Origin of the sequence: Sporosarcina contaminans (assembly GCF_042679045.1) — a bacterium.
Lineage (GTDB): Bacteria > Bacillota > Bacilli > Bacillales_A > Planococcaceae > Sporosarcina > Sporosarcina contaminans.
This window is the reverse complement of record NZ_JBHTLT010000029.1, coordinates 1-57,671: the sequence shown is the minus strand read 5'-3', so window position 1 is coordinate 57,671 and position 57,671 is coordinate 1. Positions and strand designations below refer to the sequence as shown.

The 57,671-nt window shown below is 41.4% G+C and carries 50 protein-coding genes (1 of these 50 running past the window's edge); 31 read left to right on the top strand and 19 right to left on the bottom strand.

All coding sequences use genetic code 11. The features are described from left to right. The 4 genes from murJ to ACFQ38_RS06395 all read left to right on the top strand — a co-directional run. Nucleotides 1-45, top strand: partial view of a murein biosynthesis integral membrane protein MurJ gene (gene murJ / locus ACFQ38_RS06410; RefSeq protein WP_336822345.1) — the end only. It extends 1,245 nt beyond the left edge of the window; 45 of the gene's 1,290 nt are visible here — the last part of the coding sequence; the start codon falls outside the window, past its left edge; its stop codon occupies nt 43-45. Between the two features lie 297 nt (nt 46-342). Beyond that, nucleotides 343-1,446, top strand: a complete 1,104-nt coding sequence (locus ACFQ38_RS06405) for an amidohydrolase (RefSeq protein ID WP_381480105.1) — start codon at nt 343-345, stop codon at nt 1,444-1,446. Nucleotides 1,447-1,805: 359 nt separating this feature from the next. Then, nucleotides 1,806-2,810, top strand: a complete 1,005-nt coding sequence (locus tag ACFQ38_RS06400; protein ID WP_336822343.1) for a TAXI family TRAP transporter solute-binding subunit — start codon at nt 1,806-1,808, stop codon at nt 2,808-2,810. Between the two features lie 28 nt (nt 2,811-2,838). Further along, complete coding sequence (locus tag ACFQ38_RS06395; RefSeq protein ID WP_336822342.1) at nt 2,839-4,809, top strand: TRAP transporter permease; 1,971 nt, start codon at nt 2,839-2,841, stop codon at nt 4,807-4,809. A gap of 143 nt (nt 4,810-4,952) precedes the next feature. Here ACFQ38_RS06395 and ACFQ38_RS06390 read toward each other — a convergent pair whose 3' ends face one another. Then, nucleotides 4,953-6,527: a SulP family inorganic anion transporter gene (locus tag ACFQ38_RS06390; RefSeq protein WP_381480104.1), complete on the bottom strand. Its 1,575-nt coding sequence runs from the start codon at nt 6,525-6,527 to the stop codon at nt 4,953-4,955. Between the two features lie 171 nt (nt 6,528-6,698). Here ACFQ38_RS06390 and ACFQ38_RS06385 point away from each other — a divergent pair, with 171 nt between their 5' ends. Next, nucleotides 6,699-7,436 carry an SDR family NAD(P)-dependent oxidoreductase gene (locus tag ACFQ38_RS06385; RefSeq protein ID WP_336822340.1) on the top strand — a complete coding sequence of 246 codons (738 nt, stop codon included), beginning with the start codon at nt 6,699-6,701 and terminating at the stop codon, nt 7,434-7,436. Nucleotides 7,437-8,807: 1,371 nt separating this feature from the next. Here the strand turns inward: ACFQ38_RS06385 and ACFQ38_RS06380 are convergent. The 5 genes from ACFQ38_RS06380 to ACFQ38_RS06360 form a co-directional block, all read right to left on the bottom strand. Continuing rightward, a complete protein-coding gene (locus tag ACFQ38_RS06380) occupies nt 8,808-10,496 on the bottom strand; it encodes an ABC transporter ATP-binding protein (protein WP_381480103.1) in 1,689 nt (562 codons plus the stop codon). Then, nucleotides 10,493-11,260 carry an energy-coupling factor transporter transmembrane component T family protein gene (locus ACFQ38_RS06375; RefSeq protein ID WP_381480102.1) on the bottom strand — a complete coding sequence of 256 codons (768 nt, stop codon included), beginning with the start codon at nt 11,258-11,260 and terminating at the stop codon, nt 10,493-10,495. The genes ACFQ38_RS06380 and ACFQ38_RS06375 overlap by 4 nt, the downstream gene beginning before the upstream one ends. 39 nt (nt 11,261-11,299) lie before the next feature. After that, complete coding sequence (locus ACFQ38_RS06370; RefSeq protein ID WP_336822337.1) at nt 11,300-11,902, bottom strand: ECF transporter S component; 603 nt, start codon at nt 11,900-11,902, stop codon at nt 11,300-11,302. 229 nt (nt 11,903-12,131) lie between these two features. Further along, nucleotides 12,132-12,893, bottom strand: coding sequence for an NlpC/P60 family protein (locus tag ACFQ38_RS06365; protein WP_381480100.1), 762 nt, complete (start codon nt 12,891-12,893; stop codon nt 12,132-12,134). A gap of 208 nt (nt 12,894-13,101) precedes the next feature. Beyond that, nucleotides 13,102-13,449 carry an SCP2 sterol-binding domain-containing protein gene (locus tag ACFQ38_RS06360; RefSeq protein WP_381480099.1) on the bottom strand — a complete coding sequence of 116 codons (348 nt, stop codon included), beginning with the start codon at nt 13,447-13,449 and terminating at the stop codon, nt 13,102-13,104. 268 nt (nt 13,450-13,717) lie between these two features. On the opposite strand from ACFQ38_RS06360, the gene ACFQ38_RS06355 reads away from it, so the two are divergent. Then, nucleotides 13,718-15,625 carry a sensor domain-containing phosphodiesterase gene (locus tag ACFQ38_RS06355; RefSeq protein ID WP_381480098.1) on the top strand — a complete coding sequence of 636 codons (1,908 nt, stop codon included), beginning with the start codon at nt 13,718-13,720 and terminating at the stop codon, nt 15,623-15,625. 449 nt (nt 15,626-16,074) lie between these two features. Here the strand turns inward: ACFQ38_RS06355 and ACFQ38_RS06350 are convergent, their stop codons facing one another. The 3 genes from ACFQ38_RS06350 to ACFQ38_RS06340 are packed head-to-tail and all read right to left on the bottom strand — an operon-like array spanning nt 16,075 to nt 18,398. Next, nucleotides 16,075-17,682, bottom strand: coding sequence for a b(o/a)3-type cytochrome-c oxidase subunit 1 (locus tag ACFQ38_RS06350; RefSeq protein ID WP_381480115.1), 1,608 nt, complete (start codon nt 17,680-17,682; stop codon nt 16,075-16,077). Nucleotides 17,683-17,723: 41 nt separating this feature from the next. Then, nucleotides 17,724-18,230, bottom strand: coding sequence for a cytochrome c oxidase subunit II (locus ACFQ38_RS06345; protein ID WP_336822333.1), 507 nt, complete (start codon nt 18,228-18,230; stop codon nt 17,724-17,726). Nucleotides 18,231-18,257: 27 nt separating this feature from the next. Then, the gene (locus tag ACFQ38_RS06340; protein ID WP_336822332.1) at nt 18,258-18,398 is read right to left on the bottom strand and encodes a cytochrome c oxidase subunit 2A; all 141 of its coding nucleotides are present in this window, start codon (nt 18,396-18,398) and stop codon (nt 18,258-18,260) included. Between the two features lie 374 nt (nt 18,399-18,772). Here ACFQ38_RS06340 and ACFQ38_RS06335 point away from each other — a divergent pair, with 374 nt between their 5' ends. Both ACFQ38_RS06335 and ACFQ38_RS06330 read left to right on the top strand, forming a co-directional pair. Then, nucleotides 18,773-19,483: a glucosamine-6-phosphate deaminase gene (locus ACFQ38_RS06335; protein WP_336822331.1), complete on the top strand. Its 711-nt coding sequence runs from the start codon at nt 18,773-18,775 to the stop codon at nt 19,481-19,483. Nucleotides 19,484-19,735: 252 nt separating this feature from the next. Further along, nucleotides 19,736-20,212 carry a C40 family peptidase gene (locus ACFQ38_RS06330; RefSeq protein WP_336822330.1) on the top strand — a complete coding sequence of 159 codons (477 nt, stop codon included), beginning with the start codon at nt 19,736-19,738 and terminating at the stop codon, nt 20,210-20,212. A gap of 236 nt (nt 20,213-20,448) precedes the next feature. Here the strand turns inward: ACFQ38_RS06330 and ACFQ38_RS06325 are convergent, their stop codons facing one another. Continuing rightward, nucleotides 20,449-21,342, bottom strand: coding sequence for an accessory Sec system S-layer assembly protein (locus tag ACFQ38_RS06325; protein ID WP_336821987.1), 894 nt, complete (start codon nt 21,340-21,342; stop codon nt 20,449-20,451). Further along, on the bottom strand, nt 21,339-23,705 hold the full coding sequence (secA2, locus tag ACFQ38_RS06320) for an accessory Sec system translocase SecA2 (protein WP_381480097.1): 2,367 nt from the start codon (nt 23,703-23,705) through the stop codon (nt 21,339-21,341). Before secA2 ends, ACFQ38_RS06325 begins: the two co-directional genes overlap by 4 nt. Before the next feature lie 428 nt (nt 23,706-24,133). Here secA2 and ACFQ38_RS06315 point away from each other — a divergent pair, with 428 nt between their 5' ends. Continuing rightward, nucleotides 24,134-25,177 (top strand): glycosyltransferase family 4 protein, encoded by a 1,044-nt coding sequence (locus ACFQ38_RS06315; RefSeq protein WP_336821989.1) that lies wholly within the window; start codon nt 24,134-24,136, stop codon nt 25,175-25,177. A gap of 167 nt (nt 25,178-25,344) precedes the next feature. On the opposite strand, the gene ACFQ38_RS06310 is transcribed toward ACFQ38_RS06315, so the two are convergent. Further along, nucleotides 25,345-26,409, bottom strand: a complete 1,065-nt coding sequence (locus ACFQ38_RS06310) for an LCP family protein (protein ID WP_336821990.1) — start codon at nt 26,407-26,409, stop codon at nt 25,345-25,347. 174 nt (nt 26,410-26,583) lie between these two features. Then, on the bottom strand, nt 26,584-27,216 hold the full coding sequence (locus tag ACFQ38_RS06305; protein ID WP_336821991.1) for a YigZ family protein: 633 nt from the start codon (nt 27,214-27,216) through the stop codon (nt 26,584-26,586). A 142-nt stretch (nt 27,217-27,358) separates the two neighbouring features. Between ACFQ38_RS06305 and ACFQ38_RS06300 the strand changes: the two genes are divergently transcribed. The 4 genes from ACFQ38_RS06300 to ACFQ38_RS06285 all read left to right on the top strand — a co-directional run bounded on the left by ACFQ38_RS06300 (nt 27,359) and on the right by ACFQ38_RS06285 (nt 30,618). Then, on the top strand, nt 27,359-28,516 hold the full coding sequence (locus ACFQ38_RS06300; RefSeq protein WP_336821992.1) for a sensor histidine kinase: 1,158 nt from the start codon (nt 27,359-27,361) through the stop codon (nt 28,514-28,516). A 19-nt stretch (nt 28,517-28,535) separates the two neighbouring features. Next, nucleotides 28,536-29,210: a response regulator transcription factor gene (locus ACFQ38_RS06295; protein WP_336821993.1), complete on the top strand. Its 675-nt coding sequence runs from the start codon at nt 28,536-28,538 to the stop codon at nt 29,208-29,210. Nucleotides 29,211-29,519: 309 nt separating this feature from the next. After that, on the top strand, nt 29,520-30,107 hold the full coding sequence (locus ACFQ38_RS06290) for a nuclear transport factor 2 family protein (RefSeq protein WP_336821994.1): 588 nt from the start codon (nt 29,520-29,522) through the stop codon (nt 30,105-30,107). A 151-nt stretch (nt 30,108-30,258) separates the two neighbouring features. Continuing rightward, a complete protein-coding gene (locus tag ACFQ38_RS06285; protein WP_336821995.1) occupies nt 30,259-30,618 on the top strand; it encodes a hypothetical protein in 360 nt (119 codons plus the stop codon). On the opposite strand, the gene ACFQ38_RS06280 is transcribed toward ACFQ38_RS06285, so the two are convergent. From ACFQ38_RS06280 to ACFQ38_RS06270, 3 genes are all read right to left on the bottom strand, one after another. Then, nucleotides 30,587-31,135, bottom strand: a complete 549-nt coding sequence (locus ACFQ38_RS06280; RefSeq protein ID WP_381480096.1) for a competence protein ComK — start codon at nt 31,133-31,135, stop codon at nt 30,587-30,589. The genes ACFQ38_RS06285 and ACFQ38_RS06280 overlap by 32 nt on opposite strands. Nucleotides 31,136-31,376: 241 nt before the next feature. Further along, on the bottom strand, nt 31,377-32,546 hold the full coding sequence (locus tag ACFQ38_RS06275) for a M20 metallopeptidase family protein (RefSeq protein ID WP_381480094.1): 1,170 nt from the start codon (nt 32,544-32,546) through the stop codon (nt 31,377-31,379). A 96-nt stretch (nt 32,547-32,642) separates the two neighbouring features. Next, nucleotides 32,643-33,155: an antibiotic biosynthesis monooxygenase family protein gene (locus ACFQ38_RS06270; RefSeq protein ID WP_336821998.1), complete on the bottom strand. Its 513-nt coding sequence runs from the start codon at nt 33,153-33,155 to the stop codon at nt 32,643-32,645. Nucleotides 33,156-33,368: 213 nt separating this feature from the next. On the opposite strand from ACFQ38_RS06270, the gene hemE reads away from it, so the two are divergent. The 4 genes from hemE to ACFQ38_RS06250 all read left to right on the top strand — a co-directional run bounded on the left by hemE (nt 33,369) and on the right by ACFQ38_RS06250 (nt 38,232). Further along, on the top strand, nt 33,369-34,409 hold the full coding sequence (gene hemE / locus ACFQ38_RS06265; RefSeq protein WP_381480093.1) for a uroporphyrinogen decarboxylase: 1,041 nt from the start codon (nt 33,369-33,371) through the stop codon (nt 34,407-34,409). Nucleotides 34,410-34,442: 33 nt separating this feature from the next. Next, on the top strand, nt 34,443-35,375 hold the full coding sequence (hemH, locus tag ACFQ38_RS06260) for a ferrochelatase (protein WP_381480092.1): 933 nt from the start codon (nt 34,443-34,445) through the stop codon (nt 35,373-35,375). A gap of 25 nt (nt 35,376-35,400) precedes the next feature. Further along, the gene (gene hemY, locus ACFQ38_RS06255) at nt 35,401-36,819 is read left to right on the top strand and encodes a protoporphyrinogen oxidase (protein WP_381480114.1); all 1,419 of its coding nucleotides are present in this window, start codon (nt 35,401-35,403) and stop codon (nt 36,817-36,819) included. 546 nt (nt 36,820-37,365) lie between these two features. Further along, nucleotides 37,366-38,232, top strand: coding sequence for a glycerophosphodiester phosphodiesterase (locus ACFQ38_RS06250; RefSeq protein ID WP_336822002.1), 867 nt, complete (start codon nt 37,366-37,368; stop codon nt 38,230-38,232). Nucleotides 38,233-38,315: 83 nt separating this feature from the next. On the opposite strand, the gene yhfH (ACFQ38_RS06245) is transcribed toward ACFQ38_RS06250, so the two are convergent. Further along, entirely contained in the window at nt 38,316-38,441 is a 126-nt protein-coding gene (gene yhfH, locus ACFQ38_RS06245; protein ID WP_336822003.1) for a protein YhfH, read from the bottom strand. A gap of 163 nt (nt 38,442-38,604) precedes the next feature. Further along, entirely contained in the window at nt 38,605-38,730 is a 126-nt protein-coding gene (gene yhfH / locus ACFQ38_RS06240; RefSeq protein WP_336822004.1) for a protein YhfH, read from the bottom strand. Between the two features lie 416 nt (nt 38,731-39,146). Between yhfH (ACFQ38_RS06240) and ACFQ38_RS06235 the strand changes: the two genes are divergently transcribed. From ACFQ38_RS06235 to ACFQ38_RS06205, 7 genes are all read left to right on the top strand, one after another. Then, nucleotides 39,147-40,139, top strand: a complete 993-nt coding sequence (locus ACFQ38_RS06235; RefSeq protein WP_336822005.1) for a lipoate--protein ligase — start codon at nt 39,147-39,149, stop codon at nt 40,137-40,139. Nucleotides 40,140-40,556: 417 nt separating this feature from the next. Next, nucleotides 40,557-41,261 (top strand): response regulator transcription factor, encoded by a 705-nt coding sequence (locus ACFQ38_RS06230; protein ID WP_336822007.1) that lies wholly within the window; start codon nt 40,557-40,559, stop codon nt 41,259-41,261. After that, the gene (locus ACFQ38_RS06225) at nt 41,258-42,346 is read left to right on the top strand and encodes a sensor histidine kinase (protein ID WP_381480091.1); all 1,089 of its coding nucleotides are present in this window, start codon (nt 41,258-41,260) and stop codon (nt 42,344-42,346) included. The genes ACFQ38_RS06230 and ACFQ38_RS06225 overlap by 4 nt, the downstream gene beginning before the upstream one ends. After that, nucleotides 42,264-43,034 carry an ABC transporter ATP-binding protein gene (locus ACFQ38_RS06220; RefSeq protein ID WP_381480090.1) on the top strand — a complete coding sequence of 257 codons (771 nt, stop codon included), beginning with the start codon at nt 42,264-42,266 and terminating at the stop codon, nt 43,032-43,034. Before ACFQ38_RS06225 ends, ACFQ38_RS06220 begins: the two co-directional genes overlap by 83 nt. 24 nt (nt 43,035-43,058) lie before the next feature. Continuing rightward, entirely contained in the window at nt 43,059-44,981 is a 1,923-nt protein-coding gene (locus tag ACFQ38_RS06215) for an FtsX-like permease family protein (protein WP_381480089.1), read from the top strand. Between the two features lie 503 nt (nt 44,982-45,484). Beyond that, nucleotides 45,485-47,038: a fatty acid--CoA ligase family protein gene (locus tag ACFQ38_RS06210; RefSeq protein ID WP_381480088.1), complete on the top strand. Its 1,554-nt coding sequence runs from the start codon at nt 45,485-45,487 to the stop codon at nt 47,036-47,038. 174 nt (nt 47,039-47,212) lie between these two features. Further along, the gene (locus ACFQ38_RS06205) at nt 47,213-48,910 is read left to right on the top strand and encodes a methyl-accepting chemotaxis protein (protein ID WP_381480087.1); all 1,698 of its coding nucleotides are present in this window, start codon (nt 47,213-47,215) and stop codon (nt 48,908-48,910) included. Between the two features lie 352 nt (nt 48,911-49,262). Here the strand turns inward: ACFQ38_RS06205 and ACFQ38_RS06200 are convergent, their stop codons facing one another. Continuing rightward, the gene (locus tag ACFQ38_RS06200; RefSeq protein WP_336822013.1) at nt 49,263-50,144 is read right to left on the bottom strand and encodes a LysR family transcriptional regulator; all 882 of its coding nucleotides are present in this window, start codon (nt 50,142-50,144) and stop codon (nt 49,263-49,265) included. A gap of 100 nt (nt 50,145-50,244) precedes the next feature. Here ACFQ38_RS06200 and ACFQ38_RS06195 point away from each other — a divergent pair, with 100 nt between their 5' ends. From ACFQ38_RS06195 to ACFQ38_RS06165, 7 genes are all read left to right on the top strand, one after another. Continuing rightward, a complete protein-coding gene (locus tag ACFQ38_RS06195; RefSeq protein WP_381480085.1) occupies nt 50,245-51,330 on the top strand; it encodes a citrate synthase/methylcitrate synthase in 1,086 nt (361 codons plus the stop codon). A gap of 77 nt (nt 51,331-51,407) precedes the next feature. Beyond that, on the top strand, nt 51,408-53,384 hold the full coding sequence (locus ACFQ38_RS06190; RefSeq protein WP_381480084.1) for a S9 family peptidase: 1,977 nt from the start codon (nt 51,408-51,410) through the stop codon (nt 53,382-53,384). Nucleotides 53,385-53,413: 29 nt separating this feature from the next. Next, nucleotides 53,414-53,941, top strand: a complete 528-nt coding sequence (locus tag ACFQ38_RS06185) for a GNAT family N-acetyltransferase (RefSeq protein WP_381480113.1) — start codon at nt 53,414-53,416, stop codon at nt 53,939-53,941. Between the two features lie 134 nt (nt 53,942-54,075). After that, a complete protein-coding gene (locus ACFQ38_RS06180) occupies nt 54,076-54,840 on the top strand; it encodes an ABC transporter ATP-binding protein (protein ID WP_381480083.1) in 765 nt (254 codons plus the stop codon). Next, nucleotides 54,791-55,819, top strand: coding sequence for an ABC transporter permease (locus ACFQ38_RS06175; protein WP_381480082.1), 1,029 nt, complete (start codon nt 54,791-54,793; stop codon nt 55,817-55,819). Before ACFQ38_RS06180 ends, ACFQ38_RS06175 begins: the two co-directional genes overlap by 50 nt. A gap of 13 nt (nt 55,820-55,832) precedes the next feature. Next, complete coding sequence (locus tag ACFQ38_RS06170) at nt 55,833-56,477, top strand: TetR/AcrR family transcriptional regulator (protein ID WP_336822018.1); 645 nt, start codon at nt 55,833-55,835, stop codon at nt 56,475-56,477. 816 nt (nt 56,478-57,293) lie between these two features. After that, nucleotides 57,294-57,599 (top strand): late competence development ComFB family protein, encoded by a 306-nt coding sequence (locus tag ACFQ38_RS06165; RefSeq protein ID WP_381480081.1) that lies wholly within the window; start codon nt 57,294-57,296, stop codon nt 57,597-57,599. Nucleotides 57,600-57,671: the final 72 nt, after the last annotated feature.

Here is a 57,671-nt window from a genome sequence, read left to right as displayed (position 1 = left end):
TTGCTCATGCTTGTCATTTACGCACGAGTGAAGTGGAAGTTATAGTTGTTATTGATTTAAGTTCACAGAATGTTTCTAAGTTGTCTTAAAAAGCATGCTTATGAAGTGGGCTAAATGCGAGGAATAAAGTGCTTTGATATCATTATTGGGCATTGATAGTAAGGATATCGAACTTTTTACAGTTTCAATTCGCGCTGACTACATGACTCGTGTAGGCATGCGGGCTCCAATATAGTATCGAATGTTTGTCAACAAGCTGAAGCCGGGTTGCCCGGCTTTTTTTATTGGCTTATTTCAGCTATCCTTTATTTACAGACGAATGAAATGAATGGAGTGAGACAATTGTCAGTGAAAAAGCAAATCGAGGAATGGTTCGAACATTTTCATACATATCCAGAAGTAAGCTATAAAGAATATGAAACGACTAAGAAGATATCGCAATTATTGCAAGGGATGGAGGTTGCCCATCACACATTCGATGATGTAACTGGTGTCATTGCCGAGATAGGTGAAGGAGATCGCATATTAGCGGTTCGAGCGGATATGGATGCACTTTGGCAAGAGGTAGATGGTGTGTTCCGGGCAAATCATTCTTGTGGGCATGATGCGAACATGTCAATGGTATTAGGCGCTTTATCTTATTTATTGGACAAACCTTTGGGCAGCCGCATACGCTTCATTTTCCAACCGGCTGAAGAGAAAGGAAACGGAGCGCTTGCTATGATTGAGCGTGGAGCGGTAGACGGAGTATCACATCTGTTTGGCATTCATTTACGGCCTCAAGAAGAAATTCCGTTTGGCAAAGTATCTCCAGCTATTCACCACGGAGCGGCTATTTTCTTAGAAGGCAGAGTAATTGGAGTCGATGCCCACGGTGCAAGACCGCATCAAGGTAAGAATGCACTTGATCCAATTTTCGCGATCTCACAATTCGTTAAATCGTTGCATTTTTCTCCGTACGAAGCATATTCTGCTAAATTGACGAAAGTGATGGCTGGTAGTGACAATGTAAATATTATACCGGGAACAGCGACATTTGCGATGGATATTCGTGCACAATCAAACGTCGTTTTGGAATCATTAAGAGAGCAGATTGAAAAAGGCATACAAACAATCAGGGAGCTTCACGGTGTAGAAATAACATTTGAGTGGACAGATTATACACCTGCAGCAGAAGTTTCAGAAGAGGCTGCTAATATAGCAGAGAAAGCCATCATTGCCACAGTAGGTAAAGAAGCACTATCTTCAGCGATTATTACATCGGGCAGCGATGATTTTCATTTTTATACGATAAAACGTCCGCATTTGAAGGCTACAATGCTTGGAATTGGAGCAGACCTAAGCCCTGGCTTGCATCATCCGCATATGGCATTTAATCGTGAAGCATTATACATCGGAGCGAAAGTGCTTGCTGAAACTTTGCAAAAAGCATCGTTTTTAGACTAAAAGCAGAGAAATTTAAATCCTGTTCGAAATGGACGGGGTTTTTTTATTGCCATTTTACATATCGTTTTCACTCGATCTTCCTACGATTCAATGATCCAATAAAAAAAAAAGAGCATGGAAACATGATAACGTAAGGCGATCTACAATTTATTTTAAACAGCTCAAAAGCGATTCAATCCAAAGGTTAGTGCTGAAAAGAAGTATCAGAATAGAGAAAATATTGTTGATTAAAAATCATAAACTATTATAATAATTATAAGATTCCGTTTTTCGCGGCGTGCGAACCTCTTCAGAGAAACTCTTGCTCACAGTTTTGTAAGCGCTTACGAGAAAGGGACAGATGAAAAAGGGGGATAAAAATGCAGAAGAAAAACGTAAGAATTCTCATGTTTGTTTTGGTCGGCCTGCTGCTTATGTTGTCGGCATGTGGTGGGGGAGGCAAAAAAAATATTGCAATTGGACCGCCTGCAAGTGAGACGAATAATTTATCAAAGGTAATTTTGGCTGCTTATGGCATTGAGGATTCTGATTACAAAGCATTTCAAGAAGGATTTGGAGATGCTGCGGATGGTGTTCAGGATGGCAATATCGATATTTCAATCGGTATCCTTGGGTTGCCTGCAGCGAGTATCGAAAGCTTGCAAGCATCCGCTGGCGATGTCAAAATGATTAGCTTATCGGATGAAGCAATTAAGAAAATTGAAGATGAATCAGGTTACAAGCATTTTACGATACCAAAGGATTCTTATGACTTTTTGACAGAAGATATTCAGACGGTGACCGCTTATGCAATTATGATGGCCAATACGGATACGATCGATGAGGATTTGGGATATGAACTTGCAAAATACATGATTGAAAAAGCGAGTGAAAATACACATTCACAAGCGAAGCAAATGATATTGGAAAATGCACTAAATGGTGCGGAAGGGCTGCCTATCCATCCAGGTGCGAAGAAGTATTATGAAGAACAAGGGTTAACGGTTGCGAATGAAGTTGCGGAAGTCAGTGCAACAAAGGAAAACAGAAAATCTGAACTAACATTGGGAACTGGAAGCCAAGGCGGAACTTACTATCCATTGGGCGGGGAAATTGCGAATTTATGGAATAAGTATATTGATGATATTAATGTATCAAATATGGAAACCGGGGCGTCAGTGGAAAACCTTTCATCCATTTCAAAGGGAGAAATGGATATTGGCATGACAGTGCATGTGCCGGCATTGAATGCAGTCGCGGGAAAGGCGGATTTTGAAGGGAACCCAGTTCAAAATGCTGCGTTTATCGGACACGTTTATCCGGAAGTCGTCCAAATCGTAACTCGTGAAAAGACAAAAATTAATAGCTTTGATGACTTGAAATAATAGATCGTGAAGCAGAAGGAGGCGGATGATGAAAGAGCAAAAGGCGATCGATGCACAACAAATCTTAGAAAAGTATGATAAAGAAAACCATTTTCGTATACAAATTGGCAGATGGGCGTATGTCGTTACATTTCTTGCTGTAGCCCTTACTGTCTTTCATCTCTACACTGGGGCTACAAGTGTTTTGCCTTCCCAACAGCAAGGGGCGATCCATCTTGGCACAGCGTTAGGCATTATCTTCCTTCTTTATCCTGCTAAAAAAGCTTGGAGGAAGACGCAGAAAAAAGTGCCTTGGTATGATGTCCTTCTTGCTTTTACAGCGATGTATGTGTCGTACCATAAAATCTTTTTTTTCGATTCGATTCTTCAAAGCAGAGTTTCTGGCTACAGCACTTTAGATATAATCATTTCACTAGTAGGGATATTGCTTGTATTGGAGGCGACGAGAAGGACAGTCGGTGTTCCGATCGTTATCGTGGCAAGTATCGCAATTTTATACGCGATATTCGGGAATTTGGTCCCGACAAAAATTTTATCGCATGAAGGATTTTCTTTCGATCGTACAGCAACGACTTTATGGTATCGGGAAAGCGGGGTCTTTGGAAAGCCGGTACAAATTTCCGCAAAATTTATCTTTCTGTTTTTGTTTTTTGGTGTATTATTAGTCAACACACCGATCGGAAAGTTTTTTAATAACTTGGCATTTTCATTGACTGGGCGCTATACAGGCGGAACTGCGAAAGCAGCGGTTGTAGCGAGCGCTTTGCAAGGGACTGTTTCAGGAAGTTCGGTCGGGAATACAGTTGCTACTGGAAGTTTTACAATTCCAATGATGAAAAGAGCCGGCTTCAAGCCGGAATTTGCGGCAGCAACCGAAGCCTCCGCTTCGACAGGGGGGCAAATTATGCCTCCGATGATGGGAGCCGCTGCGTTTATTATGATGGAATATTTAGGTGTCAGCTATGCTGCAATTATGTTAGCGGCAGTCGTACCGGCGATTTTATATTTCACTGGGATTTTCATTGGAACACATTTTGAGGCAAAACGACTGCGGATCTTAGGTTTGCCAAAATCAGAGTTGCCGATCTTTAAAAAGATTTTTGTTAGAGACGGGTATATGATTATCCCGTTGTTAGTAATCATCGCAACAATTATGTCGGGATTTACTCCGCAAAGAGCTGCTTTATTCGGTATTTTGTCAGCTTTTCTTATTTGGTGCTTTAATGCGCTGGTTCGTAAAGAATCCGAGTTCAATATACGAAAAATCATCTATGTATTGGAACAAGGCGGAAGAGTTGCATTACCTGTAATTTCAGCTGTTGCGACTGCCGGCATTATTGCGGGTGTCGTCAGTATGACCGGTTTAGGCGGTAAATTTGCTTCAGGCATTATTGCTTTGTCGAGTGGGCATTTGATCTTAGCGTTATTTTTCACAATGGTAGCTTGTATCATCTTAGGGATGGGATTGCCGACAACCGCAAACTATGTTGTAACAGCAACTATTGCTGCGCCTGCTCTTATAAATGAATTTGGCATTGCGCCTATGGCTGCACATATGTTTGTTTTCTATTTTGGAATCGTGGCAGATATTACGCCACCAGTTTGTTTGGCAGCCTATGCTGGAGCAGGAATTGCCAAAGCAAATCCATTCAAAACCGGAATGACCGCAGTGAAATTGGCGATTGCCGCTTTTATTATTCCGTATGTTTTCATTTACAATCCTATACTTGTTTTTGTCGATGCAACGCCAGTAAAGCTTCTTCTCAGCATCCTTACAGCGTTTATCGGTATGATCGGTGTAAGCAGCGCTGTCATCGGCTATTTTATAAGAAATTCAAGATTGTGGGAGAGGATTGTCTTATTTGGTGCGGGAATATTGCTTATCGTTCCAGAATTGCTTTCGAGCACGATCGGCATATTGCTCATCGTCATCATATGGGCTATCCAAAGAAGCAGACCAGAAGAAAATCAATCGATGAAAGAAGTCGTAGCAGGATAGATTATAGGTTTGACAAAGAAACTGGCGAAGAACAGTATGTATTTCTTCGCCGGTTTTTAATTTCGGAAAAACGGTTCAGGCTGAGTTATTTTAAAGGACAATTCCTATGGAGTAAAATAGTTATACAATTAAAGCATTCTTTATTACATAAAAAAGTTTTCTTTTCCGATGCGATCGTATAACCCACTTTTTTTAAACATAGAAATTTTCTCTTTTGGTAACTTCTTTATAATGAGAAGCCTCTTTTGCTTTGTAATTTCATCCAACAATGAAGAAAGTGCTGCTTCTCCCGTTGCATCTATTACCGATACATGCTGAAAATCCAATATTACTTTTTTGGTAGCTGTTGATAAAATTTCAGGAATATGATCTTCGAAAACCTTTGCTGTTCCGAAAAACAGAGGTCCTTCTACGATAAACTTAGAAACGGAATCACCGAATTTATGGGCTTCCACCGTAGATGTTTTTTGAGAGGTAATCGTAAGTTTTCCACTCATTTTCTTCAAGAAGGACAATGCGGCTAATAATATGCCAACTTGAACTGCAACAGTTACGTTTACAAAAATCGTTAATAAGAAAGTTGTAAGCAATACAATAGAGTCCCCTGAACGAAGAGACAAAATATGGACAAATGTTTTTCGCGCACTCATATTCCATGCAACAAACATTAGAATAGGGGCCATTGCAGCTAGTGGGATATAGGAAGCAAATGGCGATAATAGCAATAGGAAAAGCAATACGAAAATGCTTTGAATCATTCCTGATACTGGACTTGCAGCTCCGGAGCGAATATTTGTAGCCGTCCTGGCAATTGCACCAGTAGCAGGAATGCCTCCGAATAGAGGGGTAACAATATTTGCTATTCCTTGACCGAATAATTCTCGCTTTGAATTATGCTTCGGGCCATCTTTCATGCCGTCGGCGACAACTGCGGAAAGTAAAGATTCAATTGCACCCAAAGCAGCGATAATAAGTGCGGGCTGCCATAATGTCAGTAATTTTGACATCGTAATTTGCGGCAATTGAAAGTCAGGCAGCGAACGAGGTATGCCGCCAAATGTCGAGCCGATGGTTTCCACTTTCCCGGGGTACAATAACACTGAAAGAATAGTAGGGACTAAGAGTGTCACTAACAACAATGGAATGCGTGGCGCAATTTTTGGCAATAAAAAAATGAGTATAAGCCCGATTCCAGCAGTCAAAATGCTATATAAGTTAACTGTGTGGAAGTTTTTGGCTACATCTATCATGTTTTCATGGAAGAATTGTTTATTCTGCAGTCCCGAAAGACCAAAAAAGTTACCAAGCTGACCTGTGAAAATAATGACGGCAATCCCTGCTGTAAATCCAATCGTAACCGATTTAGGAACGAAATGAATAAGATTGCTGATCCCTATGAAACTCATAATGATTAGGAAAATCCCTGCTAAAAACCCTGCTATCAATAAATCTTCATAGCCGTACTGCAAAACAATTGCCAATAGGATCGGGATGAAAGCACCTGTAGGCCCAGCAATTTGAAATCGTGAACCTCCGAATAATGCCACTAAAAACCCCGCAATTATTGTCGTGTACAAGCCATACTCGGGTTTGACGCCCGATGCAATTGCAAAAGCCATCCCAAGAGGAATGGCCACAATACCGACCGTAATCCCGGCAAGCAAATCCTGACGAAACATAGCGGCATTATAATGAAGGAAACGAGGATCTTTTATCAACGTAGATCACTTCCTTATATTTTTCTGAAAACGACATACTATACGATAGTATAAGCAACAATTGGGGTTACAGCAAGGTACCCCATTATGTACAAAGGCAACTTCGTTGAATTGTTGCGACAAAAGAAGTATTATTTAGACGTTAAAATAAATAAGATTGGAGCGAGTTCCATGAATCGATTTAAAGATAAAGTAGTGTTCATTACAGGTGGAGCTTCTGGCATGGGAGAGAAAATGGTACATCTTTTCACAGCTGAAGGAGCTCAAGTCGTAGCAGCGGACATAAATGAAGATGCGTTGAATGAAAAATGGGGCTCATATGAAAATGTCATCCCTGTTAAATTGAATGTAACTTCAGATGAAGAATGGGCAGCTGCAATGAAAACAGCGGTCGAGAAGCTTGGTAAAGTAGATGTGTTAGTGAACAATGCAGGAATCTCTACTGAAAAATCAATGGATGCAATTACGATAGAGGATTGGCGCAAACTGTCCGACATCAATGGGTTCGGTACTTTCTTAGGAATGAAGCACGCTGTTTCGTATATGAAAGAGGCGAAAAAAGGTGCCATCGTTAACATTTCTTCTTACACAGCGATGATTGGCATGGGGGTCAATCCATATTCCGCATCTAAAGGGTCTGTTCGTGCAATTTCAAGAGCCGCTGCAGCCGATTTTGGCCAATATGGAGTTCGTGTAAATACTGTATTCCCAGGGGTTGTTGAAACGCCGATGACTAAATCCCTTGAAGATTCGAAGGAAGTTGTACAAGCGCTTATCCGCATGACGCCATTGCAACGCCTCGGCCAGCCTGAAGATATCGCAAATGCAGTCCTGTTCCTTGCATCGGACGAAGCTTCCTACATTACAGGCGCAGAACTTGTCATCGATGGCGGCTATTCCGCAAGATAAATCAGTTGGCATGCCGGTCAGTTTTTACTGAGCGGCTTTTTTTACATTAAAGATGAAACTCGTTTGATAAACGCATAAATTGTTTTTAACACGCATAAATACATCGCAAGCCCGCTTAAACTCCTATGAAAACGCATAGTGACGGATTGAAACGCATAAATCGGTATAGGTACTCATAATGATTATGTAGAAACGCATAAATCGGTATAGGCACTCATAATGATTATGTAGAAACGCATAAATCGGTATTGGTACTCATAATGATTTGTAGAAACGCATAAATCGGTATTGGTACTCATAACGATTATGTAGAAACGCATAAATCGGTATAGGTACTCATAATGATTATGTAGAAACGCATAAATCGGTATAGGTACTCATAACGATTATGTAGAAACGCATAAATCGGTATAGGCACTCATAATGATTATGTAGAAACGCATAAATCGGTATAGGTACTCATAATGATTTGTAGAAACGCATAAATCGGTGTAGGTACTCAAAACGATTATGTAGAAACGTATAAATCGGTATAGGCACTCATAATGATTTGTAGAAACGCATAAATCGGTGTAGGTACTCATAATGATTATATAGAAGCGCATAAAATCAGGTAAGAGCGCATAATTGTGAGATAATACACAAAAAGCTCTTCCTTCTCTATAAAAGTCGTGACCAACGCGCAAAACACCTCGCAGAAATACATATAAATTCCAATGAATTCGTATCTAAGAGATGGAACACGACTCTTGAAAGCAGAAAATCATTAAAGAACATGCAAAAAGACTATAACGAAATTCGTTACTATTTCAATTTGGAGTACTTAGGATTTAATAATTAGTTGAGAGTATAAGGAAATAAGACTGTTTGTCGATTGATTGAGCTTTAGTCTCGATTTATGTTTAGTTTCTCGGCTAATATGCGTGTTTGGTGGGACTAATGCGTTTGCAAAGCGACTAATGCGTTCCTTACGGCATTTCTGAGTTTTCATATCGCTTTATGCGTTTCTTTCGTTGTTTCTGAGTTTGCGTAGCGCTTTATGCGTTTCTATTGGCGTTTCTGAGCTTTTGTATCGCTTTATGTGTTCCTTTCGTCATTTATGCGTTTGCGAAGCGCATTATGCGTTCCTTTCGTCGTTTATGCGTTTGCGAAGCGCTTTATGCGTTTCTTACGTCGTTTATGCATTCGCGAAGCGCATTATGCGTTTCTTTTGGCGTTTCTGAGTTTCGTATTGCTTTATGCGTTCCTTTCGTCATTTCTGAGTTTGCGCAGCACTAATGCGTTCTTGTCAGCTTATATGCATTTGCGTAACGAGTATGCATTCCTGTCAGCATGTACGCGTTTTGCACAGCGACTATGCGTTCCTGCAGCTCAAAAGTTTCGATGTTGCAATACGTGGATCTCTTCCTCACTAAGCACAATGCCTTCGTATCCTAAATCTTGCATGAGGCGGGTTATATACGGCTGTTCAACTTTTGCCTTTTGCAAGACTTCTTTTTGTGCGAATGCTTTACGTGTCGGTCCTTCATACAATATTTCGCCATCGCTCATAATAATTGTCTGTTCAAATGCATTTGCGACGAAATCCATATCATGCAATATGCAGATGACGAGTTTGCCCTGTTGATATAAAGAATGGATGATTTCTTTTATTTTCATTTTGCCTGCATAGTCTTGCCCCATTGTAGGTTCGTCGAAAAGGACGATTTTTGTATCCATAGCAAGGACGGATGCCAAGGCGATCATTTTTCGATCGGCAAGACTGAGGTCATATGGATTCAATTCTGCTTTATTAAATAGGCCGACGAGTTCAAGCATTTCTTTCGCTTTTTCAAATGCCTTTTCCTTCGGCATTCCGATATTTAATGGGCCAAACATGACCTCGTCAATTACTTTATTTTTAAATATTTGGTCGTTTGGATTTTGGAAGATGAGTCCGATGCTGCTTGCCAACTTCGCTGCTGATGTTGTGGACGTGTCAACTCCGTCAATATGAATGGTACCAGCGTCTGGTCTTAATAATGCTTTCAATAATTTGACGAAAGTCGTTTTTCCTGCACCGTTTTGACCGATGATTGCAATGGGCTTTCCGCTCAATGACATATTCAATTCGGTGAAGATCTGATTTTTCTTGTCATAGCCAAATTTCAGCCCATTTATTAAAATTTTAGGGGTGTGTTCGGCAGATGATGGATTGGCTGTCTTTTGTTCGATGATTTGCACATTTTGTAGACCAACCGTTTTTATGTCTGTTGCGGAGATTGGGTATAGCCTATTTACCGTATTGCGTAAGTCCATTTTTCTCGCAACTTTTGAATATACAGGAGGTTCAACGCCATACGCTGTAATATCGTCCCTTGAGAAAACTTGAGCTGGGGAACCGTCTTGAATTAATTTTCCTTCATGAAGTAATAAAATCCGATCGGAATAGGCAGCCAACTTTTCCATTTTCTGTTCAGCCATTAGGATTGTCATCCCTTGTGCAGTTAAACTTTCCACAACTTTAAATACTTCTTCCGCTCCATGCGGATCTAATTGGGAGGTAGGTTCATCCAATAATAGAATGTCAGGCCTCATTGCAATGACACTGGCAATGGCGACACGTTGCAATTGTCCACCGGAAAGCGCAAAGGGATTTTGTTCTTTTAACGATTCGATATCCAAGAGCTTCATACTTTCTTGTATTCTTTCATGCATTTCTTTGCGAGAAACGCCGCTATTTTCGAGTCCAAACGCGATTTCATCATAGACAGTGAACTTGGCTCCTGTCATTTGTGAAAATGGATTTTCGAATACGAGTCCGACCTTTGCTGTAATGTCGCTAATGTCATGCGACAAAACATCCATTCCATCGACATAAACATTACCGCCGTAGCATCCTTTAAAAAAATGGGGGACGAGGCCGCTAATGGCATAACATAGTGTAGTTTTGCCAGCTGTGTTTTGCCCGGCAATGCCAATAAATTCACCTTTGTTAACTGTGAAGGATATGCCATCCAATGCAGCTTTTTCAACGCCCGGATATTTGTATGTAAGATTTTCAACACGCAATAAGCTCATGAACCGACCCTCCAAACGATGACAGCGAACAATGCTGATAATAATCCCGCTCTAATGATCCATCTATATTTATACGGCTCTCTTTCATATAAAGATGTCCGTTGCCCTTTTGAATTGAATCTGCGAATTTCAAGCGCAATCGAACGTTCTCTTGTTTCATTCAAAGAGTTGAGTACAACGGGCCCGATTAGTGGTATGAAGGATTTGAATCGAATCCATAGACTTCCTTCTGTTTCCAAGCCGCGCGCACGTTGCGCATCGGTAATCTTTCCAGTCAATGCAATCATTTGCGGAATGATTTGCAAAACGGATAGTAGAACATAGCCAAAACGGTGTGATAGTCCTTTCTGAACGAGCGATTCAACTAAATCATCCGGTTTTGTCGTCAAAATAACTACGCCAAACGCAGAAATCATGTTAACGACCCGCAATGTAATAAGCAAGGCGATTGAGAAGCCCTCTTTGTAAATGGTCAACGGACCGATAGAGAATAGAATCGTTGCCCGATCGGGATGAAAAAAACCTTGGACAAGAATAATCGATAAAATAAGCAGGAAACTGACGCCGATTACCGGCAAAATGTATTTGAACACTTTGCCGGCAAGCAACAATGCAACAGTAAATAAAAGTATGCAAAATACGAAGAGGCGGTCAGCTGTTAAATATGTGATTAATATGGAAATGAAAGCAAATAAAAGCTTCGTCAAAGGATCGATTCTATGGATGAATGACTCCTTTTCTACGTACAGTGTCATTTGATTCATCACGTAGCCTCCCTGCTTCGCAAAGTTTTCGATAGCAATTTACAGCCGTTCGATTTCTTGATGATTGTCATACATGTTTTTCACGTTTTTCGGAAGTCCTTTAAAGACTAAGAAGCTAATGAGAACGGTCAACATTTTGTCAGGGACATCTACGACGATGCTGTCAGCAAAAGAAGCGAACCATAGAGGCATGTCTTTGGATAACATTGTCGCGAAAAGAGCATCTCCCCAAATATTTCCCGTCGTACCTTCCCAAAACATCATATTAAGCGGTGTCGAAATTGTGGCGGCAATCAATCCTACGATAAAGCCTAAGACGAGTGCTTTGCCGATATTCGAAATCCAACCTTTATACGCCATGATTCCGGCAACAAGGCCGATAACCGCGGATGTAATTGCATAGACGAAAGAGATAGGGCTTGTTGTAAAGCCGTATATGACATTATTTACAACTCCGACAATTGCTCCGATAATTGGACCTGCAAGCATGCTGGACAGGACAGTTCCAATTGAGTCAATCCAAAGCGGCAACTTCAGCAACTCTGCAAACAGCTTACCGATAAAGTTAATGCCGATGGCGGCCGGTATCAAAACTAAGGCAGCTGTTGAGAACCGCAATGACCACATACTGTTCTTTTTCATTTTATTGCTCCTTTTTCTCATATTTATCGAAAGGGGTTCCCCCTTAACGACCATCAAGATAAGTGTAAAGACACATGACTATACTAATCTATTTTTGTGAAATAAGGAAGCTTTTCTTTAAAATTATATGTAGTACTATATATACGGCGAATTGCTCTATAACATTCTGCATACAAAAGAGGGGCTATCCAGAAAGTTTTCACTAACTTTCTGGATAGCCCCATCATAATTATTTATAAGTTTGCAATTGGTTGAAGCGTTTGTACCCGACAAATTTATCTTTCCAATATACTGCATCTAATGCAGCTATTTCCACCTTTTTTGTTCCAGCGTGGATGAATTGTCCTTCGCCTAAATAAATGCCTGCATGGGAAATCCCACTGCGGTATGTATTTTCGAAGAAGACAAGATCTCCAGGAACTGGCTCGTCCACTGTAAACGAGTTTGTATACATGCCGATTGTATCAAGTCTTGGTAGATCGAGTCCGGCGTTTATAAATACATAATAAATAAAGCCACTGCAATCAAATCCTTCGGGTGTCACTCCAGCCCACAAGTAAGGGGTATCGATGAGAGGAAGGGATATTTCCGCTGCAGATTGTAGAACTTTTTCTGCAGATGTAGACAAACTGACCGGATTGTCCGGTTTTGTAACAGGTTTGAATGAGTTAGTTGAAGAAGTCTGTTTTTGCACTGAAACGCTATGGTGGATGTTCTGCTTGTCCGAATTATTTATTGTTTGTTTAGATGACTGTGGCGGTTTAGTTGAAGCATTCTTATCGACAATTAACTTCTGGTCGATTTTGATGTCATCCGTTTTCAGGCCATTGAGTTCTTTTAGCTCATCTACAGTCAACTTATGTAGGGAAGCGATTTTCCAAAGCGTGTCGTTCTGTTTCACCACGTACTCACTAGCTGCTTTTGCGGTTCCAGTTGCAATGAATGTGGCGAGTGCCGCTGTAGCCATGACTGAAAAAACCTTCTTTTTCACGCCAAATCCCCTCTCTTTGACAATTCTCTATGAATCTATTTTACTGTCTATTAAACTTCAATACAAGACAAATTACGTGCTTTTGCTTTGATGTTCAGAAAAGTTCGACATGAATAGATAAACGATTTTCATATTAATAGAAGTAGTGGAAGGTCTTTATTAAAAAATGTAAGTCAGGCGGAACTAATTCCATCCTGACTTACCGTCATTAAAATTGATATTGTTTCAACAAACTTTCCAATTTTAAAGCTAGGCCAATATTTCCTTTTACCTTTAATTTGCCCATCATAAAAGCACCAGTTGAATTCAATTTTCCTGCAAGCAATTTTTTAAAGTCTTTGACGCTCATCGTCAATGCACAATCAGCATCCGCTATTTCACCGGATAAGGTTTCGGCTTTGCCATCTTTGAATATTAATCCGAATGAACCTCCGTCATCACCTGATAAATTCAAGGAATAAGTTGTGTTCATTCCTTGAATTGGTTCCGGGTTCCCATTTAAAGTGGTATCGATCAATGTCCAAATTTCCGCTATGCTCATATTATCTAAATTCATTATTAGACCTCCTACTCTATGAGTGATTACTCATTCATTTTATCATAGATAATGATGATTCTATAGTATAAATCATTTTAAAACTTACAATTTTTAGTAACGTATATAGGCGGAAAATCATATTTAATTATTTCGCAAATTTTGAAAGAAAATGGCCATGTGCTAAAAGAATTATGATAAAATGAGTACAATACTTCAAATTACATAGAAAATTGTCGATGATAAATTAAGGAAGGAAAACTTTCTTTCGGGAAGGCGGTGTCGTCCGGTGAGGCAGAGCAAAGAAAACAAATTGCTAATGAATGAAATGAAGCAAATGCAGGAATTCGTATTTTCTCATGCAAAGCAGTTGAATATTACAAGAGAGTCTATTCTATCTGTAATTGAGGAATTATGCATCCGCATTAGCAAAGTTATGAAATGTGATCGTGTTGGGATTTGGCTTTTCAATGAAGATCGTACTAACTTAACGGCACAAAATATTTATTGCAAGAATACATCTGACTACACTGCTGGCCAAGTACTAACAGTAAATGAAGCACCATCCTATTTCGCTGCCATTCAATCAACTAGAATTTTGGAAATCGGCGCTATAAATGAAGACTTTTCTACGAAAGAATTATTAGAACACCCTTTATATGAAAACGGCAAATATAACTCTTTATTAGATGCATCCATTATTTTAAGCAAGGGAATTGGAGGAGTGATTTGCTGTGAAACGATTGAAAAGCGGGAATGGAGCGCATTTGACGGTGTCCTATTAGCATCTATAGCGGATATGCTTTCATTCATTTTTGATAGGGTCGAACGTCTTGAAGTAGAGGCGCATATGCATACATTGGCTTATCGTGATCCGTTAACAGGGCTCGATAATCAATACGCTTTTACAGAAAAAGTAAATGAACAGCTGAAGCGTATGAATGAGGGGAAGCGCGGGATTTTCATGTACCTCATTTTGGACCAATATTCAGAAGTACAAGGTGTATTGGGACATGAAGGCGCCGATCAAATGTTGAAAATTACCGCAGAACGTTTGAAAAAAATATTTCCGTTGCCAGCGCATACTGCAAGATTGGCATTTGATCATTTCATTATCTTTTTTGAAACGGATGGAGAATTTTGGGAAAATAAAAAGATGATGGATTTCATTGCAAATGAGCTTCGTCATCCGATGTATATTTGCGGCCAGGAAGTATATATGACTTTCAGTTACGGCATTTCAATTTATCCCGATCATGCTTTGAATGTAAAATATGGAATTCAATCCGCTAAAATGGCTTTGCAATCGGCGCAAAAAACCTCCAATAGAAAGAGTCGAGGCATTTACGAACCGGATATGCATACGTATTTAAAAGAAACGATGCTTTCTGAAATGAATTTGCGGAGAGGACTTGATTTTAATGAGTTCAAATTGTTTTACCAGCCGCAAGTAAACTGCAGAACAGGGGAAGTGACAGGTTTTGAAGCACTTATCCGTTGGCAGCATCCAGAGCGCGGCCTCATTTTACCAGGAGATTTTATTGACCTTGCAGAATCGACAGGGCTCATTACTCCAATGGGAGAATGGGTTATTCAAGAAGCGGTTGCCCAGTTGAAAAAGTGGGATACACCTCCTTATGATAAACTTACCATTTCAGTTAACGTTTCACCGCGTCATTTTCTTCACCATAATTTTCCGTTTTATTTACATCAGTGCATGAGTGATTCAGGCATTAGTCCAGAGAGACTTGTGCTGGAAATAACAGAAAATGTTGCATTGGAAGATCAGAAAGCAGTGACAAGCCGTATTAATTTATTGACTGAAATGGGCTACGCTGTTTCGATCGATGATTTTGGAAAAGGGTATTCTGCCTTCATATATTTGCAGCATTTCCCGATTCAGCAAATAAAAATTGACCGCCAATTTATAAATGGGCTTGGAAAAGACACAAAGAGCATTGGCATCGTGCAAACAATTATCCATTTGGCAGAGCTATTAGGTTTGCAAACGATCGGAGAAGGGGTCGAAACGAAAGAGCAGTGGGATATTTTAAAGCAGTTAGGATGTACAGAACTGCAAGGGTTTTATTTTAGTAAGCCCGTCCCTATCGAGGAAATCAATCGTCAGTTCTTAAATCATCATCAAATAGGCAAGTTGTTTTTGCCAGTACAAATGGAAACAACTACAATTAAATAAATCATTATATGGGAAAGCTGTAGACAAAGTTCGTTATGTCTACAGCTTTTTATAAGAAGATATTCAAATGCCTATACTTTTAACGTTTCAGGTAAGTGATGAAGTAACATGGCGAAAATCAAAAGTATTCACTAAAAGTATAAAATGAAGCAGTCAGAGAAGTGTGAAATGTTTTCTGTGACTGCTCTTCATTGTTATCGTTCATTTTTGATATTAGTGCTTGCCATTCCCGCTACTTTCAACAGGTTGGGTAAGTGTGACGCTCTCGAACTCCGTATGCCCTTTGCGAAAATATATGAGACGACCGATTCCCCTTTGTTTTATTAGGAGGCGGTGACTCCGGCAAGGGGAAAGAGCGCGAATGATGAGAGACCACTTAAAAAAAAGGAAAAGGCTGTCCAGAAAATCCGTATCTACTGACTTTCTGGACAGCGCTTTTTATGATCTTTTTATCTACCGATTGGCCAATCGAATGGCAATGAGCCAGGCGGTGAGTGCTTAATAATATCAAACACTGGAATCGTATAGGCAAACAAAATGAGCGCTATTGTAATGCCGATCCATAAATACCAGTTTTCCAAGATTTTTGGAGTCGGGTCTGCATTGACTTCTTCTTCGGCGATTGGGAATTCTTGTACACCGCGAGGCGCGAAGAATGCAAGTTGGATGAAGATGTAAATCATAAGCAAGATACCGATGAATAAAATTGTTCCACCAACTGCTTGTGCAACTTGATAGCTGATCCAAGTTTGAACTTGTTCGCCGCCTGCGTAATTCGAAAAATTCGAACGGCGTGGCCCGCCCAATAATCCCTGGATATGCATTGCTGTAGACATAATTGTCATACCGACCGTCCAAATGATCGTCTGAATGATTCCTAACTTATTAATTTTCGGGGTTAGACGTCTGCCGGTTAAATGAGGCACGAGCCAATAAGCGATCCCAAAATACGTTAGTAGTACGGTTGTTGCGACTGTCAAATGAAAGTGGCCCGTAACCCATATGGTATTATGGATAAGCGTATTCATTTGGTGAGAGGCGTTAACAATACCGCCTGCTCCTCCTGGGATAAATGCGATCATGCCGATGAAAGGCGCAAGGAAACGGACATCTTTCCAAGGTAAATGCTTAAACCATCCGAAAAGCCCTTTATGACCTTTTCTGCGACCTGTCGTTTCAAATGTTGCAAAGATCGAGAATGCGGTCATTAATGTTGGAATGACAACCATGAATGTTAATACAACTTGAATGAATTTCCACGTCGGATCAATCCCTGGCTCCGTCAATTGGTGATGAAAGCCAACCGGAATCGAAAACATCAGCAGCAGGATGAAAGATAATCTTGCCAGTGAGTCACTGAACAGTTTGCCGCCGATAATTTTCGGAATGATTGCATACCATGCCATATAAGCAGGCAATAGCCAGAAATAAACTAATGGGTGACCGAAATACCAAAACAATGTACGGCTTAACAAGACGTTGATCGTAGCCGCATAGCCCAGTGACCACGGGATGAATTGAATCAACACAGATGTTGCGACTCCTAAAGAGGCAATGAACCACATCGCCATATTGATGACGACCATGAATGCAAGCAAAGGAGATTTTTCGCCCTTATGCGCCTTTTTCCATAAATAGAGCTGACGGAAATTCGTAAATACTGCAATCCAGCTTCCGATAATAACGAGAGCAAGCCCGATGTAAAAAGCAGGATGTGCTCGTAAAGGTGCATAAAATGTATACAAAACGTTCGCCTGACCGACTAAAATTGTGACCGCAGCTATAATTGTACCGATGAGCATCGTCCAGAAAGAAAGCCAGCCTGCTTTGCGCTGCTTATCTGTAATGCCTACCGTTTTTCCCATTAAAGCAAATTGAAACCCAATAATGAAGAAAGTTGTCAATACGAGCCCTAAAATAACGCCATGGACTGTTAGAATGGTATAATAGTTAATTCCGAAAGGCAATTGGAACTTGCCAGAACGGGAGAGAACTTGCAATAGACCCATTAACCCCCCAACTAAAAGGGAAGCGAATGTTACATACATGAATGACATATAAAGACGTGATTCTTTTTTAGTAAAGCTAAATGCATTCTTCAATCTTCATACACCTCCACAGTAGCGAACATCTGATGATGGCCGATTCCGCAATATTCATTGCAGACAACAGTAAATTCGCCTGCATTTTTCATGACTGTTTCCAGACGGCTGACATGCCCAGGCTCAACCATCATATTTACGTTTGTGCCTGCAACTTGGAAGCCATGAATGACGTCCTTAGTTGTGATTTGGAATAAAACAGTAGAACCTTTTGGTACGCGGATCTTCTTAACGGACTTGCCGTCTTCGTCGACGCCGAAGTCATAGTTAAAAGCGGACGCGACGATATTGACCGTATATTTTCCATCCGCGACTTCACGAAGGCCTAAGTTTTCAGGCTTAAAGGATTCATGTGCTTCAACGTTCTGTGGATCGATTGTTTCAATATGGCTTTGAGGATGCGTTCCTTTCCAAAATGCAGCAAATCCAATAATGAGTAAGAAAAGTGCAAGAGATCCCATTCCGAATATGAGCCAAATTTTTTCATACTTATGCAAATGCATCGGTTTTCCTCCTAACGAATGTCATGTTCATCTTGATAAAAACAGGGCGTACGATCCGAACCATAACAACAAGATAAAAACGCCTAACAGCATGACTGAGATAAAAGTACCTTTTAGATTAATATCCGGATCATGTGAGGGTTTCTGTGTCGAGTTCTTTTTTGCCATCTTTTCACACCTCCATAAGTAATTAAGAAATCGTTTTGATACTTTTATCTTAATCACACAGTGAAATAAGAGAATTAGGGAAATCCCTATAGATTAGCAGTTCACTAGTAATTTCACAGTTTGTTCAAGAGGTTTTCAAAATATCGACATAGTTATTTGGTAGGAGTGATGAGTACGTTTAAAACCGGAAAGGGAAGGGAAAGGAGAAAGGGCTGTGTCATAGCAGCTGAACAGTACTAGTCTCAGTCCTTCAATTTTGGAACTATATTTCAAAAAAATACCATTAAGATGAAGCCAACAAATTTATTGACATACTGTTTATGGAAAATTAAATTGGTATTAACAAATCTTTTAAAGAAAGTCGGTTGAAAAGAATGGAAAATTATAAATTGATTACTGTAAATACACCCGAAGAGGGCGCAAAATATGTTTATAATATGATTAAAGAGGAGCTTGAACAAAATAGACTTCATGTAATTGGCTTAGCTACAGGAAGTACAATGATTCCTGTCTATAAAGAGTTAACCGAATCAGATCTTGATTTTTCTGGCGTTACGACGTTCAATTTAGACGAATATGTCGGTTTGTCTGCTTCAAATCCGAATAGCTATGCATATTTTATGAAAGAGCATCTATTCAGCAAAAAACCGTTCAAGGAAACAAATATCCCTAACGGTACGGCGGAAGATTTAGAGGCAGAATGTGCACGATATGAAGATGCTTTGCAAGCAAGCAAATTAGATATCCAGCTTTTAGGCGTAGGAGAAAACGGCCATATCGCATTCAATGAACCGGGCACTCCTGCCGATTCTGTTACGCATGTCGCTTCATTAACAGATTCAACATTAGGCGTTAACAGCCAATACTTTGAAAATGACGAAAAAATTCCTGAAACGGCATTGACGATGGGTATCGCATCGATTATGAGCGCCAAAAAATTAATTTTGCTCGCATTCGGGGAAAAGAAACGCCCTGCCATTGAAAAATTGCTTGAAGGAAAAGTTGATTCTGAATGGACAATCACATATATACTGAATCACCCTGATGTGACAGTCATTACAGATCTTACGGACCTTAAAGCTTAATCGTACATTCTTCAAAATTTATAAATCAGCAGACACCAATTTCACAAATTGCAGTATTTTGGCTGATTGGAAAGTCATAGTCGACTTCCAATCGGCTTTTTTTGTGTGAAAAGGGGATAAAGAGAGCATTTACGCTGAAATGAGACAAAATGTAACCCGAATGTTACACAACTGTAATATAAGTTTGTCATATTGCATGGTAAGGTAGTTGCAGATGGTTTTTCAGATAAATAATACTTTTTGGGGGAAAACATGAGAATCATAGGACGCATGCAAAAGTCTTTTGCATTTTTTGCAATGACACTAATATTACTCTTTATTCCTTTTGTAGGACAAGCTGAAGCATCATCAAAATCAGCTGCAATCTCGGAAACTGCCACAAGCTTAACAGGCATTAAATATGTCTATGGCGGAACGACAAAAGCAGGTTTCGACTGCTCTGGATACGTGAACTACGTCTTTAACGAACATGGTATCCAATTAGCGCGCACATCTTCAGGAATGTACGCGTCAGGCACAGCTGTAAATAAAGAAGACCTTGCAGTTGGAGATCTTGTATTCTTCAACACAACAGGAAAAGGCGTGTCACACGTCGGCATCTATATTGGAAATGGCGAATTCGCCCATGCATCCACGTCAAAAGGTGTCCGTGTCGATAAACTAAACGATCCATACTACTGGGGCCAACGCTATATCGGCGCCAAGCGAATTAGTGGCGTACATTCATAAGCGTTTAAATAAATCAACCAACCGAAACAGATTCCCATTGTGGAATCTGTTTTTAATTTGGTAAAGAGAGGCTTTTAGCATGTTGCTTCTATGTTATGACGGGATAGGCTTGTGTTATTGTGTATTCTTTACATGGTGAACTTCCACATCAATTGCGCATGTAACTGCCCATATTCCATAACTCATTCCGTGCTTTACAGAAAAAAGCCCTTCAGCAAGGTGAAGGGCTTTACGAATTATTGCGGAACGCGGATTGTCCAGCGGGAGAAATCTGGGTTCTCTTTTTGTACCATCTCTTTCGGGTAAATGAAAGTCCATGGTTTTGAAGTATTCGCTTTAACGGAAAGTGGTGGAAGTGCAAAAGAGCCTTTTGCGACGACATCGCCTGTTGCGTCCACTAATTCCAATGGAAGCTTTTCAATATTAATTTGCTTTGAATGGCCGTTGCGGATGAAGATGGAAGCTGCAATTCCACCGTCTTCTTGTTTCTTCACTTGGAAGCCGGCAAAGTTCACTTCGCGCGGTTTCAATTTTGGCATTTTGTCAACTACTTTAGATAGAGCATCTTTTTGTTCATCGGACAATCCTTTTTCCCAAGCAGGATCCAACTCTAATTTGTGCGGAACCATTGATTGGACGTTAAATGCTAACTTCCAATTTTCTGTCGGCGGCTCTTCGGCAAAAATGTTCTCCTTCGTGAAGACGAATACCCATGGGCGTGAACTTTTTCCTGGAATATCGCCTAACTCTTTTAAATCGAATTCCTGTGAAGCAAGCGTTTTACCGTCTTCATCTAAAAGCATTAATTCTACTGAACCAACAGAAATCGATTGTTCAAGAGAAGAACGGAAGAATGATTTAACGAGCCAGCTACCGTTTGCAGGTTCAATGTCAATATCGATCCCTGACAATGAAATTTGGTTCGGTTTCAATGGTTCAAGCTCATTTGCTAAAAAGCGAAATACGTATTCCTGCTCTTGCGTAAGGTTCCATTGAGGATGAAGGGAAAGCTCTGTTTCAACTTCATCGGTCCCCGCAGACTGTGCAGCGCCCTCTATAATTTCCTGGGAATCAATTGTACTGTCTGCCCCTGTTTTTTCGGTTTTCTTAAACATAGAAAATAGTTTCATGATTCTTGGGCCTCCATTTGCTGCGAAATAAGCTTCATGAAGTTAATCACTTCAGATGCGATATTTCGGCGTAATTTCTGATAATGCGTTGCGAACAATTGCAATCCTTCCCGCTGGTAAATCCGCATAGGGTCTTCCTGTCCATAGGAGCGTAAACCAATTCCTTCTTTCAGGCGGCCCATGACGTCTAAATGCTTCACCCACATCCTATCAATATGACTTAACATCACTTGCGGAATTAATTGATTGACCTGTTCATTATCAGCGAAAGTATCAAGATATGCAAATAGCTCTGCAACTGGTTGCTCATATATTTTCAGTATATCTTGTGGTTTCTCCAAAGTGCGTGGCAAGTCAAACGGCTCCAATAGCAATCCGTTCAATGTCCGTTCAATTCGATCGAAGTCATACTGATCTGGTGTTTCATTCTCTGGACAACTATCGTATATGACAAACTCGACAGCTTCGGAAACCATCGTTTTCAACTGATCGAAAAGACCTTCGCCTTCAAGGACTTTATCACGCAATGAATAAAGGACGCCGCGTTGGTCGTTGATTACATCATCCAACTTCAAGTTGTACTCACGCATTGAGAAGTGTGCCCCTTCCACAATTCGTTGAGTGCGTTCCGTCAATTCATGGACTTCCGGATTTTCAACAAGTCCTTCTTCGTTCGTTTTCACTTTTTTCATGAATTTTTCCAGATCATCTTTGGCGAAACGTTTAAACATATCGTCTTCAAGGGAAATGAAGAACTGGCTCTCACCTTTGTCTCCTTGACGGCCGGAACGACCACGCAGCTGGTTGTCGACTCGGCGGCTTTCGTGCTTCTCTGTACCTAAGACGAATAAGCCCCCATTTTCTTCTACTCCTTCGCCTAACATAATATCTGTACCGCGACCAGCCATGTTCGTTGCGACTGTAATATGTCCAGGTTGTCCAGCTTGGGAAATTAGATCAACTTCCTGCTCGACACTTTTTGCATTCAATAGATGATAATTTAAATTATATTTATCTAAATACTGAGCGACTTTTTCGGATTGTAAAATGGATGTTGTTCCGACAAGTACAGGTTGTCCCTTTTTATGACGTTTTGCCACTTCTTTCGCAACCGCTTCATACTTTTGCTCAATCGTTGCAAAAACCTTATCCGGAGAATCTATTCTCGCACGTGGACGATTTGTCGGAATTTGAATAACTTCCATATTATAGACTTCGCGGAATTCTTTTTCTTGCGTTTTCGCTGTACCTGTCATACCGCTTAGCTTTGGATACATTCGGAAGTAGTTTTGGATTGTAATTTGTGCTTGTGCTTTATTTTCATCGGTGATCGGCAGGCCTTCTTTCGCCTCAATCGCTTGATGGAGGCCATCGGATAGTGTTCTGCCTTCCATAATACGTCCAGTGAACATATCGACAAGCTCGATCTTTTCATCGCGGACGATGTAATCGACATCTTTTTTGAATATGACATAAGCACGGACTGCTTGGATCATATAGTGATAGAGTGTTTGGTGCTCCAAGTCATATAGATTATCAATGCCGAAAGCCTTTTCGACTTGCTCGATGCCTTCGTCAGTGAGGGAAGTGGCTTTTGTTTCATCGTCAAAATCAAAATGCACACCTTGTTTAAATCGCTTTGCAAGTCGCGCGGCGATAAAATGTAAATCGGGGTCCGCCTGCATCTTACCTGCGACAATTAAAGGTGTTTTCGCTTCATCGATCAAAACGCTGTCGACTTCATCGATAATGGCGAAATGATACGGGCGCTGCACTTTTTGAGAAGGGTGCTGCACCATATTATCCCGCAAGTAGTCAAAGCCGAATTCTGTTCCTACTCCGTAAGTAATGTCTGCCAAATAGGCTTCTTGTTTCGCAGGTCCTTGCATCATCGGCACGTTCAAACCGACAGACAAACCTAAGAAACGGTGAATTTGGCCGATTTGTTCGTAGTCACGTTTCGCAAGATAGTCGTTCACTGTAATGACATGAACTCCTTTGCCTTCCAAAGCTCTAACATAAGACGGCAAGGAAGCGACAAGCGTTTTACCTTCACCAGTAGGCATCTCAGCGATATTGCCTTCCGTTAATACGAGGCCGCCGATCAGCTGTACGTCGAAATGGCGCATGCCTAGTACGCGCTTGGATGCTTCGCGAACGACAGCAAATGCATCAGGTACGATTGCTTGCAGCGCTTCTCCTGCCGCTAACTGTTCTTTGAAAACTTCCGTCATATGAGCCAATTCTTCATCTGACATCGGTTCGTATTTTGATTCTAATTTATTTATCTGTTGGACAACTTTACGATATTTGCGAAGTTGTCTTTCGCTTGTTTGATTTGAACGCTTAAACATTGATAACATAATAATAGACGCTCCTTTATGTAACTTGATTCAGCAGAAGTCCCCACTTTTTGTGACGGGGATAAATACAAGACTATGTTTCAAATCAGAGGCAGTTCGACTCCTAACTGATTCAAGCTAAGCCTCCGGCCGATGTTACGGATAGTTTGGGAAGCTTCGAGCAGGCTCGAAAAAATCCGTACGTAATCATGCCTTGGCCTGTTTGATTCCAATGCGGATTCTGTTCTATTTTATCAAACAAAAACTGAAATGACTACCTTGAACAGGAATTGTATAATAATAGTATGGAATGTTGCAGAATAGAGGTCTTGTGAATAGGGTACAGTAGTGGCAAACTGGTCAAATAATAAAGTGGGATGCTTTCCTTTTCTAAACATGCTATAATACTTGTGGCTATCTAAATAATTGTTTTCTCGGGGAGGAAGGACATGTTATTCCTTGCTATGGCTGTTGCATTTGCAGCTTCCATTATACTTACTCCGCTCGTTATGAAATTGGCGTTTAGGATCGGCGCAGTCGATCGTCCGAACTATCGGAAAGTGCATGCAACCATCATGCCTCGTATGGGCGGCATGGCAATATTCGGCGCCTTCATGATCGGTTATTTGGTATTGCGCCCTTCAGACGAGCATGCAGTCGGAATTCTAATCGGAGCCGTTATCATTATTTTAACAGGCTTTCTGGATGATATGTTAGAAATTACCGCCAAAGCGAAATTAGCAGGCCAATTGGTTGCTGCTGGCGTCGCTGTTACATGGGGCGGCTTACAAATTGATTTTATTAATTTACCGTTTTTTGGCCAACTTGATTTTGGATACTTTAGCATTCCAATTACGATCATTTGGATTATTGGAATTACAAACGCTATCAATCTCATTGATGGATTGGATGGCTTGGCGGCAGGGGTTTCTACAATTACACTTATTTCAATGACTGTCATGGCAGTTTTAATGGGAAATGTGTTTGTTGTAGCAACGACTGCAATATTAGCCGCAAGCGCATTAGGGTTCTTATTTTTTAATTTCCATCCTGCCAAGATTTTCATGGGGGATACGGGATCTTTATTTTTAGGATATATGATAGCTGTTTTGGCCCTTTTAGGTTTTAAAAACATGACGGTCATATCTTTGATCATCCCAGTAATTATGTTAGGTGTTCCAATTTCGGACACATTCTTTGCAATTGTTCGCCGAATAAGGATGAAACAGCCTATTTCAGCTCCTGACAAATCACATTTGCATCATTGCTTATTGCGTGTAGGCTTTTCGCATAGACAAACGGTGTTGATTATTTACGGAATCGCCATTTTATTTGGCGTAGCTGCTGTCCTTTTCTCGCAGGCGACTGTTTGGGGAGCGATTGTTCTCATTGTCGTCATGCTAATTGCGATTGAATTGTTCGTTGAAATTATTGGTTTAGCGGGCACGAATTATCGGCCATTATTGAATCTTGTCCGTATGATTGGAAAATAGTCAATGTAAAATCGGCGATGTACGAGCCTATCGTACATCGCCGATTTTTAGATTCGTTTGGCGGCAAGTATGTTTTGCATAACTGTATAAAGGGAAGCATTTCAGTATAAAGAAAAAGGCTATTCAGGATTGCTTAAAATCCTTAAATAGCCTTTTCTCATATTGAATTAATTTGAAAGATCATCTGAGCTATTTGCTGTTTCGTCTACCGACCCGATATTGCCATTACTATCAGTAAGAGCAGAAGAATCCGGAATCAACCCTAAATGCGATTTTAAAATTTGCCGGATGTTTTCTAAGTCTTGTTCATCTAATTTATAGTAATAGACACCTGTCGACCAATCATCGTAGCCTTTTATTGTAATCGCGTCAATATCAGGCATGCCGCCTTTACCATATTCCCAGAAAGACGTCATTTCTTTAAAGGTCATATCGGTTTTCATATTATCACCGACAGCATCGATGACATCGCCGTATTTCGTAATTGATTTGACGGATACCATTTCCTTAATGATTGCTTGAAGAATCATCTGTTGGCGTTTTCCACGTTCTAAATCACTATCTAACTTACGAGTTCTAGCGAGTGCAAGCGCATGTCTTCCGTCAAGAACTTGAAGTCCTTTTTTCAACTGAATTGTATTTTTGTCATTTTCGTCTTTTTCAAGACGGTCATAAGGCACTTCAACTTCAATGCCGCCCAATGCATCGACAACTTCGATGAATGCATTGAAATTCATTTTAATATAGTAGTCGATTGGAATATCCAACATTTCCTCGACTGTTTCAATTGCAGCATGTGTGCCGCCAAAAGCATGTGCGTGTGTAATTTTGTCGTTATATTTCACTTTTGGGATATAAACGTAAGCATCACGCGGAATGCTAAGCAGCTTCACAGATTTCTCTTCCGGATTGAACGTAGCGACAAGCAAAGCATCTGAACGGCTATTGGCGTCCCCTTGCATACGCTTTTCACTATCGTCTACACCAATTAATAAAATGGAAACATTGTCTTTGGCAGGTTCCACTTTTGCCTCAGCACGTAGCTCCGATTTCGGTGTTTCCGGCACAGCCTCGAATGCCCGGTCAACAGCCTGTTCCGCTTTTTGTTGCAACGACAGCGCGTAAGCCGCAATAAGTAAAAGAGCGGACAAGGAGAATAGCAAACCGACTTTTATGGCCAGTCGCTTTTTTGACGATTTCTTTTTAAATTTCTTAAAATCTTTTCTTTTCATATCTCGTAAGAGCCTCCAAGAAAATTGGCATTGGATTGCAAATCCGCGCCAACTTATTTAGCCATTATGATGGCTCGACAGTTAAACGGCATATCACAGTCGAAATGCCTATTTCATGCAACTATCAGTCAACTTTCATCATTATACTATTAAATATCTTTCTCGTATACTGTTTCACGCATCAAATTCAAGGAAGATTGTCGAATTCGCTGATATTTCTGCCTGGCCATTCGTCATTTCTGTAATCCAATCGTAAAATTTATCGGTTTCTGCCATTGGAACATACATGACGATGCGCACATTTTCTTCGTAAAGCATTTCTTTTAAAGGATATGGTGATTGCCGCAGTTCGTTTTCAACTTTACCAAGCCATGTATAGTCTATGGTGATATTGACGATTTGATGCAATTTACGTTCGACTACACCAGTTGCTGCGATCCCTTCGGTTGTAGCGCGTCCATAAGCTCGTATTAGGCCGCCTCCTCCTAATTTAATGCCTCCAAAGTAGCGGGTTACAACAACTGCCGTATCTTTTAACCCTTGCTTCTTTAAAACCTCTAACATGGGTACGCCAGCGGTCCCGGAAGGTTCTCCATCATCGTTCGCTTTTTGAATTTGATCGTGCTCTCCAATCATATATGCCGAGCAATTGTGAGTGGCGTTATGGTGCTTTTTTTTAATTTCCTGGATGAACTCAATTGCTTCCTCTTCAGTCTCCACCCGTCTTACATAGGTAAGGAACCGTGATTTCTGTATGACGATTTCACTTTCGCCTTCAAGTTTGACGGTACGATAATCCTCTCTCATTTGCTACACTCCTGTCACTTGTAATACAATCTTAATACGCAAATAGGTATATGATGATATAATATCAAAGTGTATAAGGAATTCAGGAATACTGCAACATACCCTATGTTGTACGATCGAGCAGGATGCGGGAGGGGTTGGATTGGCAGAGAAGACAATCGACATACAAAAATTGGAAAATATATTTGACAATATGGTTAATGTAATGGATAAGTCCAAAAATGATATTTTCACGATCAGTGAGCAAAGTCGTCAAAGTTACCATGACATGCGCAAAGAATTGGAAATCATAAAAGAGGACATTTCCCGGGTAATAACTGAGGGAGATTATTTAGAAGACATGACTCGCCATTCTCGCAGACGGCTCGCCGATGTGTCGAAAAACTTCTTGAATTATTCCGAGGAAGAAGTGCGCCAAGCTTATGAAGTTGCGAATGACCTTCTTGTCCGCCTATCGATCAATCGGATGGAAGAAAAACAGTTACGCGTCCGCAGAGACGAATTGGATCGCCGAATCGTCGCATTGCTTGAGACGATCGAACGAGCAGACCATTTAGTCAATCAAGTAACAACGGTCATTACATATTTGACTTCCGATTTGAAAAAAGTCGGTGAGGCGCTGGAAACTGCTCGTCAAAAGCAAGAATTTGCCATACAAATTATCCAGGCGCAAGAAGATGAAAGAAAGCGCCTCTCTCGGGATATCCATGATGGCCCGGCTCAAATGCTTGCAAATGTTCTGCTTCGCTCCGGCCTGATTGAAAAATCCTTTGTCGAAAAAGGACCTCAGGCTGCCTTGTCCGAACTGAGTCAATTGAAGGAAATGGTGCGCAATGCCCTCCATGAAGTTCGGCGGATCATATATGATCTTCGGCCGATGGCGCTTGATGATTTAGGGCTAATTCCGACATTGCGAAAATATGTATCGACTGTTATGGAGTATGACAAAGGTGTTACGATCCATTTTATGAATAATGGACAAGAAAGACGATTTGATTCGAACATCGAAGTTGCCATTTTTAGACTTGTGCAAGAATCCATTTCCAACGCCGTAAAACATGGTAATTCAAGGGATGTTTGGGTGAAAGTAGAATGGCTTCGTGATACAATGAATATTGTCGTGAAAGATAACGGTAAAGGCTTTGATCAAAACGAAACGAAAGAAAAATCATTTGGTATTATCGGGATGCGCGAGCGAATTGAACTGCTTCGAGGCGAGATGAAAATTATGTCTACAATCGACAGCGGTACAACAGTGCTATTCCGTGTTCCTTTAGAAAAAAGTAACTTTGTTGAATAGGGATTGGGAGGGAATGACTATGACAAAAATATTGATAGTGGATGATCACCAATTATTCCGTGAAGGAGTAAAGAGAATTCTTGATTTTGAAGATTCATTCGAGGTGGTAGGTGAAGGAGACGATGGCAGCGAGGTAGTGGAGCTGTACCGTCAATTTGAACCTGATGTCGTCCTGATGGATATTAATATGCCAGGAACGAACGGTGTTGACGCAACTGAAAACTTGAAAAATGAATTTCCAGATGCGAAAGTAATTATGCTTTCAATCCATGATGATGAATCGTATGTGTCACATGCTTTGAAATCAGGTGCATTAGGATATATGCTGAAAGAAATGGATGCGGACGCAATCGTTCAGGCGATTAAAGTTGTCGCAGCAGGTGGTTCTTACTTGCATCCGAAAGTGACGCATAATTTAGTTTCGGAATTCCGCAGACTAAGCGAAAGAGAGCATAAAGGCTCGTTCCATCAGAATGACATTCGTCGCCCACTGCATTTGTTGACGAAACGTGAATGTGAAGTTCTCCAATTGTTGACAGACGGACAAAGCAACCGGACAATCGGAGAAACACTTTTCATTTCTGAAAAGACGGTAAAAAACCACGTTTCCAGCATTTTGCAAAAGATGGGCGTCAACGATCGTACGCAAGCTGTCGTAACAGCTATTAAAAACGGTTGGGTTGAAGTGAAGTAAAAATATATTTTAGCTAACAAAGACTATAGGCAAAGTATTTGTTCACTTTGTCTACAGTCTTTTTAAGGTTTTTAGTCATGGGATAGGTGTTTGTCCAACTTGGCTTGAAAACGCTTGCCATGTAGAGGGCAGTTTTATTGTGCAACGTTCTGCATGCCTTTCGAAGGAGAGGCAACAATTTGCAGCAATGATCGCATGACACGCATCCAACAGATCTCGAAGTATGCAAGTGTTTGTCAACAAGATAGGCCATTCTATTTGGAAGGCCTTTTTATTTTGAAGTAGAATGGTGCAGGAGGAGATTATACAATGAAAAGAACGATATTCTTGTCGATTGCAGCTTCCATGCTTTTATTAGGAGCATGTGGCAAAGAGGATGATCCGAATGTGAATACAGGATCAGTTGATGATGGAGAAAAGACTAGTGAATTTGGTTCAATAGATCATGGCATCGATGAAAGCGGCGAAGTGGGGTTCAATTTATCGGGAGAAACAATCGAAGAAGCTACGAACGTCTCGGAAGAGGAAAAAAAATTGATTCTCCAAGCGTTTGATGAGTATATGGCTGCTTTTAACTCACAAGATGTCGATCGTTATATGGAAACGTTATCCAAAAATCCGAAAGGCTTTTCGATTGAAGAAGAACGGACTTATACGGAAGATGTTTTTCAAGAATATGAAGTGAGCAGGGAAGCAACGGATGTAACAATTGTTAAATTTAACGAGGACGAAAATGAAGCACAAGTTTTTGCGAATCTACAAACTGTATTTAAGCAAAAATCAACAGCTTTGGAAACGAAACCGACTGGAAGGCAAGTGACAGTCATGGTGAAAGAAGACGATGGTTGGAAAGTGACTGCTGTCCATTATATTGGTGATGCAGACAAGCCTCAATAGGAATAGAGCCGCTTCGCATTTTATTTTGCGCAGGCGGTTTTTTGTTTTCAGAAAGAGGCACTGGTGAATATTGGATTCCCTAAATATGTTGATATTTTTAAGGTATATGCATATAATAGGAACAAATGTTCTTTCGGGAGGAGGAAATGAGATGCCTTTAATTCCTGCGAAGGCATTGCCTCATTTTGAAAATATGATTTATTTGCCAATGGTCATCATTATCTTGCAACGTGATCGGGAGCTGGTCGAAAAAGGGCCATTCAAATTGAAAGGCCCTTATATCCGATTGATTGACGGTGCGATGAAACAAGTACAGTCCGAATTGCAAGAGACGAAAGCGTATTTGAGACGCCATGATATGAAAGTGCTACGCAATAAGGGAGATGAGCTTTTCACCGAGTATATTTTTATGAATGGCGGCTACGAAGATTATCGTCGATATTTAAATGTTCGGCTACGCAACCGGACAGAGGAATTGCTTAGTGCCTATTTTGCGATGGCAAAAACGTAAAAGGGTTGTATTCGGGAAATAAGTGGGCTGAGCGATTTAAGTCTTTTTGCTTTTTGAAAAAGTCTCTTTCAAGCAGTCCGGCAAAAGTATACTGTCTATAGAGGGTAGTGGCAGAGACGTTCAATTTTACTTTTACTCCATTTTCCAAATGTACCGTGCAGCCTAAATCGTCAGCTACGATATTGCTGATCGCTTGATAGGAAATCCATACATTTTGCTCTGAATGCGGTGATAATGTCGGCAAGAAAATAACAGGAGTGCCAACAGAGTGAGCATGGGCGATGAGTATAGGGACTTTGTGCACGTTCCCTAAGAAAAGTTTAGAGGAATTTTGCAAAATTTGATAAGAACTTCCATAAAATTCGCATGATCTTGAAACGATTGCCAAAGGTTTGGAAGGAACAATAAACGTGTTGTCGCGTTCAATGACTTTCGTATCGAATTGAAATCCGTCTCTTTGCGGCTGCAACATATACGTCTTGTAGGAAATAATATATTTTCCTTTGTTATGATTCATAACCAAATGCCCCCTTTAGTTTTACTTTTATATTCCATTATAAGACAGAAAATTTTAAAAGCAACCATTTTAATGAATAATTTGGACTATAATGTAAAATAAGTCTATTTCCCTGTAAATGAATGGGGAAAAATGATGTAGATAAAACAAAAAAGAATCATCTGTAAATAATGCTTTCAGATGATTCTCGTCATACGCTCTTTCAAGACAAACTAAGGAGTCAATGAATACAGTCTGCTGTTCAAGCTTTGTTTTGATATTCGAGGGCAGCGGCACCTAATGTTTTAGCGGCGATGAGCATTGCTTTTTCATCGATATCGAATTTTGGATGATGGTGTGGATAAGGGGTTTCAGGCTGGGCACCAGTGAAGAAGAACGTGCCGGGCACTTTTTCAAGATAATAAGCAAAATCTTCCCCACCCATTTGTGGCTCCGTTTCAACGACAGCGTCTACGCCAGGTACTGTTTCTGCTACTTCCTTTAAAAATGTTGTCTCGGCCTCATGGTTAACGACAGCAGGATAGCCACGGAAATATTCAAATTGGATTTCACAATTATGGGATAGCGCTGTTCCTTCGACGATACGTCTCATTTCCTGTTCCATCATTTGACGAATTTCAGGTTTAAATGTCCGGACAGTACCACCTAATTTGGCAGAATCTGCAATTACGTTAAATGCATTATCTGCAACAAATGATCCGATAGAAAGGACTGCCGATTCGATCGGGTCTATGCGCCGGGATACGATTTGTTGCAAATTCATGACGAGTTGCGCACCGATTGCAATGGCATCTTTCGTTTGGTGAGGTGAAGCTCCGTGGCCTCCGGCGCCCTGAATGACAATTTCGAACCGATCCGCAGCAGCCATAATAGGCCCGCTTAAATATTCAATCGTCTTCGATGGAAAAAGCGACCATAAATGTGTCCCGAAAATAACATCTACACCGTCGAGACAGCCATCTTCAATCATAGAAATAGCTCCGCCAGGCGCATATTCCTCAGCGTGTTGATGAATGAAAACATATTCGCCTGCAAGATCCTCACGCAGCTCGTTAATAGCCTTAGCCAGTTGCAATAGAGTGGCAGTATGTCCATCATGTCCACAAGCATGCATCACGTTCGGTACTGTTGAACGATAAGGGACATCCTTCTCATCATGAATTGGCAATGCATCAAAATCCGCGCGCAATGCGACCGTTTTGCCAGGCCTGCCTCCTTTAATACGGGCAACGACCCCGTTGCCGCCAACGCCTGTTTGGACGTCAATACCCAAGTCTGCGTAAAAATTATAGATATATTTTGCGGTTTCATGTTCTTGAAAAGATAACTCGGGATGCATATGAAGGTATCTTCTCATGACGACCATCTCTTCATAAGCGTTATCCAACTTTTCGAACAGCAGCTCATTCATTCCAATTCCCCCTAAATCATCTCTTTTGTATAATAATTATAAATTATAGCAATACAGCTGGTGGGCGGCAAACAGGTCCGTTTCGAATGAAGGGAGTTATTCGTCATCTTCTTTCGCTACATAAGTCGTAATGTAGGAAGCGCTTGTGAAAATATGAGTCGTGTTGTCGGCATATTCTTTCGTGTTAAGCTGTTCATGTGATTTTTTAAACGCAGCGGAATGCTTCCATAAATCGAAGTAAGAGGACTCTTTCCATTCCGTCAAGACGATATACGTATCCGATTCCAATGGACGTAATAAACGGAAAGCGACAAATCCCGGTTGAGTGTCCATTAGCTCGGCACGTTTTGAAAAACGATGTTCAAAAACAGGGCGTCCCTCGTCGCTCACTGGAATATTGTTGAAAACGAAAAATCCTTCATGCTCAAGTTGCCCCGAAGAGCTGATCACTTCATATTTTCTCGGAGATTGAAAGACGGATTTGCCTTCTGTTTCATGCAATAAAAGTGTGTGGCCTTCGCCGTGCATCATGATGATTTGTTCTTTGGAATGCTTTTCTCGTACAGTGTCCATAAAGCTCCTAGTGCCAGTTGTCATATAAATATTCATCATAGTTACCTCCTATACGATCGTATTCATATTTTCCCCCAATACGGTAAATAAAACAAACATTGACGAAATGATGGCAAAATCGGACGAACAATTGCGCACAATTATATGACAAGAAGGTATAACACTATACATTACAAGCAGAAACGTCTATATTGGTAAGCGGAAACGTCTTAGATTATAATTATTATAAATGAAAGTAGGAATCGATTTATGACAACTTTTAACGATACACTGCTTCGAGCGGCAAGAGGCGAAAAAGTCGGTCATACGCCTGTATGGTTTATGAGACAGGCTGGCCGTTCGCAACCTGAATACCGAAAAATAAAAGAGAAATACTCCTTAGAAGAAATTACACACCAGCCAGAGCTTTGTGCATATGTAACAAAATTGCCTGTAGATCAATATAATGTGGACGCCGCAATTTTATACAAAGATATCGTTACGCCGCTTCCTGGAATCGGAGTAGACGTAAAAATTAAGCCTAATGTTGGTCCGGTCATTTCGAATCCGATTCGTTCAGTGCAAGATGTTCGCAACTTAGGAGAGTTTTCTCCAGAGGAGCATATTCCTTTCGTATTGGATACGATTAAAATTTTAACGAAAGAACAGCTAACTGTTCCGCTTATCGGATTCGCAGGAGCTCCATTTACTTTAGCAAGCTATATGATTGAAGGTGGTCCGTCAAAAGGTTACCATTTAACGAAAGCGTTCATGGTATCCGAATCTGAGGCGTGGTTCGCACTTATGGACAAGTTGGGTGAGACGATCATTGCATCCATTACTGCTCAAGTACAAGCGGGAGCGAAAGCAATTCAAGTGTTTGATTCATGGGTAGGGGCGTTGAATGTCGAGGATTACCGCATGTATGTCAAGCCGGTTATGAACCGGATCTTTTCAGAAATCCGCAAGCTGAATATTCCTGTTATTACATTCGGCGTAGGAGCAAGCCATCTTGCAAATGAATGGCATGACTTGCCGGTAGATGTAGTCGGCCTTGATTGGCGCTTATCGATTAAAGAAGCAGGCGAGCGCGGATTGACAAAAACATTGCAAGGCAACTTGGATCCGTCATTGCTATTAGCTGACTGGAAGGCTATTGAAGAAAAAGCAAAGACGATCATTGAGCAAGGTGTCGAGCATGGGGGCCATATTTTCAACTTGGGCCATGGCGTCTTCCCTGATGTGCAGCCAGCAACATTGAAAAAGCTTACTGAATTTGTACATGAATATAGCGCGCAGTTACGTAAATAACTGTAATTATACTTTTTGAAAGAGGTGTCCCTATTGACAAAGAAAAAAATGGGCCTATTAGTAATGGCGTACGGAACGCCATATAAAGAAGAAGATATCGAACCATATTACACGCACATTCGCCACGGCCGTCCGCCTGCACCAGAGCAGTTGGAAGACTTGAAAAGCCGTTACAAAGCAATTGGAGGAATTTCTCCTTTGGCGAAAATTACGGAAAACCAAGCGAATGCTCTATGCGACAAGCTAAACGCTATGCAAGATGAAATTGAGTTCAAAGTGTATGTAGGACTGAAACATATTACGCCATTCATTGAAGAAGCAGTTGAACAAATGAATAATGACGGTATTAAAGAAGTAGTTTCGGTCGTCTTGGCGCCACATTACTCTTCCTTCTCGGTAAAATCGTACAATACTCGTGCGAAAGAGGAAGCTGAAAAACACGGCATTTCAATTACATCTGTAGAGAGCTGGTACAAACAGCCGAAATTCATTTCCTATTGGGCGGAAAAAGTACGCAGCACATTTGACAGCATGGAAGAAAATCAAAGAGAGAAAGCATGCCTGGTCGTTTCCGCGCATTCATTGCCTGAAAAAATTAAGCAATTCGGCGATCCATATCCGGAGCAATTGGAAGAAACAGCTAAACTGATTGCAGATGCTGCAAATGTGAAACAATACGCAGTCGGCTGGCAAAGTGAAGGCCAAACAGGCGAGCCTTGGTTAGGGCCTGATGTTCAAGATTTAACAAGAGATTTGCATAATGAAAAAGGCTATAAAGCGTTCGTTTATACACCGGTAGGTTTCGTATCCGATCACTTGGAAGTCCTCTATGACAATGATTATGAGTGTAAAGTCGTTTGTGATGAAATCGGCGCTGCCTACTATCGGCCTGAAATGCCAAATACAAATCCGCTATTCATCGAATCGATAGCGGATGCGGTTTTAGAACAATTAAAAGAAGCCTGATCACGGATAGGAAGTGATGATGGACATGGATGAACAGAAAAAGAAAGTCGTTGTCGCGGGCGGAGGTATTACAGGGCTCGCTGCTGCGTTTTATTTGCAAAAAGCGGCTAAGGAACAGCAATTGCCGGTGGATGTATTGCTCATCGAAGCATCGAATCGATTAGGCGGCAAAATACAAACAGTCAGACGTGACGGGTTTGTCATTGAGCGGGGGCCGGATAGTTTCCTAATCCGAAAAAAAAGCATGGACCAATTCGCAAAGGACTTAGGCATTGAAAATGAGCTCGTCCGCAACGCGACAGGACAGGCATATATTCTTGTCAATGAAGAGCTTCAGCCGATCCCGGCAGGATCCGTTATGGGCATACCGACAAAAATGGGACCATTCATGAAATCCAATCTATTTTCCGTATCTGGCAAGCTGCGTGTGGCGGGAGACTTTTTCCTGCCGCGCTCAGGAGCAGAAGGCGATCAATCATTAGGAAAGTTTTTTCGACGCAGATTTGGCGGGGAAATAGTAGAAAACTTGATCGAGCCGCTTCTATCCGGGGTATATGCTGGAGACATAGACCATATGAGCTTGCAGGCGACTTACCCGCAATTTTATGAGGTAGAAAAACGCCATCGAAGCCTTATCTTAGGCATGAAAAAAACAACGCCAAAGCAAGTGCCTCAAAAAAATGGACATGGTGCATCAAAACAAGGCGCTTTCCACTCATTTCGTAACGGCTTGGAATCGATCGTGGAAGCTGCGGAGGCGAAGTTAGAACCGGGCTCCGTCTTGAAAGGGCGCCGGATTGAACAAATCGACCGACGAGATGGAAAAGCAATCCTTCAACTCAATAATGGTGAAATCATCGAGGCGGATTCCGTCATTATGGCGACTGATCATATGACGGCAAGCCATCTCTTCGCCCCGCACGGCTTGCTTTCAGACTTGCAAGATATTAAAACGACTTCAGTTGCGACAGTCGCTTTGGCATTCCCGAAAGATGCAGTCGTGCAAGATATGGAAGGCACTGGATTTTTAGTATCCCGCAGCAGCGATTATTCGATCACTGCCTGTACATGGGTGCATCGCAAATGGCCAACAACTACGCCGGAAGGAAAAGTATTGCTCCGAGCATTTGTAGGGCGGGTAGGAGATGAAACGATCGTCGATTTACCGGATGATGAGATTGAACGAATTGTTCTATCGGATCTAAGTAAAATTATTCAAATTAACGGCAAACCTGATTTCACTGTCATTACACGCTTCAAAGAAGACCGGCCGCAATACCGGGTCGGCCATCGGCAACGAGTCGAAGCAGCACGGGCAGAGTTGAAAAGCCAATTCCCGAACGTGAAATTGGCAGGGGCCGCTTACGATGGCGTCGGACTCCCAGATTGCATCAATCAAGGCAAAGCAGCTGTCGAAGAGGTCATAGCCGATTTATTCGGATAAAAAGTTTATATACTTGGTTCAACCCCCGAAAGTTAGAGTAGTGAATCTAACTTTCGGGGATTTTTTATTTGGCTCGGGGGCGAAAAAGGAGAGGGAGGGGGTGATGAGCTCTCTATCCGAATGGGAATGTGGCAAGATAGAAAGTTTATGTTTTTCGGAGTGCTCTTATATGTGTTTAGTAGTGTTTATATCGATAGGTTAGGGGGAGGTAAGGAAAGTTAGTGAATGAAGGCAATAGTCACTGTTAAGCAATGTAGGGGAGTGTTCGCTAATGCGAATGAAATCGTGGTTATGCTGCTGAATGTATGCTTTATGCGTTTTTTAATAAGCTTATGAGTAGCTGAATCGGTTTATGTGCTATTCCATTTAACTTATGAGCATTTTCAAGACATTATGCGTGTATTGGGAGATTTATGCGTTGTGTTTCAACTTTTTGCGTTTGATGGCTGGATAAAGGGAGCACTAAAGCATTGAATGGTTTACCCTTTTATTGCACGTTATATTTTGAAAAAGGTAGGGTACATTGAGAGTAGAGAGGATGGTAGGATGAGGAAGATTATGTTAATGATAGGGAGTCTCTTTATACTATCAAGCTGTGTCAATATGAAAGAATGGCGGAGCTCGCTGCCGGAAGATGATTTCCTCATTATCGGCCATAGGGGAGCGTCTGCTTATGTGCCTGAAAATACGCTCTCCTCATTCGAATTGGCTGAAGACTTGAACGCTGATTATATCGAATTGGATGTGCATTTGACAAAAGACGATGAAATAGTCGTCATGCACGATGATGATGTTTCGCGCACGACCGAGGCAGCGGGAAAAATTAAAGATTTCACGTTGGATAAGCTGAAAGAACTGTCTGCAAATAGAAAAAAAGGCGAAAAAATAGTCGCTAGCGGGGCGGATCATGAAGATATTGCAATTCCAACACTATCGGAAGTCTTCGAGCAAATGGGCACCGAAGTTCGCTATGTTGTCGAATTAAAAGACACCGAGCAATATCCGGATATTGAGAGAAAAGTGGTAGATCTGATGAAAAGCTATGATTTGATAGGAACTGATCAGAATGGATTTCCGAAGGCGGTTATCCATTCCTTTGATAAAGAGGCTTTGAAAAAAGTGCATAAATTGGAGGAGAAAATTCCTTTATTGCAGTTATTATCTTTTGATGAAGGAGAAGAAGCGGAGTTATCTCGAAAAGAACTGAAGGAAGTGCTGCAGTACGCTTCGGGCGTAGGGGTGAGCTATAAAGCGGTTACGCCAGTGTTTGTCAATACAATGCACGATAAAGGGTTAGCGGTTTATGCCTATACAGTGAACGATGCAGAGGACGCGCTGAAATTGAAGTCGATGGGTGTCAATGGGATTCATACGAATGAGCCTGATATATTAGGGAATGAAAAAGAGAGCTGAAGCATTTTCTTCAACTCTCTTTTTCATGGGCTCTGTCGACAAATGTGTTGAGAGCAAGTCTCCAAGAGAATAGATGTAAGCAATTATAGAATGTTGCACTCATCGCATTTATTGCTATAGCACTCATGTTGCTCTTCAATTTCTTTTCCGCAGGAGACACAAACTTTTGCTGGCAACGTTTTGAAAAACTCGATTACATTTTCTAACATGCAAAGGACCTCCTTTTCTGATGTGCACTAACTGTTTAATAGTCGTACAGAATTCGTGGGAAACTGGCGGTTATGCAATGCTCAGACCTAAACTAACACAATATCTGTTATATTATAAAATATAATAATGGTTAATTGTAATATAACAGTATGGCGAAAAAAATTAGACGATATTGCATTCGTCGCATTTATTGCTGTAGCATTCGTGTTGCTCTTCAATTTCCTTTCCACAAGAAACACAAGTTTTAGCAGGCAAGTTTTTGAAAAAATCAATTACATTTTCCAACATGAAGTATCCCTCCAATTCTGTTATAATATAAAATAAATAATATATTCTTGTGATATAACAGCGTATAGAAAAAATAGTGTATATCTCATAATATACAGTTGCACCAAAATACGTTCCGTAAACATTTACCGACTTGAGTCAGCACAAATTTGTGGGATGAAAACCGTATCGGAGTTTAAACATCTGCCGACTCAAGGAGAATAATAGTAGCGGTTCGATTAGACTGCATCTCGAAGCTCCAAGGCAGGTCGATTAAGGGCAAACCATTAGGTAATGATCGGTCGTACAACTCCTCTCTTGTTCTATAACTATTTTGATTATTAAGAGTGTATTATAACAGGTAATCAAATGTCAAGACATTAATGAACATTTCGGATAAAATAGAGGGGAATTCATTTACATAGGGAGCGATGAAAGTGTATTTCGTTGACAATAAAGGCATTACTGACCCGCGCATTAATTTATCCATCGAAGAATATATTCTGAAAAATATGGACGTAGACAAAGATTCTTTTTTGCTGTTCTATATTAATGAACCGTCCATTATTATCGGGAAAAACCAAAATACAGTTGAAGAAATCAATACAGAATTTGTTGACGCTAATGGCATTCATGTCGTGCGGCGTCTGTCTGGCGGCGGTGCTGTGTATCACGATTTAGGAAACCTCAATTATAGTTTTATTACGAAAGATGATGGGGAGTCATTCCGGAATTTCAAGAAATTCACAGAGCCTGTTATTAAAGCGCTTGCAGAAATGGGCGTAAAGGCGGAGCTGTTGGGACGCAACGATATTTTAATCGACGGAAGAAAAGTGTCCGGTAATGCACAGTTTGCAACTCAAGGGCGTCTGTATAGCCATGGGACTTTAATGTTTGATACAGAAATTGAACGAGTTGTATCTGCTTTGAAAGTGAAGAAGGATAAAATTGAATCGAAAGGCATTAAATCGATTCGCAGCCGTGTAGCAAATATTTCGGAATTCATCGAGGAGCCAATGACGATTGAAGAGTTCCGCCTAAAAATCTTGGAGTCCATTTTTGGCGGCAAAGAGAACATTCAATACATGGAACTAACCGACGAAGATTGGAAGAAAATCCATGAACTTTCTGCAGAGCGCTATGGCAATTGGGAGTGGAATTACGGAAAATCACCAAAATTCAATATGCAGCATTCCCATCGTTTCCCTGTGGGTGGCATCGATGTTCGTTTGCAAGTTGAAAAAGGGAATATCCAAGAAGTCCACATTTACGGAGATTTCTTCGGAGTTGGAGAAGTTGCAGTCATAGAAGAAAGGTTAAAGTCTGTTCAATACGATCGCGAATCCATTACAAAGGCGCTTGAAGAAATTGATATTCCAAAAATATTAGGCGGCATTACGAAAGAAGAGTTTATTAATTTGATTTATTAATCATAAACGGCTGTTTGGAAGGCTATTATGCTTTTCAAATGGCTGTTTTTTGTTAACTGTTTGTTTGCTGCTGGAATGTAATTACTCGTATTAGATGAAAATAGGGTAGCGTATGAAGAAGCGGTATAGAGGCTGTTATGTAGGAGCATGCGCAATAAAATGTTCCGGTGTGCCAGTAACGTATTCAAACGCGCCAGTAAATTGATAAGCCGCGCCAGTAAAATGTACTGATGCGCCAGTAACGTATTCAATCGCGCCAGTAAATCACATACTCGCGCCAGTATCGTGTTCTCCCGTACCAGTAACACTTCTCTCCACTCCGGTAATCTTTCATGCTTTTTAATTCTCTACTTTGCTGCTAAGCGAAAACAACGGTTTTGCGGTATAATTAACAGAAGGTAGAAGGAGGAGAGAAAGATGGGGAATCAACGGATTTTCATTGTGGAAGATGATAAGAAGATTGCACATTTATTGGCGGAGACGTTGCGAAAATATCAATATGATGTTGCAATTGTTGAGGATTTTGATGCGATTACGGAAGAATGTTTAGCGTTTGATCCGCATCTCATCTTGTTAGATATTAATTTGCCTTCTTATGATGGATATTACTGGTGCAGGCAGCTGCGTCAGCATACGATGTGTCCGATCATTTTCATTTCTGCCCGTTCAGGCGATATGGATCAAGTTTTTGCGCTTGAAAATGGCGGGGATGATTTTATTACGAAACCTTTCCATTACGAGATCGTCCTTGCCAAAATAAGAAGTCATTTACGACGCGCTTACGGAGAATATGCTCCAATGCAAGGGGAGCGGATGGTGAAGTTAGGCGCGCTCACTTTATATATAGAGCGGATGGAGCTTCATTTGCGGGAAGAAGCCATTCCATTGCAAAAAAAGGAATGTGTCATTTTAGAACTGTTGATGGAGGCTTCACCAAAAGTGGTTTCGCGTGAAACGTTATTGGAAGAATTATGGGATGATCAATCATTTGTGGATGAAAATACATTGAATGTCAATATGACGCGCGTCCGAAAAAAGCTGTCCGATTATGGCGTCCAGTCTGTAATTGAGACGGTGAGAGGCTCGGGTTATCGGTTCATGCTATCTTCGGAGGAATCATGAAGAAGTTATTGCTATTTTTGAGAGAACATACGACATTGCTTATTTTTCAGCTGTTTTTAGTATTGTTCATATTACTGCTATATTGGTTGGACGGCTTTAGAGGTTATAATACGGCGATCTATTCGGTTGTCATGAGCATATTGCTGACAGGCGCTTTTTTAGGAGCGAAATTTATTATGCAACGATCCTTTTATAATGTGATAATGCGCAAGCCGAAGCAAATGGAAGATGCACTGATTCGCCATGTTCAGTCGCCGGAGCATCGACAAACGGCTGACTATATGCGGAGCCTTTACGGGCTGTACCAAAATGAAGTGCAAACGCTATATGCTGCGCAACATCGGCATTTGCATTTCATGAATCAATGGGTGCATCAGATGAAAACGCCGATTTCAGTAATCGGGCTGTTGTTGCAAGAAGATGGTGAAGTGGATAAACGAAGCATTCAAGAGGAAATTGATAAATTGCAGAGAGGTTTAGATGCGGTTCTTGTTAATGCGCGGCTTGAAACGTTTGAAGAGGATATGCAAATTGAACAAGTTGTGCTGAAACGTTTTATACAGCAAATTGTGACGGAGCATAAGCGTCTCTTCATTACGAAAGGTGTGTTTCCCGACATTCAAATCGATGAACACCTGATCGTTCCGACAGATGCTAAGTGGATGAAAGTAGTAATTAGTCAATTTATTACAAACGCAGTGAAATATACGTTTGAAACGAATAAACGGGTCTATTTTACGGCTGAGCAGACGAAAGAAGGCTTTGAGCTAAACATTCGTGATGAAGGAATCGGCATTCCCGCATCCGATTTAAAGCGGGTGACGAAAGCGTTCTTCACCGGAGAGAACGGCAGGATTTCAGGCGAATCAACAGGCATGGGCCTTTATATAGCGAAAGAGATTTGTGAAAAATTAGGGCATCCTTTAACGATTCACTCGGAAATCGGAAGAGGGACTGTCGTGAAAGTATTGTTTAAAAACGGAGAGACAGGTGAGTCCGAAGATGAAGAAACCGATCGTGGAACTGACGGAAGTGACCAAAATCTACGAAGGCAAAGTGATGCATCGGGCGTTGAACGGGCTTGATTTTGAAGTCGAAGAAGGAGAGTTTGTCGCCATTATGGGGCCTTCAGGCAGTGGCAAGACGACTTTGCTGAATATTATTTCAACGATCGACATGCCGACATATGGAAGAGTAGTCATTGACGGCGTAGAACCGGAAGGCTTAAAACCAAACGAATTAGCGCTCTTCAGAAGGCATAATTTTGGCTTCGTCTTTCAAGATATCAATTTGCTGCAAATGCTCACGGTTGAAGAGAATATCGTACTGCCATTGACCCTTGAAGGGCTTCCGTTACCAGAAATGAACCGACGCATCCGTTTAATGGCGGAACAGTTGAATTTAAAAGGGATATTGAAAAGGCGGCCGGACGAACTGTCGGGTGGCCAGGCGCAACGGACGGCGATTGGACGGGCTTTAATTCATAAACCAAAGCTTATTTTAGCGGATGAGCCGACGGGCAACTTGGACTCGAAATCGGCAAAGGATGTCTTGGAGTTGTTAAGCCGTATAAATGATACGGAAAAAGCGACGATCGTCATGGTGACACATGATCCAATCGCAGCGAGCTATTGTGATCGTGTGCTATTCATTAAAGACGGCGCTTTTTTCAATGAAATTTTGCGGGATGAAAGACGCCAGACGTTTTTCCAGCGCATTTTAAACGTGCTTTCATTGCTCGGAGGAAATGTTAATGATTTGCGGATTTTATAAGCTTATAGGCGGGAGGCTATTGCCATGAATTTCCGACAGTTCGCTTATCGGAATGTTGTACGCAATCGCAGAGTTTACGCAGCATTCATGCTTGCCAGCGTATTTTCGGTCATGGTCTTTTTCCTTTATTCCATGCTATTGTTTCACCCTTCGATTGAAGGAAGCGCGCTTCAGGAAATTTCGATTTTAGGAATGGGAGCAGCCAATATTGTTCTGTACTTCTTTACACTTTTTTTTCTATTTTATTCAATGCGCGCGTTTCTACAAGCAAGAACGAAGGAATTTGGCATTCTGCTCCATTTAGGGATGGAGAAAAGACAGCTTCATAAATTGATTTTCACCGAGACGTTACTCATTGGAACAGCTTCAATCGGTGTAGGCACGTTTTTCGGGTTCATGTTTTCAAAGTTTTTCTTTATGGTCGTCAAGCAGCTCGTTATGTTGCCTGCCTTGCCGCTCTACTTATCTTGGAAACCGTTTGCATTGACGGTCGGCGCTTTTTTGAGCTTGTTTATCATTATCTCGCTCGTTGCTCCCGCGCTCATCCGTATGGAAAGCATTGAGGAACTGATCCGAGGCGATCAAAAGGCGAATGATACGTATGATTTTTCGCCTGTCCGGGGCTTCATCGGTTTCGCTTTATTAAGCCTGTCTTATATAATGGCCGCTTTCACGTCCAACTCGATCGTTATTGGGTTAAGCTTTTTATTGCCGCCATTAGCGACAGTTGGAACATACTATTTCTTTACGGATTCATTGCCGATGGTTTTCCATTATTTCCGTGCGCGGAAAAAATTCTTCTGGCGTCATTTTCGTCTATTGGCCTTTTCTGAAGGTGTCATTCGATTAAAGGAAAATGCACGTATGTTTTTCATTGTAACGATCGTATCAACAATGGCATTCCTATCAGTTGGCATTTTAGCTTCTTTGACGTCTTTTGCCTCTCAATATCGGGAAATGAATCCGTTAGGCCTTGTTTATCAAAGTTTTCCAGGTAATGAATTGGAGCAGCAGCATATTCAGCGGTTAGTGAATGAATTGCAAGAGCATGACATTGATTACAACTATGTTCGATTTCCAGTGCAACAGCAAGTGTCTTCCTACACCGATTACACGGTGTCGATCATCAAATTGTCTAATGTCAATAGGCTTGCACGGACGTTCGACTATGAGCCACTCGCTTTGAAAAGGGGAGAGGCACTATTTTTGCCATCTACCCCATCTGCATTTTCTCAATTGAATAATCGAACCGTTAATACGGTTCTTTTGGAGAGCGGCATTGAGATTCGAATTAGCGGTGCCTATCCTTATCAAATCTTTCCGGCGCATGCAATTGGCATGAATGCCATTATTTTGAATGACTATGATTATGAATTGCTTAGCCTTCAGCAATTGCCAGCTTCCGTCTATTATGCGTTCAATATTCCAGATTGGCAGAGGACGAAGGATATCGGCCTGACGATCGATCGGTTTGTCAACCAGTCTTATTTGAATGGCTTGAACGAGGAACTTCATTTTTCATTCGATAATCCGGGGCTGAATTATTCGGTCCTACGAATTTCGTTTTCGTTGCTATTGTTTGCAGGTTTGCTATTGGCGATTGTCTTTTTGCTTGCTGCAGGCAGCTTCATTTACTTCAGATTGTACACATCGCTCGAAAATGATCAAAAACAATTCGATGTCCTAAGAAGAATGGGCCTCACCGATCATGAATTAAAAAAAATCGTCAACCGACAATTAATCCCCCAATTTTTCGTGCCGTGGGGCGTAGCTATCATGCATAGCTCATTTGCCTTTCTATCCTTACAAGTCATATGGGATGCCTTGGCAGAAATATCGATCGTTCGCGAACTGACAATCGTGTTAGTCGGCTTGACAGTAGTACAAATTATCTACTATTATTTAATTCGCTGGCGTTATTTATCGCATATAAAAGCTCCAAACTGAAGGAAAGCACTTGGCGTAGTTAAGCTAAGTGCTTTCGTTTTTGAATGAAGTGCGCGGCCACATGCTTCCATAAGTTGGATTTATACTCGAAAAAACATATGTAGCAATTGCTGTCTTGCGCATTTATAGGGCAATTGCTTGAAAAAGCATGTGATTTGTTTGCTTCCGCTCTCATACCACTTGAAATTCATCCAGCGCTCGAACCACCACTCGAAAATCACGCCATCCGATCGAACCCTCTCATCCACCGCTCAAAGTACAACACCTCCGCTCGCCCGGACCTATCCAACCTGAATTTACTCACGCAAGACATTTCTATAAAAAATAAAGCTGCTTGATAAGTGAATGTTCTATTGAAATAAAAAAACAGAGAAGTGTGTGCTTTACTAATAGAATCATTGATAGATTTTCTAAAAGTATTGTGAACTTTTAATTTTTCTTATATAATAATAGGAGTTGTAAAATGAATGATGATTCATTCAATGAAAAGGGAGATGGTCAAAATGAATTTGGTAACACGGGTTTATGAGACATCGAAATTGCAACCGCAAAAAACAGCTTATCATTTCATGGGAAAGGACACGTCTTATGCTGAGTTTGATCAGTCGGTGTCGATGTTCGCGTCCGCATTGTTAGGGGTTGGAGTAAAGGAAGGGGACCATGTCGCTTTTTTATTGGGGAATACGCCGCATTTTTTAATTTCGCTTTATGCGACGATGCGGATAGGCGCGACAGCCATTCCGATCAATCCGATTTATTCGCCGGATGAGATTTCTTATATCTTACATAATAGCGATGCAAAAGCGGTTATTGCGTTAGATCAATTGTTGCCGTTAGTTGAGAAAGCAGCAGTTGCGTTTCCGACAATTGAGCAATACATCATTTGCGAAACGAGTGATGATGTCAAGGAAAAAATAGAAGCGTTGCCTGAAGCAGCAAAGGAGAAAGTGCAATTGTTCTCCCGCCTGATTGCAACAGGTAAACCGAATTTTGAACCTGTTTCAGTAAATGAAAATGAAACCGCTATCATTCTGTATACGTCGGGTACAACGGGCCATCCGAAAGGTGCTATGTTGACACATAAAAACCTTTATTCGAACGCACGTGATGTTGGGGATTACTTAGGGTTTTCGGAAAATGACCGCATCGTTGCAACATTGCCTGTTTTCCACGTCTTTGCGTTGACTGTCGTCGTCAATGCGCCGCTTTTAAAAGGTGCGACCGTTTTGCTCCTTCCGCGATTCAGTCCGTCGGAAGTGTTCAACACGATAAAATCTGAGCAAGCGACTGTATTTGCCGGTGTGCCGACGATGTTCAATTTCCTTTATCAATATCCAGAAGGCAAAACAGAAGATTTCGATTCAATCCGTCTTGCCATTTCTGGTGGAGCGTCACTACCAGTCGCTTTATTGCATAACTTCGAGGAAAAATTCAACGTGAGAGTTTCAGAAGGATATGGTCTGTCCGAAGCGTCTCCGGTCACTTGCTTCAATCCGCTCGACCGTGAACGGGTACCGGGTTCAATCGGAACGAATATCGTCAACGTAGAAAACAAAGTCGTTGATGAGTATGGGGATGAAGTGCCAGTCGGCGAAGTAGGCGAGCTCATCGTGCGCGGTCCGAATGTCATGAAAGGATATTACAAAATGCCTGAAGAAACAGCAGTTGCAATTCGCGATGGTTGGCTATATACAGGAGATTTGGCGCGGCAGGACGAGAATGGCTATTTCTATATTGTTGATCGTAAAAAAGATATGATAATAGTCGGTGGCTACAATGTGTATCCACGGGAAGTCGAGGAGGTTTTATTTGCCCATCCAGATATTGTGGAAGCCGCGGTTATCGGCGTTCCAGATCCCGATTTCGGGGAAGAGGTGCAAGCGTTTGTTGTATTGAAAAAAGGAGCACAATTGGAAGAAAAGGCACTGAAAGAGTTTTGCGCAAAACGCCTTGCGAAATACAAAATTCCAGAAACGATTGATTTCTTAGATGAATTGCCGAAAAACACGACAGGAAAAATTTTAAGAAGATCGTTGAAACAACATGTGAAACAGTAAACAAACAGCTTTCCTTTCTGAAGAAGATTGGAAAGCTTTTTTTATTCAATAAATAATGTGAAAGTACTATTAAAACGATAATTTTCATCGTTGTCATATAAATTTCTATAGGCATAATCGATCGTGCGTGGTACATTGGAACTATATTATTTTACATTAAAAGGAGACTTACCGATGCGGTGGACAGTAGGAAAAAAGATTTCAACAATGTTCATTGCAATGATAATTTTGATCATTGGAATGGGTTCCGTTGGCTTTATAAGTTCAAGTAAATTGAATCAAAATACTGAGACAACGAACAAAGTTATTGTACCTAAAATCGATACGATCAATGCTTTGGAAAAAAGAATGCAAAACATAATGGCCTTTTCACAACGGCATATATTGTCGAGGGATAAAGAGTTCAAAGAGGATTATGAGCGTCAAATCGAGGCCGAGATGGAACAGGCCAATGAAATTGTCGGGACTTATGCGGCGCTTATGGCCGACCAAAACAACAAAGTTTCTTTGTCGCAAGAGAAATGGGAAGAATTCATTTCGCAAATTAATGAAATTTTGGCACTTAGCAAAAAGAAGGAAGTCGAAAAAGCAACCGTAGCTTCTTACGACGCAGTGCTCACGGTCAATTCAATGTTGGATGAGCTTAGTAATTTAAATGAGATTCATAGAAAGGAATTGGAGGAGATTGAACAGGAAGGTGATCAATTATATAATACCGTCCTTCTTGCGTTATCGACCAGTTCAATCTTGGCAGTTATTATCGCCCTTTTTGCAATTCGTTATTTAAAAAGAACGATTCAACGACCAATCATTGATCTGTCGGAAAATTTTAAAAAGATGGCAGCTGGAGATCTTTCCATCGATCTGCTTCAAATTCCGACGAAAGATGAAGTGGGGCAGTTAGGACAGGACTTTAACTTGATGTTAAGAAATTTAAAGGAATTGATGGCTGAGTTGATAGAAAATATCGATACGCTCTCTTCTACTTCTGTACAATTTGCAACAAGTGCTGATGAATCCGCGAAAGCATCGGAGCAAATTACGAATTCAGTCATCGAAGTATCCGAGGGATCGGCAGCCCAAATGAAGAGCACGAAATTTAGCAGCACGATCGTTGATGAGATGGCGAATCAATTGGATAAAGCGATCCTATCAATTCAGTTAGTTTCCGATTTGTCGGTTGCTACGACAAAATTGTCGAATGAAGGAATGAAACGGATGTCCTCAACGATTGATAAAATGTCGGAGATACAAGAGTCAACAGTCCGCACTGCTTCTGTAGTCGAATCGCTGCATACAAAATCGTTAGAAATCGGAAATATTGTTACGATGATTACGAAAATTGCAGAGCAAACGAACCTACTCGCCCTGAATGCCTCCATAGAAGCAGCTAGAGCAGGCGAGCACGGAAAAGGATTTGCCGTCGTTGCTGCAGAAGTCGGGAACTTAGCATCCGACAGCGGTAATGCTGCAGCCCAAATAAGCGATTTAATTAGCGAAATACAGCAAGAAGTTGATGGGGCAATAAAAGCAATGGAAATGTCCAAGACGAATGCGGACGAAGGGCTTGGTATGATTCGTCAAACCGGAAAAGGATTTGAGGACATCTCTCACCATATTGACGATGTTTCACGACAAGCTGTTGACATTGCTGAAATAAGTAAAACAATCAATGACAGTGCGCAGCAAGTGAAACGGCTAATTGATGACGTCGCAGCCATGTCCGAACGTTCTGATGCCAATGCACAAAATATTGTCGCTGCTGCCGAGGAACAGAGTGCAACAATGCAGGAAATCTCCGCTTCTTCCTCAGTCCTTAGCTCGATGGCTGAGACATTGCAGCAAATGGTTTCGAGATTTCAATTGAAATAAGTCATTAAAGGTTAAGCAATGAAAATGGGTATCTGCTCAACTTGGCTCTTCTCATGAAACAGACAATTTATGCCCTAAGTCGAGCAGTGCAGTTCTTTACTGTGTACGAGATAATCAATTCACCAAATAAGTCTCATGCCTATACAATGATTAAGGTACATAGCTACAGTCATAGGCATGAGACTGCTTAATCGAAAAGAAGAGTCAGCGTAAACGAACGGAATAGTGCTTCATTTTAATACGACAAATTGAACTCTTCGTTAGATTCGCTGACTCGCGATTAGCTAATGCTTTTCATTACAAAATCACCTCCACAGCATTCTCCCGTTTTCATCTTACTCGATCAAATACCTTATCCAAAATACGATTCCGATATTTCTTGGATGAATTCCTCTTCTAATTCACCTTTCTTTTTCACCAACACATATGAAGATACAGTTGGCAAGTCGAACAGATCAAAATGTGGACGCATGAGCCTGCCTTCCATTAACTCACGACGTACGATCGAGTGCGGAAGAAAGGAGACGCCTAATCCATCCTGTATGAACCGCTTCGCAATATGCGCCTGCGTCACTTTCATTGTCCGGATGCCCGGTATATTTTGATTGAGCAATAATAGAAGCTCTTCCCAATAAACAGGGTGATGGTGGGTAAGCAAATAGTGCTTTTGCAATACTTCAGCAATGTCAATCGGCGGCCCGCTTTCCTCATCGTAGCGGTCAAGAGGCATAACGAAGACGATTGGATCTTTGTAAATGGGAATCGATTCAATGCTTTTCAGCTTTGCATCGACTGCGGAAATGCCTAAATGTGCATCACCGCCATCAACTATTTGCTCAATGAGCTCGGATTCTTCCACGCGGATCGTCAATTCCACTTCAGGGTGCCGATCCATAAATGTACGTAGGAAATATGGCAAGATCGTCTCTGCCATTAACGGGGAAATAGCGACCGTCCAATCAACGCGATAGCCTTGTGAAAAAGCATGCATCCGCTTCACGCTTTCTTGCAAATCGTCAACCAATTGAACAGCCTGTGGATAAAACATTTTCCCAGCAGTTGTCAATGAAACCCGATGATTCACTCGATCAAACAGTTGCACGCCAAGCCGTTCCTCTAATTGTCGGATATGCACTGTCACACTCGGCTGCGAGAGCATAAGTTTTTCAGATGCTTTTCGAAAATTCAACGTTTCAGCTGCAACGATGAACGTTTTCAACCATTGATAGTCCATTGAAATCACCCTTGATAATAAATTTTAATCAATTTAATTAAAAACATTTAATTTAATTAATTATACAGCTCTATTATGATAGAGAAAAGGAGGAATGGTCATGTTTGCAAAAGGATTGAAGGATGTCGTAGCAGTTCATACGACAATTGCGTCTGTTGATGGGGAGAAAGGTGAGCTACGGTATCGCGGAACACTACTTGAGGATATAGTTGAAGGGAAAACATTTGAAGAAGTTGCGTATTATTTATGGAATGGACAATACCCAAGCGAAAACGAATTGCACAATCTCAATGAGAAATTAAGACAAGGAAGGCTGCTACCAAACCATGTCGTATCAATCATCGACGCTCTACCGGCAAACTTGCCGATCATGGATGCGATGAGAACAGCGATATCCGCATACGGCCATACGGAGTTTAAGGCAAAGCCGATTGAAGATCAGGCGATTGAACTAACAGCTGCTTTGCCTGTCATTGTTGCACGCCATTATCGAAATTCGATTTTTGCTCATGTTATTCAGCCGGATCCTGAGTTATCTCATACGGCGAATTATTTATGGATGCTGACAGGCAATAGGCCTGAAGAAGTGCATGTCGAGGCGCTAAAAACGTATTTGCTTTTGACGATGGAGCATGGTTTGAATGCATCAACATTTGCGGGGCGGGTGACGATTTCAACAGAGTCGGATTTGACGTCGGCAATCACGTCTGCAATCGGCACGATGAAAGGGCCTTTGCATGGAGGGGCCCCGTCAGGCGTCATCGATTTATTGGAAGAAATCCAAACGCCTGAAAATATCCGGGCAATCATTGAAGGGAAATTAAAAGATGGAGAACGAATTATGGGGTTCGGACATCGCGTCTATAAAACAGAGGACCCGCGTTCGATCATTTTACGTGACACATGCATAAAGTTAACTGGGAAAGACCATTGGCTCGATTTGGCAACAGTTGCTGAGAAGGAGATCATCTCTTTATTGGAAACCTATAAGCCGGGGCGCAAGCTGTATACGAATGTTGAATATTATGCAGCGGCCATTATGCGATCGATCGATATGCCACCTGAATTGTTCACGCCGACGTTTAGCATCGCTCGAATGGTCGGATGGACAGCGCATGCGATTGAGCAGTTGAGCGACAATACAATATTCCGTCCGCAATCAATCTATGTCGGTGCAAAAAAATAAAAGATTTCATTTCCAAGAAGGAGAATTGTTACGGGTGGCGAAACATGTAAGTGGAATCAATTAAGGGGGAGTGCCAAATGACGAAGAGAAAAAGTTCTGTAGACGATCTGTTCCACTTGCAATCGGTTACGAATCCGCAACTATCTCCGAATGGAAATGAAGCGGTTTTCATTAAGACGCATATCGACAAAGAGGAAAACAAATACATCTCGAACTTATACCATATCGACCTTAGAACGGATGAAGTGACGCAGTGGACGTACGGCGATCATCGTGTTACTTCGCCAAAATGGTCTGCGGACGGTAAGCAAATCGCCTTTTTATCGAATCGAGAGGAAAAGAACCAATTATTTCTGCTATCTGCCAAAGGGGGAGAAGCGAAAAAGCTTACCTCCTTTGAAAAAGGAGTGTCTAGCTTTGAATGGTCGCCATGTGGCACGAAAATCTATTTCGATGCCCCTGTGAAAGAAGGCAAGACGTTTACTGATAAAGAAAAGAAAGACGAAAAGAAATTGCCTGAGCCTGTACGTGTTACGAAAATGAAATATAAGGCGGACGGCGTTGGTTTATTGCCGCAAGATTCTTATCGTCAAATTGGCGTGATCGACATTGCTTCTGGAGACGTTTCGCAATTTACGGAAGGCAGCTACCAGCATTCTTTACAGGCAGTTTCACATGACGGCAAGAAAATGGTCATCGGTGTAAACCGTGCGGAAAATTTAGATTTTGAATTTCGCCAGCCTCTGTATTTAGTCGATGTCGAGACGAAAGAGGAGACTGTTATTGTCGATGAGATCGGTTATTATGGAGGGGCTCGTTTTTCATTTGACGATCATTACGTAGCTTTTGTCGGCTCGGATCGGACTTATCAAAACGCTACGCACGGGCATTTATACGTATATGACACGAGACGCGGCAATCGGATCAACTTGACGGAAAGCGTCGATGCGCCGGTTGGAGATTATACAGTTGCAGATCATCAGCAAGGGGCAAGTGCGCCAAGCGTTGTTTGGACGAAAGACAATCAATTGTATTTCCAATTATCGACAATGGGTGATGTCCGGCTTTATTTTGGAACGCTTGAAGGAGAACTCTACCCTGCTACGCCTGAAAATGAGCATGTATATGGCTATGACGTGAACAGAGATGGAGATTTTGCATTGCTAGCAGTGAGCGATTTAACGCATCCAGGTGAAATTTATAAGCAGACGATTGCGACAGGGGAAAGACAAGCACTTACTTCATTTAATAAACAATTTTTGGATGAAGTTGAACTGATCCAACCCGAGCAAATCGTATTTAAAGGCGAGAAAGATTGGGATGTGCATGGCTGGCTCATGAAACCTTACGGATATGAAGAAGGAAAGAAGTATCCGCTCATCGTCGATATTCACGGTGGTCCGCATGCAATGTTTGCCAATACGTACTTCCATGAAATGCAGCTGCTATCTGCTCAAGGATGGGGTGTCCTCTATATCAACCCACGCGGCAGCCATGGCTATAACCAGCAGTTTGTCGATGCGGTGCGCGGCGATTATGGTGGCGGTGATTTTACTGATATTATGGATGCTGTCGATTATGTGTTAGCCGAAGAACAATGGATCGATGAACAGCGTCTTGGCGTAACTGGCGGCAGCTACGGCGGATTCATGACGAATTGGATCGTCGGCCATACAGACCGTTTCAAAGCGGCAGTGACACAACGGTCGATTTGCAACTGGATCAGCTTCTTTGGAGTATCCGACATCGGCTATTATTTCAGCGAGTGGCAAATTGCGGCGGATATGAAAGACGTCGAGACATTATGGAAGCATTCACCGCTCAAATATGCGGAGAACGTTAAAACGCCTTTACTCATTTTGCATTCGGAAAAAGACTTCCGCTGTCCGATCGAACAGGCAGAGCAGCTATACATTACATTGAAAAGCATGGGGAAAGAAACAGAATTCGTCCGCTTCCCGGATGCAGACCATAATTTGTCTCGGACAGGAAAACCGAATTTGCGCGTTGAGCGTTTGAACGAAATTACGGGATGGTTCGAGAAATACCTATAAGAATTGGAGCAACCTATTTGGCATACACAATGGAGGGCGTAACGATTCGCCCAATTATTGAAGAAGATTTACATTCCTTATGGGAGCAAAGCTTTAAAGAGGAAAACCCCGAGTGGAAAAAATGGGATGCTCCCTATTTTCCACACTCAACGATGACTTTTGAAGCATTTTTGGAACGAAAAGATAAAATCGTTGCCCAAGATGATTATTGGGGAATTGAAGTAGATGGCGAGCTAATCGGCATGGTGAGCTATTATTGGGAGCATAAACCATCGCTCTGGCTCGAAATGGGCATCGTCATTTACAATCCGTCTTATTGGAGTGGCGGGTACGGAACGAAAGCGTTGGCGTTGTGGATCGATCATTTATTCAATGAAATGCCGCTCGTTCGCGTTGGCCTGACAACTTGGTCTGGCAACGAACGAATGATCCGTGTGGCTGAAAAGTTGGGGATGACGATGGAAGCGCGCATTCGGAAAGTCCGTTATTGGAACGGAAATTATTATGATTCTATCCGGATGGGTATGCTTCGAGAAGAATGGAAGAAAGAAGATTGATAGAAGAAGAGTTTCCAAGCCGAGTAATTGGCTTGGAATTTTTATATTTAATTAATGAGTGATTACTCACTTTCATTTACAGAGCAAATCATTTATAATAGTGAGTAATCACTCACTTTGAAAGAGGTGCAAAAATGGCAATTTCTATTCAAAACGTTTCAAAACGTTTCGGAAAGCACGAAGTATTGAAATCCATTAATCTTGAAATTCACGAAGGAGAGATTTTTGGGTTATTAGGACCTTCCGGAGCAGGTAAAACGACATTAGTAAAAGAGTTGGCAGGTTTGGATGTACCGACTTCTGGCGCGAATTTTCTTTTTGGCGAACGGATGCCATCGCTAAAATTATCGGAGCGGATCGGCTATATGGCACAATCAGATGCCCTTTATGAAGAGTTAACCGCATTCGAGAACTTGCAATTTTTTTCTGAGCTATACCGTTTGCGCGGCAAAAGACAGGCCGAGCGCATAACAGAAGTGATGGAGCTTGTTCAGCTGTCAGACGATATCGGAAAAACGGTATTGAACTACTCCGGTGGCATGAAACGGCGCCTGTCATTGGCAATTGCATTGCTGCATGAGCCTGAGCTTTTATTATTGGACGAACCGACTGTCGGAATTGACCCGGTTTTACGGAAAAGCATTTGGAAAGCGTTTATTGATTTGAAGAAGACAGGAAAGACGCTCGTCGTTACGACACATGTAATGGACGAAGCAGATAAATGTGACCGGTTAGGATTAATTCGAGACGGCCGCCTTATCGCAATCGGAACACCCGCTGAGCTAAAGGAACAAACGAACTCATTGACGATTGAAGAAGCTTTCCTGTCATTTGGAGGTGAGCAGAAGCATGAGAGTAATGGCGATGGTGAAACGGATATTGAGGCAAATCATTCGTGATAAACGAACAGTAGGATTGCTCATTGTCGCTCCAATATTAGTGCTAACGATGCTATACTTTGTATTTAACGGCGGCGATTACGAACCGAAAGTTGGCCTTGTTCAAATGCCTGAATCAGTTGTTGAGCACCTAAGTGTTGACGGAGTAAGACTAACAACAATCTCAAATGAAGCTGCAGCGAAAGAACAATTGGCCGATCAAGAAATCGATGCTTATCTTATATATATCGATGAAAAAATGAAAATTGTCTTAGAAGGAAGTGACCCTAACGTCACAGCCGCAACGATGAAATGGCTGCAAGGAGCAATGCCGAAACAACAGCAGGAAGCAAATTCCCAATCGCCGTCAATCGAGTATTTGCACGGTTCAGATAAGATGGGGCAATTCGATTACTTCGGTCCGGTGCTGTTAGGCTTTTTCGTCTTCTTTTTCGTATTCCTCATTGCGGGAGTATCTTTCCTGAGAGAACGGACAAAGGGAACGTTGGAGCGTTTGCTTGCAAGTTCGTTAAGAAAATGGGAAATCGTAGCAGGATATGTAATCGGCTTTGGCATTTTTACGATGATCCAATCGACGATCATCGCTGCCTATGCGATTTATGTGTTGGGCATGGTGATGGAAGGGGCATTTATGTATGTACTACTGACAATCCTCTTGCTCTCACTTACTGCATTGACATTAGGTATTTTATTATCCTCTTTCGCACAAAACGAGCTGCAAATGATACAATTTATACCGATTGTCGTTGTGCCCCAAATATTTTTTTCTGGTTTGTTTAACTTGGAAACGATTGCGAAATGGCTAAGTTGGATTAGCTATGTAACTCCGCTTTACTATGCAGCAGACGCATTGCGGGATGTAATGGTAAGAGGATACGGCTGGTCTGCCATCTATATAGACTTATTGGCAATCGCAGGCTTTTCGCTTCTTTTCATTACAATAAACATCATCATCTTACGTAAATACCGTAAAGTGTAGGAGGACTTTGTCCATGACAGAAGAACAGCGATTTGAAGAAATGCTGAACAATGAGGCTTCTTTGACGGATAAACAAAAGAAAATCCTTTTAGCCGCTACCGAGATCTTTGCGGAAAAAGGATTTGCCGCAACTTCAACAAATGAAATAGCAAAAAAGGCAGGCGTTGCGGAAGGAACAATTTTTCGCCATTACAAGACAAAAAAAGAACTGCTTCTTTCCATCGTCACACCAATGATGCTTAAAATGATCGGCCCTATAATATTAAAAGACTTTAACAAAGTGCTAAACAAGGATTTCGATCACTTTGAGGATTTTTTGCGTGCCATGATTGCAAACCGAAAAGAATTCTTAGAGAAAAATCTTAAAGTCGTGAAAATCTTTTTGCAAGAAGTTCCATTTCATGATGAATTAAAAGATCAATTCATCGAACATGTCGGGAAACAAGTATATGAAAGATTCGTCCAAATCGTTACGCACTACCAAAAAAAAGGCCAGCTTGCTGATATGCCGCCTACAACGGTCATTCGGCTAACGGCCTCCACGATATTAGGATACTTTGCAACCAAATACATCATTGCAACAGACCAAACGTGGGATGACGAAAAAGAGATTGATGGAATGATTCAATTTCTGTTAAAAGGATTGTCTCGTCAATAGCAAACTGCCCATTGCAAAAAAGCTCACAGTAGCGTGAGCTTTCAGACTGTAGACAAAGTATTTTTTCACTTTGTCTACAGTCTTTTAAAGGTTTTTAGTTATGGGATAGGTGTTTGCCCAGCTTGGCTTGAAAACGCTTGTCAGACAAGGCGCGAAGTCGAGCGAAGACCCGAATAGAACTTAGGTTCATGAGGGGACGAGCGAGACGAGCAACGCAGTATGCGAGCGTTTGTCAACAAGCTGAAAGCTCACAGTAGCGTGAGCTTTTTTACGTAACGCACAATAAAAGCATCGCCAAGCAGCAAACATCACTCATACTCCAAGCCAGCCGCATTAAAACTCTTCGCTTGCAAATAACTTCTACGTAAAACGGATAAACCCGCTCTCATAGTGCCTCTGAGCTGAGCACAAAAAATATCTCCGCATACGCATAACATCTTCACCAACCGCATAATCCCTGCAGCGACCGCATAAATTTCCTAATCTACGCATAAATGCTCTACTAAGCACATAACTTCTTTCACTTGCGCATAAATCCATTCTCTCACGCATAACCCTGCCCTTCGAACGCATAAAATAACTCTCCCACGCATAAACTTTCTACCAGCAGCATAATTCCCCCCAAAAAACGAATAAGTACCATGCCCGCACGCCTACATCCCTGTATCCATGTATAATCCCATTCTCGCAACGCATTACAAGTCTCAAAACAACAAATATTGGAAATCAATACTTCCCAAAAAGGAATAGAATGGTACAATATAAAATGATTGCAATATACAAATGTGCTATATTCGAAATACTGGGGGTATTTGAATGGGTGTTCACAATGTAATGGAAGATGTAGTGAGGGAAGCGTTAAATCAAAACAGAGCAAGCCTTCACCTAACTTGCGATTGCCATCGTTGCATAGACGATATTATGGCGATAGCGCTTAACCAACTGCCACCGCAATATATTGCCAATGAAATGCATAGCCCATACGTCCGCGCATCACATCAAGCGGATCGTCAAGGAGCAACGAATATTCTTTCCACTGTCGCAAAAGCTGCGCACATTGTTTCCGAGTCTCCGCGTTGCCAAACTACAAAAAGAGGCTGGGACATAACTAGCTTTAAATAAGAAAAAAGTGAAATTGAGCTCGCTCAATTTCACTTTTTTTCATTTTTTAAAGTCCCCCTTTCCTGTTGGCCG

Bases quoted from the DNA above. Each gene is read 5' to 3' on its own strand.
- ACFQ38_RS06400 (WP_336822343.1), top strand. From the start codon at position 1,806: ATGCAGAAGAAAAACGTAAGAATTCTCATGTTTGTTTTGGTCGGCCTG.
- ACFQ38_RS06395 (WP_336822342.1), top strand. From the start codon at position 2,839: ATGAAAGAGCAAAAGGCGATCGATGCACAACAAATCTTAGAAAAGTAT.
- ACFQ38_RS06385 (WP_336822340.1), top strand. From the start codon at position 6,699: ATGAATCGATTTAAAGATAAAGTAGTGTTCATTACAGGTGGAGCTTCT.
- ACFQ38_RS06380 (WP_381480103.1), bottom strand. From the start codon at position 10,496: ATGAGCTTATTGCGTGTTGAAAATCTTACATACAAATATCCGGGCGTT.
- ACFQ38_RS06375 (WP_381480102.1), bottom strand. From the start codon at position 11,260: ATGAATCAAATGACACTGTACGTAGAAAAGGAGTCATTCATCCATAGA.
- ACFQ38_RS06370 (WP_336822337.1), bottom strand. From the start codon at position 11,902: ATGAAAAAGAACAGTATGTGGTCATTGCGGTTCTCAACAGCTGCCTTA.
- ACFQ38_RS06360 (WP_381480099.1), bottom strand. From the start codon at position 13,449: ATGAATTTAGATAATATGAGCATAGCGGAAATTTGGACATTGATCGAT.
- ACFQ38_RS06350 (WP_381480115.1), bottom strand. From the start codon at position 17,682: ATGTCATTCATGTATGTAACATTCGCTTCCCTTTTAGTTGGGGGGTTA.
- ACFQ38_RS06345 (WP_336822333.1), bottom strand. From the start codon at position 18,230: ATGCATTTGCATAAGTATGAAAAAATTTGGCTCATATTCGGAATGGGA.
- ACFQ38_RS06340 (WP_336822332.1), bottom strand. From the start codon at position 18,398: ATGGCAAAAAAGAACTCGACACAGAAACCCTCACATGATCCGGATATT.
- ACFQ38_RS06335 (WP_336822331.1), top strand. From the start codon at position 18,773: ATGGAAAATTATAAATTGATTACTGTAAATACACCCGAAGAGGGCGCA.
- ACFQ38_RS06330 (WP_336822330.1), top strand. From the start codon at position 19,736: ATGAGAATCATAGGACGCATGCAAAAGTCTTTTGCATTTTTTGCAATG.
- ACFQ38_RS06325 (WP_336821987.1), bottom strand. From the start codon at position 21,342: ATGAAACTATTTTCTATGTTTAAGAAAACCGAAAAAACAGGGGCAGAC.
- secA2 (WP_381480097.1), bottom strand. From the start codon at position 23,705: ATGTTATCAATGTTTAAGCGTTCAAATCAAACAAGCGAAAGACAACTT.
- ACFQ38_RS06315 (WP_336821989.1), top strand. From the start codon at position 24,134: ATGTTATTCCTTGCTATGGCTGTTGCATTTGCAGCTTCCATTATACTT.
- ACFQ38_RS06310 (WP_336821990.1), bottom strand. From the start codon at position 26,409: ATGAAAAGAAAAGATTTTAAGAAATTTAAAAAGAAATCGTCAAAAAAG.
- ACFQ38_RS06305 (WP_336821991.1), bottom strand. From the start codon at position 27,216: ATGAGAGAGGATTATCGTACCGTCAAACTTGAAGGCGAAAGTGAAATC.
- ACFQ38_RS06295 (WP_336821993.1), top strand. From the start codon at position 28,536: ATGACAAAAATATTGATAGTGGATGATCACCAATTATTCCGTGAAGGA.
- ACFQ38_RS06290 (WP_336821994.1), top strand. From the start codon at position 29,520: ATGAAAAGAACGATATTCTTGTCGATTGCAGCTTCCATGCTTTTATTA.
- ACFQ38_RS06285 (WP_336821995.1), top strand. From the start codon at position 30,259: ATGCCTTTAATTCCTGCGAAGGCATTGCCTCATTTTGAAAATATGATT.
- ACFQ38_RS06280 (WP_381480096.1), bottom strand. From the start codon at position 31,135: ATGAATCATAACAAAGGAAAATATATTATTTCCTACAAGACGTATATG.
- ACFQ38_RS06275 (WP_381480094.1), bottom strand. From the start codon at position 32,546: ATGAATGAGCTGCTGTTCGAAAAGTTGGATAACGCTTATGAAGAGATG.
- ACFQ38_RS06270 (WP_336821998.1), bottom strand. From the start codon at position 33,155: ATGAATATTTATATGACAACTGGCACTAGGAGCTTTATGGACACTGTA.
- hemE (WP_381480093.1), top strand. From the start codon at position 33,369: ATGACAACTTTTAACGATACACTGCTTCGAGCGGCAAGAGGCGAAAAA.
- hemY (WP_381480114.1), top strand. From the start codon at position 35,401: ATGGATGAACAGAAAAAGAAAGTCGTTGTCGCGGGCGGAGGTATTACA.
- ACFQ38_RS06250 (WP_336822002.1), top strand. From the start codon at position 37,366: ATGAGGAAGATTATGTTAATGATAGGGAGTCTCTTTATACTATCAAGC.
- yhfH (WP_336822003.1), bottom strand. From the start codon at position 38,441: ATGTTAGAAAATGTAATCGAGTTTTTCAAAACGTTGCCAGCAAAAGTT.
- yhfH (WP_336822004.1), bottom strand. From the start codon at position 38,730: ATGTTGGAAAATGTAATTGATTTTTTCAAAAACTTGCCTGCTAAAACT.
- ACFQ38_RS06230 (WP_336822007.1), top strand. From the start codon at position 40,557: ATGGGGAATCAACGGATTTTCATTGTGGAAGATGATAAGAAGATTGCA.
- ACFQ38_RS06225 (WP_381480091.1), top strand. From the start codon at position 41,258: ATGAAGAAGTTATTGCTATTTTTGAGAGAACATACGACATTGCTTATT.
- ACFQ38_RS06220 (WP_381480090.1), top strand. From the start codon at position 42,264: ATGAAGAAACCGATCGTGGAACTGACGGAAGTGACCAAAATCTACGAA.
- ACFQ38_RS06215 (WP_381480089.1), top strand. From the start codon at position 43,059: ATGAATTTCCGACAGTTCGCTTATCGGAATGTTGTACGCAATCGCAGA.
- ACFQ38_RS06210 (WP_381480088.1), top strand. From the start codon at position 45,485: ATGAATTTGGTAACACGGGTTTATGAGACATCGAAATTGCAACCGCAA.
- ACFQ38_RS06205 (WP_381480087.1), top strand. From the start codon at position 47,213: ATGCGGTGGACAGTAGGAAAAAAGATTTCAACAATGTTCATTGCAATG.
- ACFQ38_RS06200 (WP_336822013.1), bottom strand. From the start codon at position 50,144: ATGGACTATCAATGGTTGAAAACGTTCATCGTTGCAGCTGAAACGTTG.
- ACFQ38_RS06195 (WP_381480085.1), top strand. From the start codon at position 50,245: ATGTTTGCAAAAGGATTGAAGGATGTCGTAGCAGTTCATACGACAATT.
- ACFQ38_RS06190 (WP_381480084.1), top strand. From the start codon at position 51,408: ATGACGAAGAGAAAAAGTTCTGTAGACGATCTGTTCCACTTGCAATCG.
- ACFQ38_RS06185 (WP_381480113.1), top strand. From the start codon at position 53,414: ATGGAGGGCGTAACGATTCGCCCAATTATTGAAGAAGATTTACATTCC.
- ACFQ38_RS06180 (WP_381480083.1), top strand. From the start codon at position 54,076: ATGGCAATTTCTATTCAAAACGTTTCAAAACGTTTCGGAAAGCACGAA.
- ACFQ38_RS06175 (WP_381480082.1), top strand. From the start codon at position 54,791: ATGAGAGTAATGGCGATGGTGAAACGGATATTGAGGCAAATCATTCGT.
- ACFQ38_RS06170 (WP_336822018.1), top strand. From the start codon at position 55,833: ATGACAGAAGAACAGCGATTTGAAGAAATGCTGAACAATGAGGCTTCT.
- ACFQ38_RS06165 (WP_381480081.1), top strand. From the start codon at position 57,294: ATGGGTGTTCACAATGTAATGGAAGATGTAGTGAGGGAAGCGTTAAAT.